At 69.6% G+C, this 56,496-nt stretch carries 53 protein-coding genes (2 of these 53 running past the window's edge); 33 read left to right on the top strand and 20 right to left on the bottom strand.

Annotated elements, in window-relative coordinates; translation table 11 throughout:
- Both cydD and F9C12_RS22940 read left to right on the top strand, forming a co-directional pair.
- A protein-coding gene (cydD, locus tag F9C12_RS22945) for a thiol reductant ABC exporter subunit CydD (RefSeq protein ID WP_409461808.1) crosses the window boundary here: on the top strand, positions 1-2,215 show its 3' portion. It extends 1,454 nt beyond the left edge of the window; 2,215 of the gene's 3,669 nt are visible here — the last part of the coding sequence; its start codon lies off the left edge, out of view; it ends in the stop codon at positions 2,213-2,215.
- Between the two features lie 70 nt (positions 2,216-2,285).
- Positions 2,286-3,467, top strand: a complete 1,182-nt coding sequence (locus F9C12_RS22940) for a histidine kinase (RefSeq protein WP_409461807.1) — start codon at positions 2,286-2,288, stop codon at positions 3,465-3,467.
- A 914-nt stretch (positions 3,468-4,381) separates the two neighbouring features.
- On the opposite strand, the gene F9C12_RS22935 is transcribed toward F9C12_RS22940, so the two are convergent.
- Complete coding sequence (locus tag F9C12_RS22935) at positions 4,382-5,521, bottom strand: epoxide hydrolase family protein (protein WP_409461806.1); 1,140 nt, start codon at positions 5,519-5,521, stop codon at positions 4,382-4,384.
- Between the two features lie 59 nt (positions 5,522-5,580).
- Here F9C12_RS22935 and F9C12_RS22930 point away from each other — a divergent pair, with 59 nt between their 5' ends.
- Positions 5,581-6,537 (top strand): helix-turn-helix transcriptional regulator, encoded by a 957-nt coding sequence (locus F9C12_RS22930; protein WP_409461805.1) that lies wholly within the window; start codon positions 5,581-5,583, stop codon positions 6,535-6,537.
- A gap of 1 nt (position 6,538) precedes the next feature.
- Here the strand turns inward: F9C12_RS22930 and F9C12_RS22925 are convergent, their stop codons facing one another.
- The gene (locus F9C12_RS22925; RefSeq protein WP_009085782.1) at positions 6,539-7,165 is read right to left on the bottom strand and encodes a response regulator; all 627 of its coding nucleotides are present in this window, start codon (positions 7,163-7,165) and stop codon (positions 6,539-6,541) included.
- Positions 7,166-7,226: 61 nt separating this feature from the next.
- Complete coding sequence (locus F9C12_RS22920; RefSeq protein ID WP_409461804.1) at positions 7,227-8,030, bottom strand: excalibur calcium-binding domain-containing protein; 804 nt, start codon at positions 8,028-8,030, stop codon at positions 7,227-7,229.
- A gap of 204 nt (positions 8,031-8,234) precedes the next feature.
- Here F9C12_RS22920 and F9C12_RS22915 point away from each other — a divergent pair, with 204 nt between their 5' ends.
- Positions 8,235-9,647 (top strand): 3'-5' exonuclease, encoded by a 1,413-nt coding sequence (locus F9C12_RS22915; protein WP_409461803.1) that lies wholly within the window; start codon positions 8,235-8,237, stop codon positions 9,645-9,647.
- Here the strand turns inward: F9C12_RS22915 and F9C12_RS22910 are convergent.
- Positions 9,636-9,956: a nucleotide pyrophosphohydrolase gene (locus F9C12_RS22910; protein WP_409461802.1), complete on the bottom strand. Its 321-nt coding sequence runs from the start codon at positions 9,954-9,956 to the stop codon at positions 9,636-9,638. The two genes, F9C12_RS22915 and F9C12_RS22910, sit on opposite strands and share 12 nt — an antisense overlap.
- A gap of 108 nt (positions 9,957-10,064) precedes the next feature.
- Between F9C12_RS22910 and F9C12_RS22905 the strand changes: the two genes are divergently transcribed.
- Positions 10,065-10,988: a hypothetical protein gene (locus tag F9C12_RS22905; protein ID WP_409461801.1), complete on the top strand. Its 924-nt coding sequence runs from the start codon at positions 10,065-10,067 to the stop codon at positions 10,986-10,988.
- Here the strand turns inward: F9C12_RS22905 and F9C12_RS22900 are convergent.
- From F9C12_RS22900 to F9C12_RS22885, 4 genes are all read right to left on the bottom strand, one after another.
- Positions 10,985-12,538, bottom strand: coding sequence for a hypothetical protein (locus F9C12_RS22900; protein WP_409461800.1), 1,554 nt, complete (start codon positions 12,536-12,538; stop codon positions 10,985-10,987). The two genes, F9C12_RS22905 and F9C12_RS22900, sit on opposite strands and share 4 nt — an antisense overlap.
- Before the next feature lie 34 nt (positions 12,539-12,572).
- Entirely contained in the window at positions 12,573-12,722 is a 150-nt protein-coding gene (locus F9C12_RS22895) for a hypothetical protein (RefSeq protein ID WP_409183906.1), read from the bottom strand.
- Positions 12,723-12,886: 164 nt separating this feature from the next.
- A complete protein-coding gene (gene coaA, locus F9C12_RS22890) occupies positions 12,887-13,822 on the bottom strand; it encodes a type I pantothenate kinase (RefSeq protein WP_409183905.1) in 936 nt (311 codons plus the stop codon).
- A gap of 134 nt (positions 13,823-13,956) precedes the next feature.
- The gene (locus F9C12_RS22885; RefSeq protein ID WP_409461799.1) at positions 13,957-14,580 is read right to left on the bottom strand and encodes a macro domain-containing protein; all 624 of its coding nucleotides are present in this window, start codon (positions 14,578-14,580) and stop codon (positions 13,957-13,959) included.
- Between the two features lie 98 nt (positions 14,581-14,678).
- On the opposite strand from F9C12_RS22885, the gene pheA reads away from it, so the two are divergent.
- From pheA to F9C12_RS22870, 3 genes are all read left to right on the top strand, one after another.
- A complete protein-coding gene (gene pheA, locus F9C12_RS22880; protein WP_409461798.1) occupies positions 14,679-15,584 on the top strand; it encodes a prephenate dehydratase in 906 nt (301 codons plus the stop codon).
- A complete protein-coding gene (locus F9C12_RS22875; protein ID WP_409461797.1) occupies positions 15,581-16,198 on the top strand; it encodes a histidine phosphatase family protein in 618 nt (205 codons plus the stop codon). Before pheA ends, F9C12_RS22875 begins: the two co-directional genes overlap by 4 nt.
- A gap of 151 nt (positions 16,199-16,349) precedes the next feature.
- A complete protein-coding gene (locus F9C12_RS22870) occupies positions 16,350-17,015 on the top strand; it encodes a DUF4232 domain-containing protein (RefSeq protein WP_409183901.1) in 666 nt (221 codons plus the stop codon).
- A gap of 21 nt (positions 17,016-17,036) precedes the next feature.
- Here the strand turns inward: F9C12_RS22870 and F9C12_RS22865 are convergent, their stop codons facing one another.
- From F9C12_RS22865 to F9C12_RS22850, 4 genes are all read right to left on the bottom strand, one after another.
- On the bottom strand, positions 17,037-17,495 hold the full coding sequence (locus tag F9C12_RS22865; RefSeq protein ID WP_409461796.1) for a hypothetical protein: 459 nt from the start codon (positions 17,493-17,495) through the stop codon (positions 17,037-17,039).
- Positions 17,496-17,552: 57 nt separating this feature from the next.
- Entirely contained in the window at positions 17,553-18,794 is a 1,242-nt protein-coding gene (locus F9C12_RS22860; protein WP_409461795.1) for an MFS transporter, read from the bottom strand.
- A 154-nt stretch (positions 18,795-18,948) separates the two neighbouring features.
- Positions 18,949-19,299 carry a metallopeptidase family protein gene (locus tag F9C12_RS22855; protein ID WP_161269782.1) on the bottom strand — a complete coding sequence of 117 codons (351 nt, stop codon included), beginning with the start codon at positions 19,297-19,299 and terminating at the stop codon, positions 18,949-18,951.
- 3 nt (positions 19,300-19,302) lie between these two features.
- Positions 19,303-20,298: a septum formation family protein gene (locus F9C12_RS22850; protein ID WP_409183898.1), complete on the bottom strand. Its 996-nt coding sequence runs from the start codon at positions 20,296-20,298 to the stop codon at positions 19,303-19,305.
- 97 nt (positions 20,299-20,395) lie between these two features.
- Between F9C12_RS22850 and F9C12_RS22845 the strand changes: the two genes are divergently transcribed.
- The 4 genes from F9C12_RS22845 to F9C12_RS22830 are packed head-to-tail and all read left to right on the top strand — an operon-like array spanning position 20,396 to position 23,637.
- Complete coding sequence (locus F9C12_RS22845; RefSeq protein ID WP_409461794.1) at positions 20,396-21,010, top strand: hypothetical protein; 615 nt, start codon at positions 20,396-20,398, stop codon at positions 21,008-21,010.
- The gene (locus F9C12_RS22840) at positions 21,011-22,177 is read left to right on the top strand and encodes a glutathionylspermidine synthase family protein (RefSeq protein WP_009085817.1); all 1,167 of its coding nucleotides are present in this window, start codon (positions 21,011-21,013) and stop codon (positions 22,175-22,177) included.
- Positions 22,178-22,232: 55 nt separating this feature from the next.
- Positions 22,233-22,685 (top strand): DUF350 domain-containing protein, encoded by a 453-nt coding sequence (locus tag F9C12_RS22835; RefSeq protein ID WP_409183896.1) that lies wholly within the window; start codon positions 22,233-22,235, stop codon positions 22,683-22,685.
- A gap of 37 nt (positions 22,686-22,722) precedes the next feature.
- Positions 22,723-23,637, top strand: a complete 915-nt coding sequence (locus F9C12_RS22830) for a haloalkane dehalogenase (RefSeq protein WP_409461793.1) — start codon at positions 22,723-22,725, stop codon at positions 23,635-23,637.
- Between the two features lie 51 nt (positions 23,638-23,688).
- On the opposite strand, the gene F9C12_RS22825 is transcribed toward F9C12_RS22830, so the two are convergent.
- Positions 23,689-24,969: an aspartate aminotransferase family protein gene (locus F9C12_RS22825; RefSeq protein WP_409461792.1), complete on the bottom strand. Its 1,281-nt coding sequence runs from the start codon at positions 24,967-24,969 to the stop codon at positions 23,689-23,691.
- A gap of 152 nt (positions 24,970-25,121) precedes the next feature.
- Here F9C12_RS22825 and serS point away from each other — a divergent pair, with 152 nt between their 5' ends.
- The 3 genes from serS (at position 25,122) to F9C12_RS22810 (ending at position 27,969) form a co-directional block, all read left to right on the top strand.
- Positions 25,122-26,390 carry a serine--tRNA ligase gene (gene serS / locus F9C12_RS22820; protein WP_409183893.1) on the top strand — a complete coding sequence of 423 codons (1,269 nt, stop codon included), beginning with the start codon at positions 25,122-25,124 and terminating at the stop codon, positions 26,388-26,390.
- A gap of 26 nt (positions 26,391-26,416) precedes the next feature.
- The gene (locus tag F9C12_RS22815; RefSeq protein WP_409461791.1) at positions 26,417-26,890 is read left to right on the top strand and encodes a hypothetical protein; all 474 of its coding nucleotides are present in this window, start codon (positions 26,417-26,419) and stop codon (positions 26,888-26,890) included.
- Between the two features lie 77 nt (positions 26,891-26,967).
- Positions 26,968-27,969 carry a DUF3558 family protein gene (locus F9C12_RS22810; RefSeq protein ID WP_409461790.1) on the top strand — a complete coding sequence of 334 codons (1,002 nt, stop codon included), beginning with the start codon at positions 26,968-26,970 and terminating at the stop codon, positions 27,967-27,969.
- Between the two features lie 18 nt (positions 27,970-27,987).
- Here the strand turns inward: F9C12_RS22810 and lhgO are convergent, their stop codons facing one another.
- The gene (gene lhgO, locus F9C12_RS22805; protein ID WP_409183890.1) at positions 27,988-29,172 is read right to left on the bottom strand and encodes an L-2-hydroxyglutarate oxidase; all 1,185 of its coding nucleotides are present in this window, start codon (positions 29,170-29,172) and stop codon (positions 27,988-27,990) included.
- A gap of 61 nt (positions 29,173-29,233) precedes the next feature.
- Positions 29,234-32,311 carry a BTAD domain-containing putative transcriptional regulator gene (locus tag F9C12_RS22800; protein ID WP_409461789.1) on the bottom strand — a complete coding sequence of 1,026 codons (3,078 nt, stop codon included), beginning with the start codon at positions 32,309-32,311 and terminating at the stop codon, positions 29,234-29,236.
- Positions 32,312-32,425: 114 nt separating this feature from the next.
- Here F9C12_RS22800 and F9C12_RS22795 point away from each other — a divergent pair, with 114 nt between their 5' ends.
- From F9C12_RS22795 to F9C12_RS22765, 7 genes are all read left to right on the top strand, one after another.
- On the top strand, positions 32,426-33,574 hold the full coding sequence (locus F9C12_RS22795; protein ID WP_409183888.1) for a DegT/DnrJ/EryC1/StrS family aminotransferase: 1,149 nt from the start codon (positions 32,426-32,428) through the stop codon (positions 33,572-33,574).
- Between the two features lie 27 nt (positions 33,575-33,601).
- Positions 33,602-34,531, top strand: a complete 930-nt coding sequence (locus tag F9C12_RS22790; protein WP_409183887.1) for an NAD-dependent epimerase/dehydratase family protein — start codon at positions 33,602-33,604, stop codon at positions 34,529-34,531.
- Positions 34,532-34,601: 70 nt separating this feature from the next.
- On the top strand, positions 34,602-35,786 hold the full coding sequence (locus F9C12_RS22785) for a glycosyltransferase family 4 protein (RefSeq protein ID WP_409183886.1): 1,185 nt from the start codon (positions 34,602-34,604) through the stop codon (positions 35,784-35,786).
- The gene (locus F9C12_RS22780) at positions 35,786-36,403 is read left to right on the top strand and encodes an acyltransferase (RefSeq protein ID WP_409183885.1); all 618 of its coding nucleotides are present in this window, start codon (positions 35,786-35,788) and stop codon (positions 36,401-36,403) included. The genes F9C12_RS22785 and F9C12_RS22780 overlap by 1 nt, the downstream gene beginning before the upstream one ends.
- Before the next feature lie 84 nt (positions 36,404-36,487).
- On the top strand, positions 36,488-37,060 hold the full coding sequence (locus F9C12_RS22775; RefSeq protein WP_409461788.1) for a Uma2 family endonuclease: 573 nt from the start codon (positions 36,488-36,490) through the stop codon (positions 37,058-37,060).
- A 123-nt stretch (positions 37,061-37,183) separates the two neighbouring features.
- On the top strand, positions 37,184-37,681 hold the full coding sequence (locus tag F9C12_RS22770) for a SigE family RNA polymerase sigma factor (protein ID WP_409183883.1): 498 nt from the start codon (positions 37,184-37,186) through the stop codon (positions 37,679-37,681).
- The gene (locus tag F9C12_RS22765) at positions 37,678-38,421 is read left to right on the top strand and encodes a hypothetical protein (RefSeq protein ID WP_409461787.1); all 744 of its coding nucleotides are present in this window, start codon (positions 37,678-37,680) and stop codon (positions 38,419-38,421) included. The genes F9C12_RS22770 and F9C12_RS22765 overlap by 4 nt, the downstream gene beginning before the upstream one ends.
- Position 38,422: 1 nt before the next feature.
- Here F9C12_RS22765 and F9C12_RS22760 read toward each other — a convergent pair whose 3' ends face one another.
- Together F9C12_RS22760 and F9C12_RS22755 are read right to left on the bottom strand one after the other, a co-directional pair.
- A complete protein-coding gene (locus F9C12_RS22760) occupies positions 38,423-39,376 on the bottom strand; it encodes a Gfo/Idh/MocA family protein (protein ID WP_409183881.1) in 954 nt (317 codons plus the stop codon).
- Positions 39,373-40,479, bottom strand: a complete 1,107-nt coding sequence (locus tag F9C12_RS22755) for a DegT/DnrJ/EryC1/StrS family aminotransferase (protein ID WP_409461786.1) — start codon at positions 40,477-40,479, stop codon at positions 39,373-39,375. The genes F9C12_RS22760 and F9C12_RS22755 overlap by 4 nt, the downstream gene beginning before the upstream one ends.
- Before the next feature lie 190 nt (positions 40,480-40,669).
- On the opposite strand from F9C12_RS22755, the gene F9C12_RS22750 reads away from it, so the two are divergent.
- From F9C12_RS22750 to F9C12_RS22715, 8 genes are all read left to right on the top strand, one after another.
- Complete coding sequence (locus F9C12_RS22750; protein WP_409183879.1) at positions 40,670-41,740, top strand: hypothetical protein; 1,071 nt, start codon at positions 40,670-40,672, stop codon at positions 41,738-41,740.
- Positions 41,719-42,312, top strand: coding sequence for an HAD family hydrolase (locus F9C12_RS22745; RefSeq protein WP_409183878.1), 594 nt, complete (start codon positions 41,719-41,721; stop codon positions 42,310-42,312). Before F9C12_RS22750 ends, F9C12_RS22745 begins: the two co-directional genes overlap by 22 nt.
- A 66-nt stretch (positions 42,313-42,378) precedes the next feature.
- The gene (locus F9C12_RS22740; RefSeq protein ID WP_409183877.1) at positions 42,379-42,618 is read left to right on the top strand and encodes an acyl carrier protein; all 240 of its coding nucleotides are present in this window, start codon (positions 42,379-42,381) and stop codon (positions 42,616-42,618) included.
- Complete coding sequence (locus F9C12_RS22735) at positions 42,615-43,349, top strand: SDR family NAD(P)-dependent oxidoreductase (protein ID WP_409461785.1); 735 nt, start codon at positions 42,615-42,617, stop codon at positions 43,347-43,349. The genes F9C12_RS22740 and F9C12_RS22735 overlap by 4 nt, the downstream gene beginning before the upstream one ends.
- On the top strand, positions 43,346-44,752 hold the full coding sequence (locus F9C12_RS22730) for an AMP-binding protein (protein ID WP_409461784.1): 1,407 nt from the start codon (positions 43,346-43,348) through the stop codon (positions 44,750-44,752). Before F9C12_RS22735 ends, F9C12_RS22730 begins: the two co-directional genes overlap by 4 nt.
- Positions 44,749-45,801 (top strand): acyl-protein synthetase, encoded by a 1,053-nt coding sequence (locus F9C12_RS22725; protein ID WP_409461783.1) that lies wholly within the window; start codon positions 44,749-44,751, stop codon positions 45,799-45,801. The genes F9C12_RS22730 and F9C12_RS22725 overlap by 4 nt, the downstream gene beginning before the upstream one ends.
- Complete coding sequence (locus tag F9C12_RS22720; RefSeq protein WP_409461782.1) at positions 45,798-47,042, top strand: acyl-CoA reductase; 1,245 nt, start codon at positions 45,798-45,800, stop codon at positions 47,040-47,042. The genes F9C12_RS22725 and F9C12_RS22720 overlap by 4 nt, the downstream gene beginning before the upstream one ends.
- Before the next feature lie 14 nt (positions 47,043-47,056).
- Positions 47,057-48,073: a YbhN family protein gene (locus F9C12_RS22715; protein ID WP_409461781.1), complete on the top strand. Its 1,017-nt coding sequence runs from the start codon at positions 47,057-47,059 to the stop codon at positions 48,071-48,073.
- 238 nt (positions 48,074-48,311) lie between these two features.
- Here the strand turns inward: F9C12_RS22715 and F9C12_RS22710 are convergent, their stop codons facing one another.
- Positions 48,312-50,201, bottom strand: coding sequence for a DUF6541 family protein (locus tag F9C12_RS22710; RefSeq protein WP_409461780.1), 1,890 nt, complete (start codon positions 50,199-50,201; stop codon positions 48,312-48,314).
- Positions 50,202-50,363: 162 nt separating this feature from the next.
- Between F9C12_RS22710 and F9C12_RS22705 the strand changes: the two genes are divergently transcribed.
- Together F9C12_RS22705 and F9C12_RS22700 are read left to right on the top strand one after the other, a co-directional pair.
- The gene (locus F9C12_RS22705; RefSeq protein ID WP_409461779.1) at positions 50,364-51,941 is read left to right on the top strand and encodes a hypothetical protein; all 1,578 of its coding nucleotides are present in this window, start codon (positions 50,364-50,366) and stop codon (positions 51,939-51,941) included.
- A 64-nt stretch (positions 51,942-52,005) separates the two neighbouring features.
- Positions 52,006-52,737 (top strand): lysophospholipid acyltransferase family protein, encoded by a 732-nt coding sequence (locus tag F9C12_RS22700; RefSeq protein WP_409461778.1) that lies wholly within the window; start codon positions 52,006-52,008, stop codon positions 52,735-52,737.
- 6 nt (positions 52,738-52,743) lie between these two features.
- On the opposite strand, the gene F9C12_RS22695 is transcribed toward F9C12_RS22700, so the two are convergent.
- Entirely contained in the window at positions 52,744-53,568 is an 825-nt protein-coding gene (locus F9C12_RS22695; protein WP_409183868.1) for an HAD family hydrolase, read from the bottom strand.
- Between the two features lie 57 nt (positions 53,569-53,625).
- Between F9C12_RS22695 and F9C12_RS22690 the strand changes: the two genes are divergently transcribed.
- Positions 53,626-54,513 carry an LLM class flavin-dependent oxidoreductase gene (locus F9C12_RS22690; RefSeq protein WP_409461777.1) on the top strand — a complete coding sequence of 296 codons (888 nt, stop codon included), beginning with the start codon at positions 53,626-53,628 and terminating at the stop codon, positions 54,511-54,513.
- 40 nt (positions 54,514-54,553) lie between these two features.
- Here the strand turns inward: F9C12_RS22690 and F9C12_RS22685 are convergent, their stop codons facing one another.
- A protein-coding gene (locus tag F9C12_RS22685) for a DUF6541 family protein (protein ID WP_409461776.1) crosses the window boundary here: on the bottom strand, positions 54,554-56,496 show its 3' portion. 70 nt of this gene lie beyond the right edge of the window; 1,943 of the gene's 2,013 nt are visible here — the last part of the coding sequence; its start codon lies off the right edge, out of view; the stop codon is at positions 54,554-54,556.

Raw genomic sequence — 56,496 nt, 5'->3', positions numbered from 1 at the left:
TAGGGCGCTACTGCGGGTTCAGTCGGGCGCCTGGTTGCTGCTGCTGGACGAGCCGACCGCGCACCTCGACGACGTCAACGCGCGGCGGGTGCTGGACGCCGTCGAGCGAGCCGTCGAAAACGGTGCCGCGGCGGTCATCGCTGCGCACGAACGTTCTGCCGCAGTGACCGTTTCGGACTCCTCTCCCACGGCAGCAGCAGAGTCCACTTCGGACAGTGCAGACGCGCCACCGCTTCCCTGGCGGATGTTGCTCGACCGGCGGCTGTTCTCCGGTGCCTTGTTAGGTGCCTTGGCGCTCCTGGCCGGGATCGCCCTTACCGCGACTTCTGGCTGGTTGATCGCCAAAGCGTCGTTGCAGCCACCGATTTTGACCTTGACGGTCGCGGTCGTCGGGGTGCGCGCCTTCGGACTGGGCCGAGCCGGACTCCGGTATGTCGAACGGCTCGTGACGCACGACGCCGCCTTCCGGATCGCCGGACGGTTGCGCGTCCGGTTGTGGAACGCGTTGGTGCGCTTGGGTCCGGCGCGCAGCCTCGAAGCCGGGGAGAGCCAACGGCGATTGGTGACGGACGTCGACACGGTGCGGGATTTGCTGCCACGAGTCGTGTCGCCGCCGATCGTGGTCGGGTTGGTCGCAGCTGGGGCCATCGCGGTGCAGACGATGGTGCTGCCGTCGGCCGGTTTGGTGCTGGCCTTGACGGTTTTGGTGGGTTTGGCGGCCCCGGCGGTCGCGTTGCGCCTGGAACGACGAGCCACTTCGGCGCTCGCAGCCGGACGACGTGACGTCGCGGCGCGAGTGCTGGTGCTGTTCTCGTCGGCGGCGGAGCTACTCGCTTACGGCCGGGCGGCTGCGCGTCGTCGCGAACTCGCTTCGACGGACACCCAACTGGCGGCCGACACCCGACGGCAGGCCTTCGGCGCAGGGGCGGCGGACGCACTGATCACGCTGGCGACCGGGGCGGCCGCGGTGATCAGCACGATGTTGGCCGCGGGAGCGGTCGGCCGGGGCGAGTTGGCGGGGGTGATGGCTCCGCTGCTGGCGTTGGTGCCGTTGGCGCTGGCGGAGGTGCTGGCGCTGCTGCCCCCAGCGGCAGTGCACTGGGATACATTGCGGGCGGCTCGGGTCCGGCTGGGTGCGGTGGTGGGCGCGTCGGCGCAGGGTGCGACTGGTTCTGGCGGGCTCGAGGGCTGGATGCATCCGGAGGCTGCGGAAGACGGCGGGGCGCGGCTCGCGGCTGCTGGCGGGGTTGGCGAGACGGCACGGGGCGGTCAGCGCAGGTCGGACGCTGCGGCGGTCGGCGGCGGGCAGCTCTCGACGGGGCTTGCCGGGGTAGAGGACGTGCGCGAGAACGCGGTTCGCACGGTTGTGGGTGCGCGGGGCGGGTCTGCGGGTGAGCGGGGACTGGGTCGTGCAGCTGTGGTCCGGTCGGGTGGGGACGAGGCCGAGTCCGGCGTCGGTCAGTCTGCTGGCGCGTTGGGCCTAGACGGCCAGGCCGGGGTCCGGTGCGGTGCTGGACCGGCGGGAGCGGGGGATGAGGCCGCGTCTGGCGTCGGGCAGGCTGCGGGTGAGCCGGGGTTGGACGGCCCAGCCGCGATCCGGTTGCGGGGTGCCGAGCTGGGGTGGCCCGGCGGGGAAGCGGTGTTGAAGGACGTCGACTTGAGCGTGCCGGCTGGAGCCTACGTGGCGGTTGTCGGGCCGAGTGGGGCTGGGAAGTCTACGTTGGTGGCGGCTTTGCTCGGATTTCTTCAGCCTCGGCGGGGTGAGGTGGTCGTGCCCGCGAAGGTGGCTTGGGCGCCTCAGGAGCCGATGCTTGTTTCGACCACTGTGGCGGAGAATTTGCGGCTCGCGGATCCTCTCGCGCAGACCTCCGAGTTGCGGCGGGTGCTGGATCTCGCGCAGTTGCCGGAGTTGGATTTGGCGACGGTGCTCGACAGCGCCGGGGCCGGGTTGTCCGGTGGGCAGGCTCAGCGGGTCGCCTTGGCGCGGGCGTTGCTGGCGGCTTCGTCGGCGGAGTTGGTGTTGCTTGACGAGCCGACGTCGCATCTTGATGAGCCGACGGCTCGGGCGTTGCGGGCGACGTTGCGTACGGAGCTTGCTGGACGGACGGTCGTGCACGTAACGCACAATGCGGACGAAGAGCTGCAAGCGGACGTCGTTTTCGAGGTGCGGGACGGGCGCGTCGTGCGGCGGGCGTTGCCTCGGGTGGCGGCGTGACGGAGGGTTGTTGGTGACGGTCACGATTTCGGGTCTGGGGCAGGGCACCGCGCTAAGGTCGGAGTTGCTCATGGACCCGACACTTGCCGCGCGTGCCCTTTCCGCGGCCACGGAGATCACCAGCACCGCGCTGTCCGGGGACGACCCGGAGGGGGTGCTGGAAACTGTCGTGGCCAGGGCCGTCGAGCTGGCGGACGCCGATCTTGGCCTGGCGATGGTCAGTGCTGACGACGGGCGGGTCGTGGTCGAGGCGGCTTACGGGGTCGACGGCTTGCTCGCCGAGGGGCCGACGGGCGACGCGGAAGGCGGGCCGGTCGGAGGGCTGCGCGGGCTGACGCTCGAGATGGAGTCCGCGGCGGGCCAGGTCGCGCGTGGCAGTGAGCCGATCGCGGCGGAGGACTTCATCGTCGATCCGCGCACGGCCCCGTATGTGCCGGACGAACTGCGCGGGTACGGGCCGTTCGCGGCCGCGCCGTTCGGGTCCGGCGGGCGGGTGCTTGGCGCGCTCACGGTGTACCGGCGGCAGGGGCGCGAGCCGTTTTCCGCGGGCACGGTCGAGATGCTCGCGGCGTTCGCGGCGCAGGCCGGGGTGGTGCTCGCGCTGGCCGAGGGCGCGAACGCGCGGCATCGCGTGACCCTCTACCAAGAGCGCGAACGCATCGCTCGCGAACTGCACGACGTGATCGTGCAACGGCTCTACGGCACCGGCATGCAGCTGGACCGCGTCCGCCGCAACATGCGGAAACGCTTCGCGCAGGCCGACGGGGCCCGGCTGTCCGACGCGATCGACCAGCTGGACCAGACCATCGAGGAAATCCGCGGCACCGTGCGCGCACTGCGCTCCCCGGAACCGCGCCACGACCCCGGCAGCCCGACAGACCTCGCCGAATCCGCGCGCGGCGAAGTGCGCATCGCCGGCGAACTGCTCGGATATCCGCCGACCCTGGAGCTGTCCGGCGAGTTCGCCGACATCCCCGCCGAGCGAGCCGACCACATCCGCGCCGCATTGCGTGAGGCACTGTCCAATGTGGTCCGGCACTCCGGCGCGAGCGAAACCCGCGTGACGCTGACCCGCGACGCGGAGGGTGTGAAGCTTCGCGTGCGCGACAACGGATCCGGGGTGCCGCAAGGGGTGGCGACCCGGGGGCTGCGGCATCTCGCCGAACGTGCGGACGCTGCTGGTGGCCGGTTTTTCCTCAATTCCTCGCCGAGTTTGGGTACGTTGGTCGCGTTTGATCTGCCGTTGGAGTGAGCGTTCCGGCGATCGCGTTGCTGCACAGGGGTTTCGCAGGTGAACCGCAGCGCAGCGATCGGAGGTAGCCGGCAGCGCAGCGATCGGCAGCGTCGATCAGTAACCGGCAGCGTCGACACGGCAGCGTCGACACGGCAGCGTCGACACCGCAGCGCTAGGGCTCTCGTCGCAGGCTGCGACGGTACGCCCGCCAGGACGCCGCACCAGCTCGCGGCTCGGTGCTCGCGGCTCGAGGCTCGCGGCCCGCGCGGCACCGACCGCGGTAGCCGTATTGTCTTGGCCTGCAAGGCAATACTCCGCGATCCGCCGAGTCTGAAGCGGCAGTTACCGCGCCGCGCGCGCACGTCGCGGTAACCACATCGCACCGAACTGCCGATTGCCTCGGACCCGTCACGCCAGCCGCACAGCTATGCCATTCGCGCAGCTCTGCACTGTGTCGTCGACCCCGCGTCGCGGCGACCTAGCGCAGTACCGAAATACCACCTCGGCCTAGCGCGGTTTCAGGCGTGCCACCTCGAAACTCGCTGCCTGAAACCCGCACTGAAATCAGCTGCCTCGCAACCGCCGTCTCGAATCCGCTGCCTCGAACCGCAGTGCACGCACTGCGTCTGCGTTTGTCCTGAATCGCTCGCAGCAAACACGCTGTCTCACCCTCGCGCCGCTGTGAACCCACCGCTGTGAACACACCGCGCACCAAGAGATTCAGCCTTCACGAGTCATCGAACACGCTCCTTCCTCGATTTCGTCCGCCTGCCACCGAGCCGTTCCCCATGGTAGCGAAGAATCGAACATCCATTCGGCACTCAATTGGGTGAACCGCTCTCCGGAAGTCGGCTACCCACAGCTCCGTCTCGAACGCCGAGAACCCCGTCCGCAGCAACGCGGGCGGGGTTCGGACGCGGATTCAGCAAAGGTCAGTCGCGGTTAGCGAAGAAAGCGCGAAGGTCGCCGGCGAGCAGGTCGGGGCGCTCCATCGCCGCGAAGTGCCCGCCTTCCTCGAAGCGGCTCCAGTGCACGATGTTCGTATTGTCGCGTTCGGCGAAGGCCTTGATGGTCTGGAAGTCGTCTTTGAACACCGCGACCCCGGTGCGCGCGTCGCTCACCCGCGGCTCGGCCTGTGCGCGGGCGTTCTCCAGGTAGCTGCGGCTCATCCCGGAAGCGGCGTTGGCGAACCAGTTCACGCTCACCTCCAGCAGGATGGTTTCCAGTGGTACGAGCGAGGTTCCGTTGCCGAAGGAGTTGAACAGCTCGCTGTAGGCGAGTAATCCGATCGGGGAGTCACTGAGGCCGACGGAAACCGTTTGCGGCCGCGAGGCGTTCATCGTGTTGTAGCCACCGACTGATTGAAACCATTGCATGTGCGCGAGACCGGCGTGCTCGGCCGGCTCGGGGCGTTCGAATTCGGCCGGATCGCCGGACGGGAACGAGAACAGCTGCAGGACGTGCAGGCCCAGGAAACCGTCCGGGTTCAGCATGCCGAGTTCCCTGGCGACCATCGCGCCGTTGTCCGAGCCGTGGATTCCGTAGCTCTCGTACCCGAGGCCGCGCATCAGGCGGTCGTACGCGGCGGCGACGCGGGCGACTGTCCAGCCGGATTCGGCGACGGGCTGGGAGAAGCCGTAGCCGGGCGCGTCCGGGATGACGACGTCGAACGCGTCCTCGGCGCGGCCGCCGTGGGCGACCGGGTCGACGAGGCGGTCGATCAGGTCGAGGTAGTCGACCGACGAGCCGGGGTAGGTGTGCGCGAGCAGCAGCGGCGTCGCGCCGGGATGGGCGGAGCGGACGTGGATGAAGTGGAACGTCTGGCCGTCGATCTCGGTGGTGAAGTGCGGGACGGAGTTGATCCGCGCTTCGGCGGCGCGCCAGTCGAAGGCTCGCCACGCTTCGAGCGCCGTCCGCAGGTAGGCGTTCGGGGTGCCGGCGTCCCAGTCGTCGGTCGGCGACGGCTGCGGCAGGCGGGTGCGGGCGAGGCGGTCGTGCAGGTCGGCGAGTTCGGCGTCGGTGGTCTCGACGGTGAAGGGGCGGAGGGCGAGGGCGGCGGTTGCGTTCGTCATGAGAAGGACACTAGGAGGCTATTAGGCTAAATTACTTCCTAATTGAATAAGGAGTTTCGATGGCTGATCCGACGGCGCGGTTGCTGGCGCTTCTCGCTCTCCTTCAGACCGCCGCCGGGCGGAGTGGCAGGGAGCTGTCCGAGCGACTGGGCGTCTCGGCCCGGACGATCCGGAACGACGTCGAACGGCTGCGTGACCTGGGCTATCCCGTCGAGGCGACGCGCGGGAACGTCGGCGGCTACCGGCTCGGCTCCGGTGGAAAGCTGCCGCCGCTTCTGCTGGACGACGAGGAGGCGGTGGCGGTCACCGTCGGGCTGCGGGCCGCGGCGGGCATCTCCGGGATCGAGGAGGCGGGCACGCGAGCGCTCGCGAAGCTCGAACAGGTCCTGCCGTCGAGGCTGCGGCCGACGGTCGACGCGCTGCGGTCGACGATCGACCGCGGGCCGGAGAACACCGGCACCGACGCGCCCGATCCGGAGGTCGACGGTGCCGTACTGCAGGAGGTCGCGCGGGCGATCCGGCACGTCGAATGGCTCCGGTTCGACTACGCGGACGAGTTGCGGCTGGTCGAGCCGTACCGGCTGCTCAGCTGGCAACGGCGGTGGTACCTGGTCGCCCGCGATCCGCAGGACGGCAGCTGGGCGACCTACCGCGTCGACCTGATGCGGCCGCGGATGCCGACCCGCCGCCGGTTCGAGCCGAATCCCTTGCCCGGCGGGGATTACACCGCCTTCGCGATGCGCACGATCGCGGCGAGCGGCTGGCTCGTGCACGCGCGCCTGCGCATCGACGCCCCGGCGGAGAAGGTGCTGGCCCGGATCAACCCGGCGGTCGGCGTCGTCGAACCCATTGACGACGACCACTGCGTGCTCGTCACCGGCGCGGACAGCCTGGACACCGTGGCTGTCTACAGTGGAATGCTGCGGATGGACTTCACCGTCGAATCGCCGCCGGAGTTGATCCCGCTGCTGCGGTTGCTGTCCGAACGCTACGGTCGCGCCGTCGCGGGAAGCTGATTCACTTGCCGCGGCGGGCAATCCACGCCGCGGCCTGGGTGCGGCGCTGCATGCCGAGCTTCGCGAGCACGGACGTCACGTAGTTCTTCACCGTTTTCTCGGCGAGGAAAAGACGTTCGGCGATCTCGCGGTTCGACAGCCCCTGCCCGATCAGCTCCAGTACGTCGCGTTCGCGATCGGTGAGGGCGGCCAGCTCGTCGGTCGGCGGATGGCGCAGCTTGTCGAGCACGCGAGCGGTGCTGACCGGGTCGAGCAGCGACCGGCCGGCGGCGACCTCGCGGACCGCGTTCACCACGTCCTGGCCGCGAACCTGCTTGAGCAGATAACCCGAGGCGCCCGCCATGATCGCGCCGACCATGGCCTCCTCGTCGTCGAACGCGGTGAGCATGAGGCAGGCCGGCGGATTCGGCTTGGACCGCAGCTCGCGGCAGAGCGTGATGCCGTCGCCGTCCCCGAGGCGAACATCCACGACCGCGACGTCCGGCTCGACGTGCATGGCCACCGCGAGCGCCTCCTCGACGCTCCCGGCCTCGGCGACCACCTCCAGGTCGGCCTCGTCGCTGAGCAGGTCGCGCAGGCCCCGCCGGACGAGTTCGTGGTCGTCTACAAGCAGCACCTGGATCGGCATATCTCCAGGTTACGGGGCGTGGGGTGGTTCGTCTTCCGGTCGTGCCGCAGGACACCAGGCGTTACCGCTCGCAGGCGACTCCGTCACCGTCGCGGTCCAGGCCGGGACGGTAGCCGGGATCGCCGCGATGCAGAGGCGCGGCCCCAGCGGCTTTCGCGGCCGCGCAGTTTTTGTAGTACGCGCTGCTCGGCTGTTCGGGTTCCGGCGCGTCCTCGACCGGCGGCGGGGCGGCTTGTTCGGACGTACGCGGGGGAGGCGGCGGAGCGGGTGTTTCCTTCGGAGGGGCGGGCACCAGCACCGGCGTCGGCGCGGTGATCATTCCCTTACACGGCTCCGCCCACAATCCAGCCGCCGCTTGCTGGGCCGAATTCGCCGCGTTGCGCAGCGAATCCGAGACGACATTGCCAGCCAGCCGGGCGTATCCGGCGGAGAGCGCCGCCGTCGCGTAATCGCTGCCGTCGCTCAAGGACAATGCGACACCGTCAGTGGTGTCCGTGGTGATCTTCACTGCCGCGCCAGCGAGCTTGTTGTTGGCCCAAACCACGGTTTCGCTCGCGTAGCAGTTGTTTCCAGTCGCCACCTCGAGACCGAGGATGTGCACCGTGCGATGGCTGCCGTCGGAACCGGTCAGTTCGACGTTGGCGGCGTCGGTGATTTTGCCGACGGTGTAGGTCACCGGTGCCGGAGTGGCTGAGGTGGTTCCCGGAGTCGTCGACGGCGGAGCGGCTGGTGCGGCAACCGGCTGCGGACTCGGTGCGGATTTGCCGAACACCGCGCCCAGAATGAAAAGAACCGCGAAGGTACTGAGGACGACCGTCAGCCAGACCGGGAATTTCAGCTGGGGGCGCGCGGGCGTGGGGTCCATTCGGTATTCCTCTTCCTGAGGTGGCTGCCGAATGGTGTTCGCAAAAGCGGCGTTCAGTGTTACGCGTCAAGGGAACCCGGATTGCCGGGAGCGAAGAAGAAGTCACGGATGCGTCACAAAGGCGGCATTTCCCGTCCCTCCTGTGACGATTCGCCAGCTTCTCGCGATGGTCAAGGGAACCGTCCAGGAGAAAGCGCATCCACGATGGCCGACCTGATCGAACGACTGTCCCTGTCCTCGAGCGGACGGGTGTCCGCGCAAGGCACGGAGTTCACCGCGCTCGACGTGAAGACGACCGGACTGCACCGTGGGCGCGTCCTGGAGGTCGCCGCGATCCGGTTTCGCGGAGACGGGACTTTTCTCGGCGAGTTCGCGACAGTCGTCGCCGCGGATGCGAACCGGCGCAATCCGCACCGCATCACCGCGGCGGAGCTGGCTGACGCGCCGGCCCTGGGAGACATCCTCAGCCCGTTGTTCGAGCTGTGCCGGGGCGCGATCGTCGTGGCGCACGACCTGTCCTCGGTGGAAGGGCTCCTCGCTGAGATCAGCCAGTTGGGCGTCCGGCTGCCCCCGCTGCCGGCGATCTCGCTCAAGGACACCGCGCAGGCCGCGTTGCCGCTGCCGAACTACCGGCTCGCCACCATCGCCCGCGCCTTCGGCCTCGAAGACTTCCCCGGTTATCTCGCCGAACCGGTCGCACGGGCGTGCGCGCACGCGATGCTCGCTCTCGTCCGTACGCACGGGCTGCGCCAACCGCAGCCAGTGCGTTTTCCGGACTTGCCGCGGTATGCGAGCGGGGCGGCACCCGTGCGCCGGGCGGTGACCGGTGCGGAGAAGGGCTGGATGGCCGAGGCCGTGGACCGGGTTTCCGCGGGCGACGACGGACCGGTCGCGCAGGCGTACCTCGATCTGCTTGCCGAAGCCGTTGGCGACCACTTCCTGACCGAAGAGGAGGTCTGGGCGCTCGCCGACCTCGCGGCCGAGGCCGGGATGACCGAGTCGGAGGTACAACGGGTGCACGCTGGCCTCGTCGCTGAGCTGCGCCGCGTCGCGGAGGCCGACGGGGTGGTGACCTCCGCCGAGTACCGCGAACTGCGGCAGGTCGCGGACGCGCTCGGGGCGTTGGACGCTGTGGTGGATCTCAAGGTCACCACTAACGGAAACAAGCCGACGAGGGTCCTGGTGCTCGGGACGACGGCGGACGCGGACCAGTTGCGTGCGCGGGTGCTGTCGGAAGGCTTCCAGCTCGCGAAGAACCTGACCGGTTCGGTCACGCACCTGGTGTACGACTCGGGGGTGCGCGAGTCCGAACCGCGGCTCGCTCGGGCGCTCGAACTCGGCGCGCAGGTCGCGCGGCTGGACGAGGCCGCGGTGCTGCTGGGATTCGCCCCGGCCCCGCGGCCGAGGCACCAGAAAGCACCGTCGAGCCGGGACCGGCTGCTCGGGCAGGTGCTGATGGGGATCGGAGTGATCCTGATGGTCATCACGGTGACCGCGATGTTCGACGGCGCCGGGCTGGGGCTGGGAATCGTGCTGGCCGGGTTCGCCGTCGGTGCGCTGGTCGGCGGCTGGTACCTCGACGAGACGAAGCGGGCGACGGCCGGGTCAGCGGGCTAGCGGAGGGAACCGCTTCTCGTTGCGGTCCACCTTTGCGTTCGCTGCTTCCAGCAGGTCGATTCCCAGTACATCCGCCAGCCGGACCAGGTACAGCATCACGTCGGCGATTTCGTCCTGGACGTTGAACTCCCGGTCCGGGTCGGCGCGCCAGTTCGCGGCTTCCTCCGGGGTCAGCCACTGGAACAGGGCGATCAGCTCGCCTACTTCGCCGGACAGGGCCATCGTCAGGTTTTTCGGGGTGTGGAACGGTTCCCAGTCCCGGGCGGCGGCGAAGTCGCGGAGGCGCTGGGTGAGGTCGTCTAGGGTCACTGGACCTGACTATCACGCGCAGTGCTCACCTGGGGTGTCCGGGTTGGGCCGAAAAGAGTACGCCGTTGGCCCACACGCCGGTTGCGAGCCATACGGCAGACTGTTCGCGTGAGCGTCCCCGACCCGGTCGAGTACACCGCCAAAATCGGTGCGGTTCTCGATACTGTGCGGCGGCTGCTCGACTCCGGCAGCCGGGCCGATCTCGCGCCGCTCGCCCGGCGGGCGGTGGACGACATCGTGGGCATGCTCGAGCAGCACGGTGATCTCGCCGGGGACCTTCAGGTGCGGCTTGACCAAGCGGTCGCGTTGTACGCGCGGGCCTGTGCGGCTCGGCCGCCGGATCCCGAGCAGCTCGCGGACTGGGTGCTGGAGGCGGCGTTCAGCGGGCGGGCGGTCGCGGTGGCCGATTTCGCGGGGGCGCTCGGGGATGCCGGGCTCGCGCGGATGAAGTCCATTGTGGACGAAATATTGCGCGGGAAATCCGCCGAGAAGCGCGAGATCGCGGAGCGGCTGCAGGAGGAGATCGCGGAGGCTAGCGGGGACGTCGACGGGCTGGTCGCCATTCTCGCGGCCAAACCGCCTCGGGTGGACGTCAGTCTCAAGATCGTGCGGGTGTTGCGGGCGGCTGGGCGGCACAGTGAGGCGATCGCGTACGCGGCTCGGGTGCTGACTCCGCAGCGGGCACGGCCGCGGCGGGCAGAGCAATCGCAGGCGGAGCAACTGCGGGCGGATCAATCGCGAGCGGAGAAACTGCAGGCAGAGAAACCTCAGGCGGAGAAACCGGAGTCGCCGAAAGAAGAACCCTCCATTCCGGAATACCGCGAACGGATCGAGCAGCTGATCGCGCAGAAAGAAGCCGCCGCGTACCGGGAAGCGGCGCAGTGCCTCAAAAAACTGCGCACCCTCCACAAACAAGCGGGCACGGCGGCGGAGTTCACCGGCTACGTCGCCGAGCTGGTGAACGTCCACCGCCGCAAAACCCGGTTGCTCGCGGAGATCCGGTCGGCCCGGATCGCGCTTCCGAAGGGCTAGATCTCGGCCAGTGCGGCGCGGTAGGCGTCCAGGTCGTAGTCCAGCTGGTCTTCTTCCTCGGTTTCGGTCAGCTGTCCTTCGAGGACGGACACCAACCGGTCGAGGACCTCGGTGCGGGAAAGGTCCTGCCGCAGCAGGTTCTGCGCGGCGGTCCACACTTCGGCGGGCTCGTCGTCCCACAGCTGGTCCACAATGGACGTCTCAAGGGCGAGCCGGAGGCCGTCCGCGCCGTCGAATTCTTCCGCGGCGAGCGATTCGTGGTACTCCGGGTGTGCGCCGATCACCAGCAGGCGGCGCTGTTCCGGGTCGCCCGGGTCCAGGTCGGTCAGTTCCTCGTCACCGATCACTGTGGACAGTTCGGGCACCGCGAAACGACGGCGGGCCACCACTTCCAGTGCTTCGTCGGCGGATTCGGTGCCGTCGAGGTAGTCGCTGAAGTCCTCTTCCTCGTCGTCGTCCGAGAGGTATTCGCCGAGGTATTCGGTGACCTCTTCCAGCAGCGCGGCAGTGGCTGCTTCGGACAGTCCGGCACGAGCCGCGGCCCACCCGGCCCACGCCAGCACGACCGGTGCGACCGCGTCCTCGTCTTCCAGCTCGGATTCGCCGTCCAGCAAGGATTCGAGGAACCGTGCCAGCTTCTCCGGACCGACGCGCAGCGGGTTCGCCGGTTCTGCCCGGCAGCCGTGGTCCACCAGGAGGTTGGCGATTTCGCGGGCGGCGTCGGCGTCCGGCAGGTTCGTGTCGGCGAGGAACTGGGCGACCGCTTCCTCGCGCTGCGCGGCAGTCCACTCGGCCACCGCCGGACCATCGGAAGGCTCCGGCAGCGAACGCGCCCAGGTCAGCGCGATGGCGTGGAACCGCGCGTAGTCCTCGCCGATGTCCGGCTCGTCCAGTGCGTCCGTGGCCGCGATTCCGGATACCAGCAGCCGGTGCGCGTCGGCGGGCTCGACCTTTTCCAGCACGACCAGCTCGCCGTCTTCCTCGACCTGCGAGCGCATTTCGGCGAGCACCTCGTGCGGCTCCTCGATGACCACCAGGTCGCGCACCCGGCCGCCCTCGGCGAAGTCCAGCAGCGCGAGCAGGCCGAGCGAGTGGTCGCCGCGCGAAAAGACGCACAGCAACGACGACTCGTCGCCGTAGACATCCCCGGTGCGCCAGCATTCGCCGACGCTGACCTTCCCGACCTCGGCGGCCCACTCCGGCTCCGGGATGCCCCGGCCGAGCACGACGCCGAGCGCCTCGGCCGCCGCCGCACGCTCCTCTTCGGACTCGGCCAGCACCTTCAGCGCGGCCAGCAGCGCCGCCGCGCCGGGCGTGATCTTGCGCTGGGCGAACGCGATCAGCTCGAGGCCGAGCTGGTTTTCCGGTTCGTCCTCCACCACGACGTCCCGCCACTGCCCGACGACCTCGGAACCCAGCAGCTCGATGTCGAACGGGCCGGGCTCGGCCGCGACCGCGGAGAAGTCCCGCAGCACGTCCTTGAACAGACCGTTGACGCTGGGGGCGGTGGGTAGGGAACTCTTCTTGCGCGCGCGGCTCACCGGACTCATGCCGCACATCTTGCCTGGACCCGAAGGCGCGGCCTCAGCTGGTCGGCCCCGTCGTGCTCCGTGCCTTCACGCGCCGTTCGCGCAGCGCGTCGTCGAAGTCGACGACGAACGCCCCCGCGGCCATCGCGACCAGCAGCGTCAATCCCAATACCGCGCCGACCCAGGTCAGGACGATAGTCAACATCGTGGCCTCCTTCGCAGGTCAAGTGCGACATCCTGCTGTGTTTCAGGGTCGCTTGCGGACCGGCCCGCTGGTATCGGCCAAGTGGTTACGAAGACTCTGGCCGATCGGTCAGCAACTCCGGGGCCAGGTGCGGAACGAGACTGCTGAGGTGCGTGTGGGTGAATTCAGAGTTTCCGCAGCCGAACGCGGTTGATCGCGTGGTCGGCGTCCTTGCGGAGCACGAGAGTCGCGCGTGGACGGGTCGGCTTGATGTTCTCCATCAGGTTCGGCTCGTTGATGGTGTGCCAGAGGTGCCGGGCCTCTTCGCGGGCCTCGTCGTCGGGCAGGCCGGCGAAGTGGTGGAAGTGCGAGGCCGGGTCGGCGAAGGCGGTGTGCCGCAGCTTCAGGAATCGTTCGACGTACCAGTGTTCGATGTCGTCGATGTGCGCGTCGACGTAAATCGAGAAGTCGAACAGATCCGAGACGGTCAGGCTCGGGCCGGGCTGCAGGACGTTCAATCCCTCGATGATGAGGATGTCCGGCCGTTCCACGACCTGTTCCTGGTCCGGGAGGATGTCGTAGGCCAGGTGCGAGTACACCGGCGCGGCCACCCGCTCGGCCCCGGACTTCACCTCGGTGACGAACCGCAGCAGCGCGCGCCGGTCGTAGCTTTCCGGAAAACCCTTGCGGTGCATGATTCCGCGCCGCGTCAGCTCCGCGCGGGAGTAGAGGAACCCGTCGGTCGTCACGAGGTCGACCCGCGGATGGTCGGGCCAGCGGGCCAGCAGAGTGCGCAGGATTCGGGCGGTGGTCGATTTTCCGACCGCGACACTGCCCGCGATGCCGATCACGAACGGAGCCTTGGTGTTGCGACAGTCTTCGCCGAGAAATGTCGTGGTGGCCTCGTACAGTTGCTGCCGGGCCTTCACCTGGAGATTGATCAACCGCGAAAGCGGCAGGTACACGTCGGCGACCTCGGCGAGATCGATTTGCTCCCCGAGCCCGCGGAGCCGGACCAGCTCGTCCGCGGTCAGCGGCAGCGGAGTGGAGCTGCGCAGCTCCCGCCACTGTTCCCGATGCAGCTCTACATAAGGGCTGAGTTCACGGACCCGTGTGGGCATCGCACACTCCTCGGCCGTCGCCTGCGCTGGCTCCGTCTGCGCTACTTCCGTAACGCCGTATCAACGGTAGGGCTTACCGCGCGTGAACGCGCTGTGATGTGATGCACGCACCCCTGACCGGGGCAGGTATTCGATCACCGAAGGTGACCGTTGGCCCCGAAAACTTCCTGCCACGCGGCGGCGACCTGCCGGGCGCACGTGGCCGGTGCCACGCCGCCCACGCCGGTGCCGAGACCGGGCATCGCGATCGTCCGCACGGCCGAGGCGACCGAGCCGGAATCCAGCTGTCCGCGCTGCCATTGCAGGAACACCGCGCGCGCCGCGAGATACGGGTGGACGGTGTCGGCGGGCAGCCGCTCGCCGGGTTCGCGCATGGTCGGCGCGCTGATCAGCCACGCCGGTTCGGATTCGCCGGTCGGGACGATCACCGACTCGCCGATCGGCAGCTCACCGCCGTACGAAGCCAGTACCGCGCTGCGCACGCTCTGCTCGATGCCGGGAAACGCCCGCGCGTAAACCGCGTCGATCCCGCCGCGCATCCAGCCGTAGGAGTTGGCCGGGCTGACCACCGCCTGCGCGGCGATGTCGAGCACCGAACCGCGGTGCACCCGGACGGAGCCGCCGAAGTCCGCCACGGCGGAGGTCCACGCCGCGGCCAGCGGTTCATCGACGGCGCACAGCACCAATTCCGGCGTTCGGGGAGAACCCGGCGTACCGGCTTCCCCGTGCCCGGCGTGTGTGCCTGAGTCGGCGGTCACCGGTCCAGCATGGCAAAAAACGCCACCCGGCGTAACCGGTTTAGCCACCGGCTGTCCGAGTGAAAAGCGCCACGCACGCGGTCGCTAGCCTGAGGCTCGTGTTGCGGATCGCGTATTTCGGCCCTCAGGGCACGTTCACCGAGCAGGCCGCCCGCGCGCTCGCGCCGGGCGAGGACCTGACCCCCTACGAGACCGTCCGGCTGGCGCTGCAGGCCGTCCGCGACGGAGCCGCGGACGCCGCGTGCGTGCCGATCGAAAACTCCGTCGAGGGCGTCGTGCCCGCGACGCTCGACGGGCTCAGCGACGGGGATCCGCTCGTCGCCACGGCCGAGACGATCCTGCCGATCCACTTCAGCGTGCTCAACCGGCCCGGCAGCGGCGAAATCCGCACCGTCGCGAGCCATCCGCACGCGCTCGCCCAGGTGCGCGAGTGGCTGGAGGCGAACCTGCCGGACGCCACCCCGGTCGCCTCGTCGTCCACCGCGGCGGCGGCGGTCGGCGTGGTCGAGGGCGATTTCGACGCCGCGGTCTGCGCGCCGGTCGCGATCGAGCACTACCCGCTGGAAGAGCTGGCGACCGGCGTCGCCGACGTCCGCGACGCGCAGACCCGGTTCCTGATGGTGCGCCGTCCCGGCGAACTGCCCGCGCCCACCGGAGCCGACCGCACGTCGATCGTCGCGGCCGCGGTCAACCGCACCGGAACGCTGTCCGACCTGCTGGTGGAGCTGGCCGGCCGCGGGATCAACCTGACCCGGATCGACGCCCGGCCGACCCGCAACAACTTCGGCGAGTACCGGTTCTTCATCGACTTCGAGGGGCACCTCGCCGAACCCCGGATCATCGACGCGATGACCGCCCTGCGCCGCCGCTCGCACCTGCGTTTCCTCGGTTCGCATCCGCGGGCGGACGAGGTCGCGGCCACCATCGAGGAGGGCGCGGGGAACCAGGATTTCCTCGACGCGCAGGCGTGGGTCGACGCCGTTTTGAAGGGAGAAGGCGCGTGAGGCTGCTGCTGGCCCGGCACGGGCAAACCGAAGGCAACGTCCGCCGCGCCCTGGACACCGCGCTGCCCGGCCCGCCGCTCACCGAACTCGGCCGCGAGCAAGCCGCGGCGCTCGCCGAAGAGCTGAAGGCCGAGCCGATCGTGGCGGTCTACGCGTCGGAAGCGGTGCGTGCGCAGCAGACCGCGGCTCCGCTGGCCGAGGCGTTCGGGTTCGACGTGCAGGTGATCGAGGGCGTCAAGGAGGTCGACGCCGGCGATCTCGAGGGCAACACCGACCTGGACTCGATCGGCACCTACCTGCGCGTGGTGAAGGCGTGGACGGAAGGCGACCTGGACGTCCCGATCCCCGGCGGCGAGACCGGCAGGCAGGTGCGCGACCGGATGCTCGGCGCGGCCGCCGAGCTGCGGGCCAAGCACGAGGAGACCTCGCCGGACGGAGTGGTCGTGCTGGTCAGCCACGGCGGCGCGATCCGGCTCGCCGGGGAATGGCTGGCCTCGAACGTGCCCGCCGAACTGGCGAACGAGGCGTTGATCCCGAACACGAAGTTCGTCGAGCTGGAAGCGACGGAGAGCGGCTGGGAGTGCCTGCGCTGGGTCGACACGCGCCTTTCGTGAGCGGTTGATCACTCGTGCGGGGAAACGCCGCGTGAACCCGGGTCCGGTGGGGAACTCACCGGATGCGGAGCAACCCCGTCCGGACCTGGCACGTCCTCCGGATGAAGGTTTCACCCAGTTAGGCGTTCACCAGCACAGCGAGGCGAGTGAGATGGCAAACACGAAGAAACCGTGGATTTCCCTGGTCTTCCTGTCCGCAGTGGGCGCGTCGGGGGCGCTGCTGCTTTCCGCCTGCGGTCAGGGCGCACCCGCCGCGAGCGGCCCGGCGAGTTCGGACACCCCGTCGAGCAGCCCGATGTCGTCGGCGTCGTCCGCGGCATCGTCCGCTCCTTCTTCCGCGTCGTCCGCGCCGAGCGGCGGCGCGGCGCCGGCCGAGAAACCGCCCGCCGACAACGGTCTCTGCAAGGCCGGCGACGTGTCCCTGTCGCTGGGCGGCGGAGACGCCGGCGCGGGTTCGCAGTACCGGTCGCTGCTGATCAAGAACACGAGCGGCAAACCGTGCACCATCCAGGGCTTCCCCGGCGTGTCGTACGTCGGCGGCGAGAACGGGGCGCAGATCGGCCCGGCCGCCGAGCGCGACGGCGCCAAGGGCGCTCCGGTGAAGCTGGCTCCCGGCCAGACCGCCGCCGCCGACCTGCAGTTCGCGCAGGTGCGCAACTTCGACCCGAGCGTCTGCAAGCCGACGCCAGTCAAGGGCCTGCGCGTGTACCTGCCGCAGGAGACCGCGTCGAAGTTCGTGCCGCTCGACGGCACCGGCTGCGCGGGCACGAACATCCCGGGCAAGCAGCTCGGCGTGAAGACCGTGCACAAGGCCTGACCGGACGCTCCGCGCGTGGGGTCAGCCCCGCGCGCAGAGCTGCTCCGCCTGTACGACGGCGGCCTGCCCGTCGCGGTTGTCGAAGCGGCTGCTGAGCACCATCTTGTTCACCGCGTCGAGGGCTTTGGCCAGCGGCTGGTAGTTGCCGTCGAAGGTCGCCGCCGCCTTGGCCAGCTCCATCGCGCCGGTGACGCGGTGCACCGCGTCGTCGGACATGCGGGTGAACTGGGCCGCGTCGGTGCCGCCGGTGGTGTCCGGGATGCGCCCGGCGCGGGCGAACGCGGTGCAGGCGGCCGCGGCGTCGACATTCGCTCCGGCTCGCTGGCCGGACAGGCCCCAGAGCAGCCCGAGCACGCAGCCGCCGAGCACGAACCCGGCGATGGCGGCCAGGACGAGCGGACGGCGAGCGGCGGGCGGAGGTGACTCAAGCTCGGTGTCGCGGTCGTCGTCGGGCAGCGGCGGAGTGTGGAGCGCGGTCATCACGTACCTCCGGGCGGCCGGGGTGAGGTGCTATTCCAGCACCAAAACCGCGCCGGATCACTGCTGCGAGCGGACTCCGTCCCCGGTCGAGGCCGTTTTGTCATCGAGCGGGTGCCCGCGCAGCGCGAACAGTGCATAGCCGGTCACGAACAGCAGCAGCAGGCCGGACGCGGCGAAGGTGTCGCCCGCCGAACCGAGCAGCTTCGTGAGCCATCCGCCGAGCAGCGCGCCGAGCGGGATCGCGCCCCAGACGACAGTGCGCCAGACCCCGAGCACGCGGCCGAGCAGTTCGCCCGGCACGAGCGTGTGGCGCGCGGTCGCGAGCACGACGTTCACCGCCACCACCGCCGCCGCGAACACGCCGAACAGCACCGCGGACACCACCGGCTGGCGGATCAGGCCCATGCCGCCGAACCCGAGCGCGCAGAACAACACCCCGCCGACCAGGACCGCCCGGCGTCCGACGCGCCGGACCAGCCGCGGCGTCAACCCGGCCCCGAGCAGACCGCCAGCCCCGCCGACGAACGCGAACGCGCCGAAGGTGGCATCGGACAAATGCAGGTCTTCCAGCGCGTACAGCACCAGCTGCGCCTGGGCCAGCTCGCTGATCAGGCTGAGCAGACCGGCGATCGCGAGCAGCCGCAGCAGCAGCGAATGCTTCCGCAGCCAGCGGAAGCCGTCCGCGAAATCCGCCCGGACGTGCGAGGTGGTTTCCTGCCGCGGCCGATAGCTGCCCGCCATGCCCAGCAGCACCGCGGCGCCGACCGCGAATCCGACCGACGAGAGCAGGAACGGGAAAACCGCGAACATCGCGAAGGTCGCGCTGCCGACCGGGCCGCCCAGGAACGTCTGGCCGACGATCTCGCACGCCTGCAGCTTGCTGTTGGCGTTCTCCAGCCGGTCCGCCTCGACCAGCGCGGGCGGCAGCACGTTCGCCGCGCTCTCCGCGACCGTTTCCGCGATCCCCACCAGCAGCGACGCGACGTAGATCGTCCAGATCTGCACCGAGCCGAACGCGAGCAGCGCGGTGACCGCGGCGACCACCAGCGCGCGCATCGCGTTCGCGGCGACCATCGCCTTCTTGCGGTCGATCCGGTCGACCAGCGTGCCGGCCGGGATGGCGAACAGCAGCCACGGCAGGAACTGCACCGCCGACAGCGCGGCGATCTCCACCGGATCGCGCGTCAGCGTGGTGGCCAGCAGCGGGAAAGCGACCTTGGCGATGCCGTCGGCGAGATTCGACGTGCCGCTCGACGCGAGCAGCCAGCGCAGCCGGCTGTCCGTCTGACGATGCGCCACGAACCACCTCACGAGGAAAAGGAAACGCCCTGGTGAGGCCAGTCTAGGGAGAGTGGCGGCGGTCTGTGACGCTTTGGTGACCTTCGGTGGTTTCCGCGGTCGCGGGACGGTGGTGATCAAGGAAGAGCACCGGTCCGCCGCGATTCCGCCGAAATCAGCCCCAGCCGAGTTCGTGCAGCCGCTCGTCGTCGATGCCGAAGTGGTGGCCGAGTTCGTGCATGACGGTGATGAGCACTTCCTCGACGACGTCGTCCTCGGTGTCGCAGATGTCGAGGATCGGCTCGCGGTAGATCGAGATCCGGTCCGGCAGCGCCCCGCTGTAGTGGCTGGTGCGCTCGGTGAGCGCGATGCCGTGGTAGAGCCCGAGGATGTCCGGTGCTTCCTCGTTGAAGTCCTCGACCAGCACCACGACGTTGTCCATCGCCGCGGCGAACTCTGCGGGCACCTGGTCGAGCGCGTCGGAGACGAGTTCCTCGAACCGCGCCTGGCTCATCTCGACGGGCACTGTTCAGTTGCCCCCGCTGGAGCTGGAACTGGAGCTGGACTTGGGCGGCGGGCTCTGCTGCTGGCTCGACGCCCCGGCCGACCCGCTCTTCACGCTGCCGGTGACCGCCTGGAATCCGCTGCCGTCCTGCAGCGTGGCCGCGACCTTGCAGTTGACCTTGGTGGACCCGGCATCCCAGCTCTCCTGCTCGCGCGAGTCCCAGCCCAGCGTGAGCTTCTTCGCCGAGAGATCGGCGCCGCCGGTGTAGTCCTTGGCGGCCTTGTTGCACTCGGTGTCGAGCCAGGACTTCTGGTCGTCCAGCTTCGGGTAGCCGTCCTTGAAGTGCGAGGCGAGGTCGAGCGTCGCGATGATCTCGTACGAATGCGGCTTGCCGCAGTCGATCGGGTCGCCGACCCCCTTGCCGACCAGCGCGAGGCAGGTGCCCGGGGCCCACACCATCGACTGGTCCTGGGTCTTCGCCGCGCCGGTGGTGGACTGCAGGGTGCCGCCCGGACCGGCGAACTGCAGGCCGCAGCGCAGCTGGCGGTCACCCTGCGCCCACTGCGCCGAGGTGGGCCGCAGCAGGTTGGTGGTGAGCTTGCCGTACGGGTCGAGCGGGTGGCCGAGGTACGGCCGCACGTCGGCGTTGCACTGCTGCTGCGCGATGTCCTGCCACTGGTCGAGGCTCGGGAACGGAGCCTGCTGCGGGTACTTCGCGCCGATGTCGACCACGGTGGTCACCTCGAACAGGTGCGGCTGCTCGCACGGCACCTGGTGCGCGTCCGAGGCGTCCTTGGCGTTCCAGGTCAGGCAGGTGCCCGGCGGCGAGTGAAACGCCTGCTGGGCGGCCTCGCTGAGCTTGCCCTCGCCGCCGCCCGCGCCTCCGGCGAGCGTGTCGGTCCAGGAGAAGGCGACGCTCAAGGCCAGCGCGATGACCGCACCGAGGAACACCCCGGCCATCACCACGCGGGTGGTCAGGGTCTGCATACGCGAAGGGAACCGCTCCGAGCGTTGAGACATCGATACCCATGATGCCCGCGCCGCATGAACCGCGCGTGTGCCGGGTCGATTAGGGTGGAACGCGGGGTTTGCAGTGCTGGGGGATTACGGAGCGCACATGACGCAAGACGACAACAGCGGCGTGCAGCCGCCCGAGGAGCCGAAGAAGCCGGGCTCGATGCGTTTCCAGGACGCGAACACGCAGCCGCGGCAGCCCTCGGTGGCCGAACAGCGGGCCCGCAAGCAGGCTCTCGCCGACCAGGAACGCGAACGGCAGGCGGCCGTCGCGGCACGGGAGGCGGCGGACGCGAAGGCGGCCACCAAACGCAAGATCCTGATCGGCAGCGGCGTCACCGTCGGTCTGGTCGGGCTGATCGCGACGTTCTACACGATCGCCAAGCCCAAGGAAGTCACCGCGGTCTGCACTGACGCCAACGGCGTCATCCAAGACGACCGGAACTGCGACGAGAACTACGCGGTCTCCCACGGCGGGCACTACAGCGGCGGCTTCTGGTTCATCCCGCTTCCGGGCGGCGGCGGGTACACCCAGTACCGCTACAACTACGGCGGCACCGGCGGCATCGGCCAGCACGTCTCCGGCGGCAGCTTCACCGCGCCGTCGGGCAACACCAACGTTTCGACCAAGTCGGGAACCAGCATTCAGCGCGGCGGCTTCGGCATCAGCGGCAAGAGCGGGACCTCCGGCGGGACCGGCAAGAGCGGAGGCTCGTAGATGTATCGGGACCGGCGGGAACCGCGCCGCGACTGGCAGCGGATCGTCGAGGAACAAGGCCTGGTCTACGGCACCCCGGCGCGCGACGGCACCGGCAAACCCCGGCCGTACTGGGACGAATCGGTGCACTACGTCTTCGACATGGACGAGGTGCTCTCGCTCGAGGCGGACGTCGAACTGCTGCATTCGATGTGCCTGGAGGCCGTCGACAACGTCGTGACCACCGAGCAGTACCACCGCTTCGGCATCCCCGAGTGGGTGTGGCCGCACATCGCGGAGTCGTGGAAACGCCAGGACCCGCACGTCTACGGCCGCTTCGACCTGCGCTACGACGGCAAATCCCCGGCCAAGCTGCTGGAGTACAACGCGGACACGCCGACCACGCTGCTGGAGGCGTCGCTGCTGCAGTGGCACTGGAAGACCGACGTCTTCCCGGAAGACGACCAGTGGAACTCCATCCACGAGAAGCTGGTCGAGCGCTGGGAGGAGATCGGCGGCAAGCTGCCGTCGAACGAACTGCACTTCACCTGGTCCGCGGCCGATCCGAGCGGCGAGGACCACGTGACCACGGCGTACCTGCAGGAGACCGCGGCCGAGGCCGGGCTCGACACGGTCGGCCTCGCGATCGAGGAGATCGGCTGGGACCCGGTGCTCAAGCGGTTCGTCGACCTCGCCGAGGCGCAGATGTCCACGGTGGTGAAGCTGTACCCGTGGGAATGGGTGGTCGACGAGGAGTTCGGCAAGTTCGCGGTGGAGACCATGCCGCGCACGCTGTGGGTCGAACCGCTGTGGAAGATGCTGCTGTCGAACAAGACGCTGCTCGCCGTGCTCTGGGAGAACTACCCCGGGCACCCGAACCTGCTGCCCGCGTTCGCCGACGACCCCGGCCTGCTCACCGAGTACGTGCGCAAGCCGAAGCTCGGCCGCGAGGGCGCGAACGTGCAGATCGTGGCCACCGGGTACGAGACGCAGACCGACGGCGTCTACGGCGCGGAAGGCTACGTCTACCAGGCGTTCGACCCGCTGCCGGAGTTCGACGGATACCGTCCGGCGCTCGGCGCGTGGATCGTCGGGGACTCCTCGGCGGGGCTGGGGATCCGCGAGACCAGCGGACTTGTCACCGACGACGGCGCGGCGTTTGTGCCGCACCGGATCCCGGAGTCGTGATACAACCCTGGATGTCCGATTCCACCGGTGCGAATTGGCCATCCAGGGAGACTCCGTGACCACGACGCTCGCACTGCCCGCAACGTTCGGTTCCGACCTCGTGCGCGGCATCGGCGCGATCCTGCTGTACGGCATCGTCGGCCTGCTGCTGATGTTCGCCGGGTTCTACGCGATCGACTTCACCACGCCGGGCAAGCTGTCGAAGCTGGTCACCCGCGGCCTGCCGAACGCGGTGATCGTGACCGCGTCCGGGCTGCTGTCGATGGCGTTCATCGTCGTCGTGGCGATCTACAGCTCCGCGAGCGACCTGACCGCCGGCCTGATCACGTCGCTGGTCTACGGCCTGCTCGGGGTCATCGTGCAGGTGCTGGCGGTGCGGCTGCTGGAGTGGGCGACCCGGATCGACGTCGGGTCCACGATCCAGAGCGAGAAGTTCGCGCCGGCGAGCATCGTCGTCGCGGCGGCGCACCTCGGGCTCGGGCTGGTCGTCGCGGTGGCGATTTCGTAGCATTCGCGCACTGCCGCGCGGTCCCGTTCCCACTAACGTGGGAACCGTGCGACTCCTCAGGACGCCGGAAGACCGGTTCGCGGACCTGCCCGATTTCGCCTTCGAACCTTCCTACACCGACCTGTCCGACCCGGACGGCGGGCTGATCAGAGTCGGCTACGTCGAGGCCGGGCCGGCGGACGGGCCGCCCGTTCTGCTGCTCCACGGCGAGCCGAGCTGGTCGTTCCTCTACCGGAAGATGCTTCCGGTGCTCGCCGACGCCGGGCTGCGGGCGATCGCGCCGGACCTAGTCGGGTTCGGCCGGTCGGACAAGCCGGCGGAGATCGTCGACCACAGTTACGCGCGGCATGTCGAATGGATGCGCCGGTTCTCGTTCGACGTCCTCGGCCTCGAAGAGGTCACACTGGTCGGGCAGGACTGGGGCGGGCTGATCGGGCTGCGGCTGGTGGCGGAGAACCCGGGGCGGTTCGCCGGGGTGGTCGCGGCCAATACCGGGCTGCCGACGGGCGATGTCGATATGCCGCCGGTGTGGCACAAGTTCCGCGAAGCCGTGGAGGGCGCGCAGATTCTGGATGTCGGGCGGTGTGTGCAGTCCGGGTGCAAGACCGCGCTGCCGGAGGATGTCCGGGCGGCTTATGACGCGCCGTTTCCCAATGAGATGTACAAGGCTGGGCCGCGGGCTATGCCGGGGCTGGTGCCGACGCGGCCGGATGATCCCGCGTCCGAGGCTAATCGGGCGGCTTGGGCGGCGTTGACGGAAATGGATGTTCCGTTCTTGTGCGCGTTTTCGGACGGGGATCCGATTACCGGGGCAATGGGGCCGATTTTGCAGCGGTCGATGCGTGGGGCTTCTGGACTGGACCATCCGGTGGTTGCCGGTGCTGGGCATTTCTTGCAGGAGGATGCGGGCGAGGTGCTTGCGGAGCACGTGGCGCGGTTTGTGCGGCGGTGAAGTCGTGAGTGCCTATCCCGGTTAGAACCGGCATAGGCACTCACGAGCCGGTCAGGGCAAAGCCGCCAACGAGTCGAGCAGAATCTCCAGCCCCTCGCTCGCCTCGGCTTCCGTGAGCGTCATCGGCGGCCCGATCCGCAGGACGTTTTTGTGCAGGCCGCCCTTTCCGATCAGCAGGCCGCGCTTTTTCGTTTCTTCCAGCATTTGTTTCGCGGCTGCGGTATTCGGCGTCGTGGTGCCGGGTTCGACCAGTTCTACGCCGATCATCAGGCCCTTGCCGCGTACTTCTCCGACGAAGGGGCTGTTGGCCGCGCGCAGGCCTCGCATGAGCTGGTCGCCGCGGGCTTTGCAGTTTGCTTGCAGGTCGTGGTCGTCGATGTAGTCCAGGACGGCCAGTGCGCCTTGCATGGACACCGGATTGCCGCCGAACGTGGAGAACGACTCTGCCCGGAAGCAGTCCATCACGTCGCCTCGCGCGACCACGCCGCCTACTGCCAGGCCGTTTCCCAGGCCCTTGGCGAAGGTCATCAGGTCCGGCACCACGTCGTGGGCCTGGATGCCCCAGTAGTGGTCGCCGGTGCGGCCCCAGCCGGTCTGGACCTCGTCGGAGACGAACAGGATGCCGTGGTCGTCCAGGACTTCCTTCATCGCCTTGAACAGGCCGTCCGGCGGAGAGCTGAAGCCGCCGACGCCCTGGATCGGCTCGGCGATCAGGCAGGCCACGTCGCCCGCGGTGGCGGTTTCCAGCAGTTCGACCAGGTCGGCGACGCAGGCGTCGATGTAAGCCGCGTCGGGCAGGTCGCGGAAGGGGCTGCGGTAGCGGTAGCCGCCGTGGACGTAGTTGACCTTGAGCGGGCTCAGCGACGACGCGGACCAGCCGCGGTTGCCGGTGATCGCGACCGTGCCGAACGAGCGGCCGTGGTAGGAGTTCCGCATCGCCAGCACCTGGTTGCTGCGGCGGTACTGGGTGGCGAGCATCAGCGCGGTGTCGTTGGCCTCGCTGCCGGAGTTCGTGAAGAACACCTTCGCGTCCGGGATCCCGGAGCGTTCCGCGATCCGTTCGGCCAGCTCGACCTGCGAGCGGATCAGGTACAGCGTCGAGGTGTGCAGCACGCCGGTGTCCAGCTGCTTGCGGACCGCGTCGCTGATCGCGGGGACGTCGTAACCCATGGCGTTGGTGAGCACGCCGGCGAAGAAGTCGAGGTAGGTGCGGCCGTTGGCGTCGGTGAGGCGGCGATCCTGCGCGTGCACGATTTCGATCGGCTCGTCGTACAGCAGGGACATCCAGGACGGGAGCACCGCGCGGTGGCGCGCGAGCAGGTCGTCGGTCATGTGAGTTCCCTCCGCTCCGGGTTCTAGCGAGTATGGGGAGCGCGGGAAACGGGCGACAACGATCAGACTGTCGGGTTGTCTTCGGGGCGCCGCACAGTGTGTACGGGAAACCGCGTCGAAGTCGTGGCTGGCCTGCGACTACCCTTCTGTCCGTGATTGACCCCAGGACTCTGCGCGAAGACCCGGAAGCCGTGCGCGCGTCGCAGCGTGCCCGTGGCGAGGACGAGGGAGTGGTCGACAAGCTGCTCGACCTCGATCAGCGCCGCCGCTCTGCGATCGCGACCGCCGACAAGCTGCGGGCCGAGCAGAAGTCCGTGTCCAAGCAGGTGCCGAAGGCCTCCGCGGAGGAGAAGCCCGCCCTGCTCGCCCGCGCCAAGGAGCTGTCGGCGCAGGTCAAGGCCGCCGAGGTCGAGCAGAACGAGGCGTCGGAGGAGTTCGACCAGCTGTTCCGGATCCTGCCGAACCTGGTGCACCCGGACGCGCCGATAGGCGGCGAGGACGACTTCGCGGTGCTGAAGACCGTCGGCGAGGTGCCGTCGTTCGACTTCACCCCGCGCGACCACCTCGACCTGATGGAGGGCCTCGGCGCGCTCGACATGGAGCGCGGCGCGAAGGTGTCGGGCTCGCGGTTCTACTTCCTCTCCGGCGTCGGCGCGCAGCTGCAGCTCGCGCTGCTGAACATGGCCGTGGCGCGCGCGACGGCCAACGGCTTCACGCCGATGATCACGCCGTCGCTGGTGCGTCCGGAGATCATGGCCGGCACCGGGTTCCTCGGCGCGCACTCGTCGGAGGTGTACCGGCTGCGCGACGACGACCTGTACCTCGTCGGCACGTCGGAGGTCCCGCTCGCGGGCTTCCACTCGGACGAGATCCTCGACCTCTCCGCCGGTCCGCGCCGCTACGCCGGCTGGTCGTCGTGCTACCGCCGCGAGGCCGGGTCGTACGGCAAGGACACCCGCGGCATCATCCGGGTGCACCAGTTCGACAAGGTCGAGATGTTCGTCTTCGCCAAGCCGGAGGACGCGGAGGCCGAGCACGAGCGGCTGCTGGGCTGGGAAGAGGACATGCTCGCCGCGATCGAGGTCCCGTACCGGGTGATCGACACCGCGACCGGCGACCTCGGCACGTCCGCCTACCGCAAGTACGACTGCGAGGCGTGGGTCCCGACGCAGGAGACCTACCGCGAGCTGACCTCGACGTCCAACTGCACCACGTTCCAGGCCCGCCGCTTGTCGGTGCGCTACCGCGACGACAACGGCAAACCGCAGACGGCCGCCACGCTGAACGGCACCCTCGCGACCACGCGCTGGATCGTCGCGATCGTGGAGAACCACCAGCAGCCCGACGGTTCGGTCCGGGTGCCGGTGGCGCTGCGCCCGTTCCTCGGCGGGCTCGAGGTGCTGGAACCGGTCAAGCGCTGAACTTCGCGAAGGCGAGACAACCTCAGATGGAATCCGACAGAGCCCTGATCCCCGCTCTGTGCAAGGCCGGTGCGCTGGCCACAGTGGACTATGCGCTGGCTTTCGCCGTGCTCGCGGTCGCGGGCTGGCTGCTTTTCACCGCGGAAAAGGGGACGCACGCGTCGTTCCGGTTCGGGCTGATCTCGATCGGCGGCGCGGCGTTCTGTCTCGTCGTCAACGGGGTCATGCTGGTCAGGGGGCGGGATCGGCGGCCGATGTTCCGGTCCGCGGACAAGCAGTTTCTCGCGACGCTCCGCCAAGGAGCCCTGCGGATCTGGCTGTTCGGGCTGCTGCTCGCGGTGCTCGGCTCCGGCGTCATTCTGCTGGTGCCGAACTCGCATCCGTTCCGGCCGCGGGTGAGCGGAACCACGATGGCCATCGCGATCGCCGCCGCCGCGGCGGCCGTGGTGGCAGCCGGGGTTTCCGCGCTCGTCCTGCGCCGTGCGGTGCCGAAACCGTAACTGCCGGGTCGATCCTTCCTGTTCCGCGAGTGCGGAACCGCACTGGTCAGTAGGGTGCGGAGCGGAGGAGGCAGCTGATGAGGTTCAAACAAGCGGCGGTCGCCCTGGCGGCGGCCGCGACGCTGCTCGCCGGGTGCACGCAGCAGGTGAGCGGCGTGGCTTCGCCGGTGCCGGGACAGGGGCCGGTCACGCCGGTCGTCGACCCGTGCGCGTTGCTCGACGCGAAGCAGCTCGCCGGGCTCGGCTACAAACCGCAGGGCAGGTCGGTGAAGGCCAACAAGGCGCAGCGCGCGCCGGCGATGTGCCTGTGGACCGCGACGGACACCGAGCACACGGTGGTCATGTCCGTTGGCTGGTCGGTGGACCTGAGCCTCGACGACTACCTCCAGGGTGCGCTCAAGAAGGCCGACCCGGTGCAGCTCGGCGGGTTTCCGTGGACGCGGTACGCCGGGTTCCTGGGCGGCAGCTGCGACCTGTACACGACGCTCGGACCCAAGTCGTTCGCCTTCGTGAGCGTGTCCTATCCGGACGACGCGCAGGCGTGCGAGCGCACGAAGAAGGTCATCCCGCAGGTCGCCGCGCATCTGCCGGGCGGGCAGCCCGCGCCGCCGATCACGCCGAGCACCCCGCCGGAGGGCACCGCGCCGAGCGGGCCGCTCGCGTCGGTCAACCCGTGTCAGCTGCTGAAGCCGGAGCAGGCGCAGCAGCTGAAAATGGTGCCGAACGGCGAACTGGACAGCTCCAAGGTCATCTCGCCGAACGTGACCTACTGCCTGTGGAAGGACACCGACGGCGACGGCGGGCAGAAGCCGTTCGAGGTCTGGGTCGGACCGGACGTGCCGCTGAAACGCTGGCCCGGCATGGAGGTCGCGCCGACCGAGCAGATCGACGTGAACGGCCGGAAATGGTCGCTGTTCCCGAACTTCAACGATTCCGCCGGCGTGATCTGCGCGGCCGGGCTCCCGGTTTCGGACACCGCCTCGATCCAGATCGTCAGCGGGCAGCTGGCCGACAAGAACAAGGCGTGCGACGCGATCAAGGCCGGAATTCCGATGGTGTCGGGGAATCTTCCGTCCTGAACTGTCTGCAGTGGACGATCAGTCGGTGACCCGGTCGGCGATGTACTTGGCGATCTCGAGCGCGCTCGTCGCCGCCGGGCTCGGCGCGTTGAGCACGTGCACCTGGTCCTTCGCGGACTCGATGAGGAAGTCGTCCACCAAAGAACCGTCCGGGCGCAACGCCTGCGCCCGCACGCCGGAACCGTGGCGGACGATGTCGTCCTCGGTGACCGCGGGCACGAGCTGCGCGAGGCTGGCGGCGAACCGCTTCTTCGAGAACGACCGCAGCACCTCTTCGAGGCCGGTCGGGTACGCGTACTTGCGCGCCAGCTTCCAGGCGCCGGGGAAGCGGGCGACGTCGGCGAGGTCCTTCACCGACACGTCCGCCCAGCGGTAGCCCTCGCGGCGCAGCGCGAGCACGGCGTTCGGGCCCGCGTGGACGCTGCCGTCCAGCATCCGGGTCAGGTGCACGCCGAGGAAGGGCAGCGTCGGGTCCGGCACCGGGTAGATCAGGCCGCGCACGAGGTGCCGGCGCTCCGGCTTCAGTTCGTAGTACTCGCCGCGGAACGGCACGATGCGCGCGCTCGGCTTGAGCCCGGCCAGTTCGGCGACGCGGTCCGCGTGCAGCCCGGCGCAGTTGACCAGCGCGTCCGCGTGCAGCACCTCGGAGCCGGTGGCCACCTCGACGCCGCCGCCGCGAGCCGGGCGGATGCCGAGCGCGGGCGTGTTCAGCCGCAGGTCCGCGTCCGCCTCGTCGAGCAGCCGCACGAGCGCCGCGCACACCGCGGGGAAGTCGATGATCCCGGTCGACTCGACGCGCAGCGCGGCGACGCAGGACACTTCCGGCTCGTACTCGCGGGCCTCCGCGGGGGTGATCCGCTTGGCCGGAACGCCGTTGGCCTCGGCCCGTTCGGCGAGTGTGTTCAGCGCGGGGATCTCCTCCTCGCGGGTGGCCACGACCAGCTTGCCGCAGACCTCGACCGGCACCCCGTACTGCCGGGCGAAATCCACAATGGACCGGTTGCCGCCGACCGACATCCGCGCCTTGAACGAGCCCGGCTTGTAATAGAGCCCGGCGTGCACGACGTTGGAGTTGTGCCCGGTCTGGTGCGCCGCCCAGCGAGCTTCCTTTTCGAGCACCGTCACGTCCTGGCCGCGCTGGGACAGCTCCCAAGCGACCGACAGCCCGACGATTCCCCCACCGATCACAACTACGTTCCGCACGGCAGGGAAGGCTACGCGCTCTCCCGCGGCGCTGCGTACCCCCCGACGGCGTGGTACCCGTTCACTGGACCGGGGACAATCCGGCCAACTCGAGGCGCTGCCGCGGTTCTAGCTGCTTACCGGCGGTGTAAGCGGCGGCGAATCCGTCCGGTCCGAGCGCCTTTTCCGCGGCCGCGGTGACCTGCGCGACATCGTGCTGGCCGGGCACGGCGGTTCCGCGCACCGCGGCCGCCGCGCCGAGCAGGGCGGCGGCGTCGGCGAACCGGCCTTCCTCGGCGAAGACCCCGGCGACGCCCTCGAACGCGGTGGCCAGTGACCCGTGGTCATGCCAGCGGTGCGCGGTTTCGACCCCGAGCCGCATCCGGCGCCGGGCGTCGTCGGACCGGTGCTCGGCCACGTCGATCCAGCCGAGCGCGATCGACGCGGCCGCCCGCACGATGGCGGCCGAGAACGAGTCCGCCGCGCATTCGGCGAGCGCCTGTTCGGCGAGCGTCCGCGCGGTGGCCAGGTCGCCGGAGCGGCGGGCGAGACCGGACAAGCCGACGTGACCGCTGGCCCGCGTCTCGGGCATCCCGGTGCGGTGGGCCAATTCGACGGTCCGCTCGTAGTCCGCCTTCGCGCCGTCGAGATCGCCGCGCAACGCTCGGCTGTCGCCGCGGCGGCACAGCAGGTCCGCGTAGTCGTCGGTCGCGCCGAGCGTCTGCATGAGGGTCAGGGATTCGGTCATCGCGGCGAGTGCTTCCTCGTGGCGGCCGCGTAAAACCAGCAGTTGCGACAGGTGGTCGAGCGCCATCGAGAGACCCCAGCGTTCGCCGAGGGCTCGGTAGCGGGCTTCTCCTTCGCGCAGGCCACGTTCGGCTTCGTCGAGTTCCCCGGCGAGCATCGAGCGCAGCCCGTCGCCCATCGGCACGAGCGCGGTGAGCCACGGGTCGGGGTGGTTTTCGAGTCCGGACAGCCGGAGCCGCGCGGTGTCGTCTTCCGGCGGTCCGAGCACGACACCGGACAACATGAGCAGCATCGGATGCCGCGGCGTCCAGGAACTGTCCACTAAGTACTGCTCTACATAGGACCGATAGTTCGCCGTCTCGGCCGCTTCGGGAGCACCGGCGATCGCGGTCAGCAGGCACATCAGGAATTGCTCGCGGTGCTCTTCCGGCGGCTCCGCTTGGCAGTTGCGCACGATTTCCATCGACAGCGCCGCGCCTTCGTAACGTCGTCCGCGCAGCCACCAATACATCGACAGTGCGGTGGCGATCCGCAAGGCAGTAGCCGGATCCGCCGCGGCCGACCACCGGAGCGCGGCCACGATGTTGTCGTACTCAGCGTCGATTTTCCGCAACCAGTCCAGCTGTTCCGCGGTGCGCAGCTTCGGGTCGGCTTCCTCGGCGAGTTGCCGGAAGGCTTGCGCATGGGCATGCCGGAAGCGCTCAGTCTCACCGGCGGCGGCGAGCTTTTCGGCGCAGAACGCGCGAATCGTCTCCAGCATTCGGTAACGCCCGCCCGACGGTTCCACGAGCGATTTGTCGGCGAGTTCGGGCAGCAAGTCGACCGGGGCGGCGCACACCTGCTCGGCGTACCCGAGGGTCGCGCCGCCGGTGAAGACGGTCAGCCGACGGGCGAGACGGCGTTCGTCGGCATCGAGGAGATCCCAGCTCCACTCCACGACGCCGCGGAGCGACCGGTGCCGTTCGTCCGCGGTGCGGCTGCCGCGAGCGAGTAGGTGGAAGCGATCGCCGAGTCGCGCGGCGATGTCGGCGACCGGCAGCGTGCGCACGCGGGCCGCGGCCAGTTCCAGGGCGAGCGGCAGGCCGTCGAGGGCGGTGCAGATGCGCACGACGTCGGCCGTCGTTTCGTCGGTCAGCCGGAACGCCGGGTCGCTCGCCCGGGCGCGGTCGAGGAACAGGCGGACCGCGGGGTAGCTCTCGACGGCCTCCGCGTCCGGCGGCGGAACGGCCAGGCGGGGGACCGGCGCGAGGTGTTCGCCGGTGATGCCAAGCGGTTCCCGGCTCGTCGCCAGCACGCGTAACCCGGGGCAGGCGGGCAGCAGCTGCGCGACCAACCGGGCGGCCGCGGCGATGACGTGTTCGCAGTTGTCCAGCACCAGCAACGTCGCCTGGTCCCGCAACGTCGAGACCAGCCGGTCGACCGGGTCCTGGCGACCGCGGGCCCCCTCGCGCAGGCCGAGCGCGGTGAGGACGGCCTGCGGAACGTCGTCGGCGACGTGCGGGGCCAGTTCCACGAAGACGCACGGCCCCGCATCGGCCGCGGCTTCGATGGCCAGCCGGGTCTTTCCCGTCCCGCCCGGTCCGAGCAGCGTGACGAGCCGGGCCTGCCGCAGGAGGTCCGCGACCTGCCGCAGTTCGCTGTCACGGCCGACGAAGCTGGTGAGCTGCGCGGGCAACGGCGTCGCGGCGTTCGCCGACTCGCCGCGCAAAGCGGCCAGGTGCGCCTCCGTCAGGTCTGGACCAGGGTCCGCACCGAGTTCCTCGGCGAGCGTGCGGCGGGCGTCCTCGAACGCGGCCAGTGCCTCGGCGGTCCGCCCGGCCGCGTGCAGCGCCCGCACCAGCTGGGCTCGCGACCGCTCGCGCAGCGGGTGCTCGGCGACGGCGGTGCGCAGCTCGTCGAGGACGTCGGCGGCGCGGCCTAGCGAGATCTCCGCGTCGACCCGGTCGGCGGCCGCCTCGGCCCGCAGTTCAGCCAGTCGGGTGGCCTGGACCTCGGCCGCGGGAACGTCGGTGAACGCGGGTCCGCGCCACAGCGCCAGCGCCTCGCCGAGCAGGTCGCTGGCCCGGGTCGGATCCCCCTCGGCCAGTTCGCGGCGGCCCGCGCCGGCCAGCCGCTCGAAGCGGTGCGCGTCCACTTCGTCCGGTTCGATCCGGAGGCGGTACCCCGCCGAGGTGAGTTCGATGGGCAGTTTCAGCGCCCCGCGCAGCCGCGAGACCTGCGATTGGAGCGCGTTGGCCGCGCCGTCCGGCGGGTCCTCGCCGTAGAGCCCGTCGATGAGCCGTTCGGCGGACACGAACCGCCCGGCGTCCGCCGCGAGCAACGCCAGCAGCGTCCGGCCTCGCGTCCCGCCCACGGCGACCGTCCCGCCCGCGCCGTCCCACGCGACGACGGCCCCCAGCACCCCGATCCGCATGCGGTGAGCCTATGCCCGGAACGGGTGCTTACCCGTGGGTTCTGTCCCCGAAACAGCCGGCAAGCGCGACTTCTATACACTTCGGCGCGACCCCGCGCAATGCGGGACACCCCGATGCACAGGAGATCTACAGTGGGCGAACCCGTCCTGCTCGGGAAGCCGACCGTCGGCGACGAGGAGCTCGCAGCCGTCGCCGAAGTGTTCCGTTCCGGCTGGCTGGCCGGCGCGGGCCCGGCGTGCCGTCGCTTCGAGGAGCGGTTCGCACAGGCCACCGGCACCGCGCACGCTCTGACCACCAGCAACTGCGGCTCCGCCCTGTTCCTTGGCCTGAAGGTGCTCGGCGTCCAGCCCGGCGACGAGGTGATCGTCGGCGACTACACCTTCCCGGCGACCGGCCACTCCGTGCTGCAGGCCGGCGCGAAGCCGGTCTTCGCCGACATCCGCCCGGACATCTTCAGCGCCGACCCGGCGTCGATCGAAGCGCTCATCACGCCGCGCACGGTCGGCATCCTGGCCGTCGACGTCGCGGGCCAGCCCGGCGACTTCGACGAGTACCGCGCGATCGCCGACAAGCACGGCCTGTGGCTGTTCGAGGACGCCGCCTGCTCCGCGGGCGCGACCTACCGCAACCGCCCGGCGGGCAGCCTCGCCGACCTGGCCGCGTTCTCCTTCCACGGCCGCAAGGGCATCACCGCGGGCGAGGGCGGCGCGCTGGTCTCGAACCGCGAGGACCTGATCGCGCACGCGCGCAAGATCCACACCTACGGCATCGAGCCCGCGTTCACCCGCGAGGGCGCGCAGGAACTGCCGATCCCGACGTTCCACGAGCTCGGCTGGAACTTCCGGCTGTCGGACATCCAGGCCGCGATCATGGGCGTGCAGCTCGACCGGCTGCCCGACCTGCTCGCCGCCCGCCGCTCGGTGGCCAAGCGCTACCACGAGGCGTTCGAGGACGTCGAGGCGCTGACCGTTCCGGTCGAGGCCCCGGACCGCGAGCACCCGTGGCAGGCATACTTGATGACGGTGGCCCCGGAGATCAGCCGCGACGCGCTGGCTCTGCGGATCCGCGAGCAGGGCGTGCAGTGCAACTTCGGCACCTACGCCTCCCACCTGCAGCCGGTGTACGGGCAGCAGCAGCCGCTGCCCGTCTCCGCCGACGCGTTCCGCCGCCAGCTGGCGATCCCGATGCACGCGGAACTCACCGACAGCGAAGTCGAGCGCGTGGTCACCACCGTGCGCGAAGCCGTGTCCGCTCTTTCCTGACCCCGCCGACCCTCCTGAGGAGAACCCATGTCCGACAAGAAAGTTTTCTTCACCGGCGCCGGCGGTTTCATCGCCTCGCACGTGATCCCGCTCCTGCTGGAGAAGGACTACACGGTCCGCATCTTCGACAACATGACCCGCGGCAACCGCGACCGCGTCAACGAGTTCGTCGCCACCGGCAAGGTCGAGCTGGTCGAGAAGGACGTGCGCTACGGCGTCGGCGTCCGCGAGGCCATTCGCGGCTGCACGCACGCGATCCACTTCGCCACCGTGTCGATCAACAAGTCGGTCGCGGACCCGGGCGAGTCGATCGACATCAACATGGTCGGCAACAACAACGTCTTCGCGGCCGCGGCCGACGAGGGCGTCGAGCGCCTGGTGTTCGCCTCCAGCGCCTCGGTGTACGGCGAGCCGGAGCGGCTGCCGATGCACGAGGACGACAAGCTGAACCCGCTGACCCCGTACTGCATCTCCAAGCGCGCGGGCGAGGACCTGCTGGGCTTCTACGAGCGCACCAAGGGCCTGTCCTGGAACGCGCTGCGGTTCTTCAACGTGTACGGCCCCGGCCAGAAGATCGAGGCGTACTACACCTCGGTCATCAACCACTTCATCCAGCGCCTGCGCGCCGGCCAGCCGCCGATCATCGACGGCGCGGGCGACCAGTCGATGGACTTCGTGCACGTGACCGACCTCGCCAAGGCCGTCGTCGCGGCGCTGGAGTCGGAGCAGTCGAACCTGCCGATCAACATCGGCACCGGCATCGACACCTCGATCGCCACCCTGGCGAAGATCCTGATCGAGGCGGTCGGCGTCGACGTCGAGCCGGTGTTCAACAAGCGCGACGTCCTCGTGTCGCGCCGCGCCGCGGACATCACCCGCGCCCGCGAGGTGCTCGGCTGGGAGCCGACCATCACCGTCGAAGAGGGCATGCGCGCCTTGGTGCGGGACTCCGAGTGAGCCTCTCCGTCGGCGCGTCTTCCGAGGGGAATGCGTAATGAGCACTGCGGGCCCGGCCGAAGGAAAGCCCATGCGGATCGTGGTGGTGAACAACTTCTTCCCGCCGCGAGTGGGCGGAAGCGCGCACATGTCGGCCTCGCTGGCCGCCGAGTACGCGGCCGCCGGGAACGAAGTGCTGGCGATCACCGCTGCCTACGGTGACGCGCCGGCGGAGGAGGAGCGCGACGGATACCGCGTCGTGCGCCTGCCCGCGGTGAAAATGCCGCAGCTCGGCCTGTCGATCGACTTCGACATGACGTTCGCGTCGATGCGGCCGGGCAACTGGCGGCGGCTGTGGAAGCTGCTGAACGAGTTCAAACCGGACGCGGTGCACCTGCACGGGCAGTTCTTCGACCTGTCCTGGATGGTCGGCATCTACGCGCGCCGGCACAAGCTGCCCGTTCTTCTGACCATCCACACGCTGCTGATCAGCGAGAACAAGATGTACGGCCGGGTGTTCCGCGCGCTCGACGCGCTGCTGGTCAACCCGGTGCTGAAGTACCTGCGCCCGCGCTTCATCATTCTCGACAAGCAGGGCGTGGACTACTGCGTCGACCGCTACGGCACGAGCGACGACAACTCCGAGTACTTCCCGATCGCGGTGGACACCGGGCATTTCGCGAAGCCGGTGACCAAGGACGTGCGCGCGGAACTGGAAATCGGGGACGCGCCGCTGATCGTGTCGCTCGGCCACGTGATCCCGCTGCGCGACCGGCTGCCGCTGATCGAGGCGCTGCCCGCGATCCTGGAGAAGCACCCCGGGCTGCGCGTGATCGTCGTGGGGCGCGTGTACCACGACGCGTTCCAGCAGCGGGCCAAGGAACTGGGCGTCTCCGACGCGCTGATCGTCACCGGCGCGGTGCCGAAGGCGGACGTGCCGGCGTACTTCGCGGCCGCGGACATCGTGACGCACGACCTCAACGGCGGCTGCGGCACCGCGTCGCTGGAGGCGATGCTGTCCGGCACCGCGACCATCGCGTCGGTCACCGAGGACAACTACCCCGGCATCGAACTGCGCAACGGCGAGAACATCCTGCTGGTGCGCCCGAACGATTCGGAGGCGGTCGCGGCCACCGTGCTGTCCCTTTTGGACAATCCGAAGGAACGCGCGCGAATCGCCGAACGGGAAGCCGCGATGGTCCGGGACAACTTCGGGCTGGACGTAGTGGCCGAGGAACACCTGCGGGTGCTCACGAAACTGGTGGCGGACAACTGATGTTCTTCGACGACGAGCGCAGCAACCGGCTGCGCCCGATGATCCTGAACGACCTCGTTACGCAGTACATGAACGACGCCGAGCGGGCTGCCTTCCACGGCCTGCCGGAATCGTGCCGGATGCGGGAACGGGCCAAGATCGTCAGCCCGGACAACCTCACGATGGGCGAACACTGCTGGATCGGCGAGGGCGCGGTCCTCGACGCCAGCGGCGGCCTGGAAATCGGCGAGCACACCAGCATCGGCCTGAACACGCTGGTGTTCACGCATTCGAGCTGGCTCGCGAACATGGCGCTGGAAAACTATTCCGGCAGCGACCTGATCGAACGCAAGCCGGTGAAAATCGGCAAGGGCTGCTTCATCGGCGGCCTCGTGGTGATCATGCCGGGCGTCACGATCGGCGACTTCGCGACGGTGCAGCCGAACTCGGTGGTCGCGAAGGACGTCCCGGAACGCTCGCTGGTGGCGGGCAACCCGGCGCGGGTGTTCCAGCGCTACGACGAGGAGTACATCGAGGCGGAGGTGAAGCGGGTCCGCGAGGAAAACGCCCGCCGCCGCGCGTTGTCGGACGACCCTTCCGGATGGGGCTCCCCGTCGGGAGACTTCAGCGGGAAGTGATCCGGACACGGTGCGTCACGCGCTGGCGGATGCTCCGGGTAACATGGGACACTGCTCTCAGTCACTGTCGGTGAAGGAGAAGTCATGAGTGTCCTGGAATGGCCTCACCACCTCCTGACCCTTGACGACTGGGCGGACCTTCCGGAGGACCCGAAGGTCCGGATCGAGGTTGTCGAAGGGGTTCCGTCCGTGTCGCCGCGTCCGATGTGGTTCCACTTGCGGTCCGTGACGCGGTTGGCTTTCCTGCTCGACGAGCAGCTCAGCCCGGAGATGAGCGCCGGCGCCGAAGCGGAGCTGCTCCTGTGCGAGAACCCGCTGACCATCCGCGTCCCGGACGTGCTCGTGACCTCGGCTGAGGTCGCGGAGGCCAATCCGGCGCGGATCGCGGCGGCTGATGCCGAGCTGGTGATCGAGGTGCTGTCCCCGGGCACGAAGCACGTCGACGAGGGCGCGAAGCTGTTCGAGTACGCCGATGCCCGGATCGAGCAGTACTGGATCGTGGATTTGGCTCCGCCGGTCAGCCTGATCGCGTACCGGCTCATCGACGGCGATTACGAGAATTTCGGCGAATACTCCGGCTCCGTCGAGCTGGAGGTCGCGGGCGCGCCGGTGAAGCTCGACCTGAACGCGCTTGTCGATCCGCGCGCGCAGCGCTGACCCGAGCACTTCCCGCACCCCATGCGTCGCCATTGAGAGCAGACTGACCAGCCATTACATCGACGCACGCCTCCCCTCCCCGTAACCTGGACAGCAAGACAACCGGGAAACAGAGGTGGGGCAGTGCGCGGGGACGACGAGTTCGCCGACTTCGTGCGGTCCTGTTCGGCTCGGCTCACGCACGCCGCCTACCTGCTCACCGGCGATCGGCACCAGGCCGAGGACGCCGCGCAGACCGCCTTCACCCGTACCTACGCCGCCTGGCCCCGGGTGCGCCGCAAGAATCCCTATGCCTACGCCCGGCGCGTGCTCGCCAATCACGTCATCGACCTCTGGCGCCGTCCGATTCGCGAATACGCCACCGAGGAAATGCCGGAACCGGAGAAAGTCCCGGACATCTCGCACGTCGTCACCGATCGGGAATGGCTTTCCGACGCGTTGGCCCGGCTCACCGCTCGGGAACGCGCCGTGGTGGTGCTCCGGCATTTCTTCGATTTGCCGGAACACCAAGTCGCCGAGGAACTGGGCGTGTCCGTCGGCACGGTCAAGAGCACCAATTCGCGCGCGCTCGCGAAGCTGCGCGTGGACGGCGACGCGCTGGTCGGGGAGGTGAGCGCATGACCGACGAACTCGACCGGTTGCGCGCCGCGCTTCAGGAAGCGCCCGCCGAACCCTTCAAAGAACCCGATCTCGACCGGATTTTCCGGGAAGGCGGACGGATCCGGCGCCGGCGGCGGTTTTTGACCTCCTCGGGTGCGGCGGTGGCCGTGGTCGCCGTGGTGTTCGGTGCGGTGTGGTTGCGTTCGCCGGGCGGTGCGCCGGAACAGGTGCACGCGGCCGCGTCCCCGCCGCCGGTGGTGACGCGCGTGTCCTCGACGATTCCGGCCCCGGCTCCGACCACGGCTCAAGCGAAGCCGAAGCCGCTCGGCGAGGTGATTTCCACCGGCACTTACGCCGACGGCGCGGAACTTGTCTTCTACGCGACGGAAATCGACGACCCGGACACGCCGCCGAATGCCCAATTCGGAGTGATGGCCAGCCTGTACGAGCCGGACGGCAACCTGCGTCCGCTCTACCTCGCCAACGATTCCGACGGCATGGACCGCTCTTTCGGCTTCCACGCCACCTCGGGCGGGACGATCGTGTCCGACATCTGGGTGCCGGTGTACGGCTATTTCAGCGGACCGGCCGCGCGCATCGAGACCACAGTGGACGGTCACACGGTGCCGGCGCACACGGCGCGCTGGAGCGAGGATCCGGACGTGGTCGTGTTCTGGTTCGACCAGGACGACGTGCCGTCCGCCGAGAGGGCGACCCCGCTGGTCGCCTACTCTGCGGACGGCAAACGCCTCACCGAATAACTCAGGCGGCCTCGGCCAGCACCTGCGCCACGACCTCGTGCGACGGCAGGATCAGCGCCCGCTCGACGTCCGCGTCGACCTTGCCCTCCAGCAGGTCGACGAACCGGTCCAGCTGGGTCGCCAGCGGCTCGCGCGCGGTGACCAGTTCCGGGATCTCGATGACGGTCTGCTGCCGGTAGCCGAGCCCGTCCGGGGTGACCGAATCGTGCGAGACGTGCCGGTAGATCGTCACGTCGCGGCGCAGCAGATCGATCTCGACCATCCGGTCCAGTTCGGACACCATCAGCGACCGGACCTTGCGCTGCGCCAGCCGCGAAGCCGACACCGTGGCCAGCCCGGTGGGGAACGACAGCACCGTTTCGATGGTGTCCTCGGCCCCGGTGACCGACTGCGGGTGGAAGTAGCCCGCGCTGGAGGTGACCCGGCCCGGCGTGGCCCCGCCGAAGAACTGGATCGCCAGGTCGACGTCGTGCACCAGCAGGTCCCAGGCGACCCCGGTCTTGATCCGCGGCGCGTACGGGCCGTGCCGGCGCGCCATCAGGTGCACCGGTTCGTTCACCAGCGCCCGCGCGGTCATCACGGCCGGGTTGTAGCGCTCCAGGAGCCCGCACATCAGCGGAACGTCCTTTTTCGCCGACAGGGCAACGATTTCCTGCGAGAACTCGAGGCTGTTGCACACCGGCTTCTCGACCAGCATCGGCTTGCCCTGGCCGAGAATCTCTTGCGCCAGCTCGTAATGCACCTCGGTGGCCGAGGCGAGCACCACGGCGTCCACATCGGACAGTGAGCCGATTTCCGGCGTCCACTGGGTTTCGTAGCGTTCGGCGACCGCGCGGCCGGCTTCCTCGCGCGGGTCGATCACGCGGGCCAGGTCCACCCGGTCGTTCTGCGACAGGACCCGCGCGTGCAGCGAGCCCATGTTGCCGGTGCCGACGAGTGCGATGCGGTGCGTCATGCGCCGAGCACCTCGCGAACGGTCTCGATGATCCGGTCCAGTTCGGACTCGGTCAGATGCGGGTGCACCGGAAGCGAAAGCGCTTGCGCGGCAACGGCGGAGGCCACCGGGAAGTCCTCGACCCGGGCGTCCGGGATCAGCGGGTGCCCGCGGTAGCAGTCGTAGTCGAACACGATCTTCGGGTAGTAGATCCCGTTGCCGATGCCCTTTTCGGTCAGCGCGGCGGCGAATTCCTCGCGCGAGAGCATCGCGTGCGGGCCGACCAGCACGGTGTACTGGTGCCACACGTGCTCGCGGCCGGGCAGCACCTGCGGCACCTCGAGGCCCGGCGTGCCGGCGAGCCCCTCCGACAGCCGCTTCGCGTTGGCCTGGCGGGCCGCGGTGAGCTGGTCGAGCTTCTCCAGCTGCGGAATGCCGACCGCGGCGTGCAGGTCGGTCATCCGGTAGTTGTGGCCGGCCATCTCGTACTGGTACCGGGCCTTCATGCCCTGGTTGCGCATCACGCGCAGCTTGTCCGCGAGCGCGTCGTCGTCCGTGGTGATCACGCCGCCCTCGGCGGTGGTCACGTTCTTCGTCGCGTACAGCGAGAAGCAGCCGATGCCATACGATCCGGCCTTGCGGCCCTCGAACGAGGCGCCGACGGCCTGCGCGGAATCCTCGACCACGTGCAGTCCGTGCTCGGCGGCCAGCGGCGCGAGCTTGCCCATGTCGGCGGTCTGGCCGTACAGGTGCACCGGCATCAGCACCTTGGTGCGCGGGCCGATCGCGGCCGCGACGGCGTCCGGGTCGATGGCGAAATCGTCGCGCCGGATGTCGGCGAACCGGACCGTCGCGCCCGCCTCCAGGATCGCGTTCAGCGTGGCGACGAAGGTGAACGGCGAGGTCACCACTTCGTCGCCCGGCCGCAGGTCGAGTGCCTGCAGGGACGCGACCAGCGCGGTCGTCCCGTTGTTCACGGCGATGGCGTGTTTCGTTCCGGAGACGTGCGCGAACGCGTCCTCGAAACGCTTTACCATCGGGCCCTGGGCGATAGCGCCGGATCGCAGCACTTCGACGACCAGGTCCTCCGCAGCACGGACGTCGACCACGGTAATGGGGATCATCTGCAGTCTCTCGCTCTCGGCGGGCACTTTCGGCGCGTCCGGTACAGTCTTGCCTCGGCATGGCACGAGCCCCGAGTTCGGTGCAGTCAGCACAGACGCGGGCGTCACGATACTCGCCGACCACAAGTGGGCTTCCGGCTACCGTCCCGGCTCCGGCGGGAACTGAACAGGTAAGGCTGAGAACACGCGAATGAGCAGCGCACGCATCCTCATCACCGGCGCCGGCGGATCGGCCGCCTACAACTTCCGGGACGCGCTCGCCGTCGCCGGAAACGAGTACCAGGTCGTCGGCACCGACGTGAAGCCCTTCCACCTCGAGCTTCTCGACGTCGAGGCGAAATACCTGGTCCCGCCGGTGAGCGACCCCGGATACGCCGACGCGATCAACCGCGTCATCGAAGCCGAGCGCATCGATTTCGTGCACCCGCAGCCCGACGTCGAGGTCGGCTATCTCGCCGAAAACCGCGACAAGCTGAACGCGCCGACGTTCCTGCCGGACGCGCGCGCCATCGCGCTGTGCCACGACAAGATGGCGTTCAACGCGCACATGAAGGCGAACGGCGTCTCGGTGCCCGAAGCCATCAAGATCGACTCGCCGGACGACCTCAAGGGCGGGCTCGAGGAGCTGCTGAAGATCAACCCGCGGGTCTGGCTGCGCGCCATCCGCGGCGCCGGCTCCCGGGGCAGCCTCCCGATCAACTCCTTCTACCAGGGCGATGCCTGGATCGACTACTGGCGCGGCTTCCGCGGCCTCGACTACGGCGACTTCATGGCCAGCGAATACCTGCCGGGCGAGGAGTTCGCGTGGCAGAGCCTGTGGCACGAGGGCGAGCTGATCACGTCGCAGGCGCGCTCCCGCATCGAATACATCTTCGGCAACCTGACCCCGAGCGGGCAGAGCTCGTCGCCGTCGGTGGCCAAGACGGTCAACCGCGACGACGTGAACAAGATCGGCGAGTCCGCGGTGCGCGCGGTGTCGGAGAAGCCGCACGGCGTGTTCTGCGTGGACATGAAGGAGAACGCCGCCGGGGTGCCGATGGTCACCGAGATCAACGTCGGCCGCTTCTTCACCACCAGCAACTTCTTCGCGCACGCCGGGCTCAACATGCCCGACATGTACGTCCAGCTCGGCCTCGGCAACGAGCTGCCCGAGCGTCCCGAGGTCTACAACCCGCTGCCCGACGACCTGTACTGGGTCCGGATGATCGACATGGGCTACCGCTTGGTCAAGGAAGGCGAATGGGCGTCGAAGCGGATCTGACCGGGCGGAAGGTGCTGGCCTTCGATTTCGACGGCACGCTGTTCCGCCTGCCGGTCGACTTCGGGGGCCTGCGCGCCGAGCTGGGACTGTCGCCCGAGGACAAGCTCGGCGAGCTGTTCCAGCGCTGGCTCGACGAAGGCGACACCGCCCGGCTCGACGTCGTGACGCGGTTCGAACGCGCTTGCGTGCCGGACGGCGAGTTCACCGACGGCGCCCGCGAACTGCTCGCGGAGCTGGCCTCGGACTACCGGCTCGCGATCGTCACGAGGAACTCGCGCGAGTGCGTCGAGGACGCGCTGGGCAACCTCGCCGAGGGGCTGCACGTCATAGGACGGGAGGACGTCCGCCGGCTCAAGCCGGATCCCGAGGGCGTGACCGCGGTGCTCCGGCATTTCGGCGCGGCCCCGGAGGAGGCGGTGCTCGTCGGCGACACCTTCCACGACGTGGAGGCCGCGCACGCCGCCGGGGTCCTCAGCGTGGTCGTGCGCAACGACGCGCTGAAGTTCCGTCCCGAGGGCGCGGACCGCTACCTCGGCACGCTCCGTGAACTGCTGCCCGCACGCGCGGGCTGAAACCCCATGGTTGGTACCGTCGAGAGTGGTCACCAGCCCCATTCGAGAAGGAAGTGCCGGGTAGACATGGCTGTGCAGGACAAGCTGAAGGAAGTCTTCATCGACGCTCTCCAGCTCGACGACGGGGTCGACGTCGAGAACCTGAAGTACCGCGACATCGAGGCGTGGGACTCGGTCGGCCACATGGCGCTGGTCGCGGCGATCGAGGACGAGTTCGAGGTCGAATTCGACACCGACCAGGTGATCGACATGAGCAGCTTCAAGGTGGCCGTGGACATGGTCAAGGAGCTGCAGGAGAAGGCGTGAGCACGTTCGCGGGGAAGGTCGCACTGGTCACCGGCGGTACCAGGGGCATCGGCCTGGCCACCGTCCGCGCGCTCGCCGAGGCCGGGGCCACCGTGGTGCTCACCGGCCGCGACGAGACCGCGGCCAAGGAGACCGCCGCTTCGGTCGGGCCCTCGGTCAGCGGCCGCGCGCTCGACGTCACCGACGCGAAGGCCGTCGCCTCCCTGGTCAAGGACGTGACGAAGGAGCACGGCCGGCTGGACGTCGCGGTCGCCAACGCCGGGATCATGGAGGGCGGGCTGCTCGGCATGATCCGCCCGGACGACGTCGACCGGACGCTGTCCACGAACGTCGCCGGCACGCTGCACACCGTGCAAGCGGCCGCGCGGGCCATGATGCGCAAGAAGACCGGCGCGATCGTGGTGCTGGCCTCGGTGGTCGGCGAGTACGGCAGCGCGGGCCAGACGGTCTACGCGGCCTCGAAGGCGGCGGTCGCGAACATCGCGCGGTCGGCGGCGAAGGAACTCGGCCGCTCCGGCATCCGGGTCAACGCGGTCGCGCCGGGCGTGATCGAAACCGCCCTCACCGAAAGCCTGAGCGAGGACGCCCGCGCCTCGAACATCGCCAAGACCCCGCTCGGCCGCCTCGGCCAGGCCGAGGAGGTCGCGGCGGTGATCCGGTTCCTGGCGAGCGACGAGGCGTCGTTCGTGACCGGGCAGGTACTGGGGATCGACGGAGGCTTGGTGCTGTGACGCTGGTGGGTGCGGGTTCCCGGCTGGTCGACGTGGCCGGGGGCCGCACGCTGGACGACGCGGAACTGACCGCCGAGCTGGGCCGCAAGAGCGCCGAGCTGGCCAAGCTGCCGACGGGCGTCGTCTTCGCCCGGATGTCCGTCGACCTCGACAGCGTGCTGACCTACCTGGGCGCGTTCGAGGGCGGCCGGGCGATCGCGCTGATCGACCCGGCGCTCGACGCCGACGTGCTGACCGGGCTGGTCGAGCGGTTCCGCCCGGCGGCCGTGCTCGCGGCGTCCGGCCCCGCTGCCGCCGGGTACACCACCCGCGGTTCCGACTGGGTGCGCGATTCCGCCGACGGCGTCGAGCCGCACCCTGACCTGGCCGTTCTGCTGCCGACCAGCGGATCCACCGGCAATCCGAAGCTGGTGCGGCTGTCCCGGCAGGGGCTGCTGGCCAACGCCGACGCGATCGCGCAGGTGCTGGAGATCGACGCGGACGAGGTCGCGCCGACCTGTTTGCCGCTGCACTACAGCTACGGGCTTTCGGTGCTGAATTCGCACCTTATTCGCGGCGCGACTGTGGTTATCGAACCCTCCGGGGTTTTGGGCCGCGGATTCTGGGACGCGGTGAAGGAACACGGCGTGACTTCGCTGTCCGGCGTGCCCTATCACTACGAAATGCTGCGCCGGCTGAAGTTCGATCCGGCGAAGTATCCGACCCTGCGCACTCTCACCCAGGCGGGCGGGAAACTGCGGGACGAACTGGTCGCCGAATTCAACGACAAGATGCTCGCGGTCGGCGGCCGGATGTTCGTGATGTACGGCCAGACCGAGGCGTCCCCGCGGATGACGACGGTGCCCGCGGACCGGCTCGCGGACAAGATCGGCTCGGCCGGACCGGCGCTGCCCGGCGGCTCGTTCGCCATCCGCCGCGACGACGGCGAGGAAACCACGCATCCCAAAATTGTCGGTGAGGTCCTTTACCGTGGACCCAACGTGATGATGGGTTATGCCGAGGACGAGGCGGGACTGAGCGCGGGCGACGAATACGGCGGCACGCTGGCCACCGGTGATCTCGGGTATCTCGACGACGAGGGATACCTGTACATCACCGGCAGGCTCAAGCGGATCGGCAAGGTGTTCGGCAACCGGGTGAGCCTGGACGACCTGGAGCAGGCCGTGCGCACGGCGGCGGTGGGCATCGACGTGGTGGCCGCGGTGGCGGCGGGCGACAAGGTCGTGCTGTTCGCCGAACTGCCCGAGGGCGACGGCGCGAAGGCGATCTGCAAGGACGCGTCGCGGGCGCTGGCGGAGCGGCTGCACCTGCACGCCAGCGGGTTCGACGTGCGTCCGATCGACACCGTGCCGCTGCTGGCCAGCGGCAAGATCGACTACCGGTCGCTGGAAGGACGGGTATGAGTGTGTTCACGCGCTCGCAGGCGGAGCGGGAGGCGGCGCTGCTCCCCGAGCTCGCGGAGCTGACCGCGCACCACCGGGCGAACTCCGCCGGGTACGAGCGCATCCTGTCCTCGCTCGGGTTCGCGCCGGACGCGTCGTTCGCCGCGATCGCCGACCTGCCGTGGCTGCCGGTACGGATGTTCAAAACGCACGACCTGAAGTCCATTCCGGACGCCGAGGTCTTCAAGACCCTCACGTCCTCGGGCACCACCGGGGCCGGCGCGTCGCGGATCTACCTGGACAAGGAAGCGGCGGCCGCGCAGACGAAGCAGCTCGGCGCGACCCTGCAGGAGGTGCTGGGCGGCGAGCGGCTGCCGATGCTGATGGTCGACACCATCGGCATCATCAAGAACCGCCGGTCGTTCTCCGCGCGCGGCGCGGGCGTGCTCGGCATGGCGAACTTCGGCCGCAAGCACACCTACGTGCTGGACGAGAACGACCAGCCGGACGTCGAGGCCGTGCGGAAGTTCCTCGCCGAGTACGGCGACCGCCCGTTCCTGATCTTCGGCTTCACCTTCATGGTGTGGCAGTACCTGTACGAGGTCGCCCGCGAGCACAAGCTCGACCTGTCCAACGGCATCCTCATCCACTCCGGCGGCTGGAAGAAGCTGATCGACCGCGCGGTCGACAACAGCGAGTTCCGCCGCCGGTTCAAAGAGGACACCGGTCTCACCCGGATCCACAACTACTACGGGATGATCGAGCAGATCGGCACCGTGTTCCTCGAGGGCCCGTCCGGGAACTCCTTGTACTGCCCCGATTTCGCCGACGTCGTGATCCGCGACCCGGAGACCTGGGAAGAGCAGCCGGTCGGCAAGCCGGGCGTCATCGAGGTGGTGAGCACGCTGCCGCGGTCGTACCCGGGACACGTGCTGCTCACCGAGGATCTCGGGGTGTACAACGGAATCGACGACGGCGACTGGCCGGGCAAGCACTTCTCGGTGCTGGGCAGGCTGCCGAAGGCCGAGGCTCGCGGCTGCTCGGACACGTTCCAAGGAGCGGCCGCGTGAGCGCTCTGGATCAGCGTTTTCCGCTGGGCGGCCCGGTTTCGGCCGGCGCGCTGCTGGACGAGCTGCGCGAGGAACCGCCCGGCGGCAGGCTGACGGTCGGCGACCCGCGGGTGGTCGAATTCGTCACCAAATTCGCGCGCAAGCTGCTCGCGCCCGCGCTGGCACGGCGTTTCCCGGAGCTGGCCTCGCTGGGTTTCTTTCTGCGCAAGGGAGAACTCGCGAAGGCACTGTCCACTTTGGAAACCACGGGCGATGCGCTGCGGTTCCCGCGCGGGCTCGTTTTCCACGTGCCGCCGGCCAACGTGGACACCATTTTCGTGTACTCGTGGGCGCTGTCGGCGCTGGCGGGCAACAACAACGTCGTGCGCGTGTCCTCGCGTTCGGCCGGTGCGGCGGAGGCCGTGCTGGAAGCGTTGAACGCGGCGCTCGAAGACGTGTCGCCGGAAACCGCGGCCACCATCCGGGCCACCCAGCGCATGGTCACCTACGACCGCAGCGACGAGGTCAGCGGCGCGTTGTCGCTGGCCGCGGACCTGCGGGTGATCTGGGGCGGCGACGCTTCGGTGGCCGCGCTGCGGAAGTACCCGCTGGCCCCGCACGCGCGCGACCTCACGTTCCCGGACCGGTCGTCGTTCGCGATCGCGTCGGTGCGCGGCTGGCAGGAAGCCGCGCCGGAGCAGCGCAAGGCCGCCGCCGAGGGCTTCTACAACGACTCGTACTGGTTCGACCAGGCCGCCTGCTCGTCGCCGCGCGCGGTGTTCTGGGTCGGCGACGCGTCCGGCGCACAGGCCGCCGGACAGGAGTTCCGCGAGCTGCTCGCCGAGGTGCTGGCAGCGAAACAGCACGTCACCGAGCCCGCGATGGCGGTGCAGAAGCGGGTGTCGGCGTACGGCGCGGCGGTCGACGGGCTGGTGTCGTCGATCCGCTTCGACGGCAACGCGCTGGCGACGCTCGAGCTGGCCGACGCCACGGTGATGCCGCGCGAATGGCTGGGCGCGGGCACGTTCGCGAACGCCTCGGTGGCGTCGCTGGACGAACTGGTGCCGATCGTGCGGCGCAAAGACCAGACGGTGAGCCAGTTCGGGTTCACCCGCGAGGAACTGACCGGATTCGTGACGGCTCTCGCCGGGCGGGGGGTGGACCGGGTCGTGCCCTTCGGGTCGGCCCTCACGTTCGCCGGGGTCTGGGACGGCTACGATCTGCTGTCCGAGTTCAGCCGCCTCGTCACGGTACAGGCCTGAGGAGCTGAGAGGCAGTGACGACCGTTCGTACGCAGACGCCGGGGGACGACGCCCCGTCCACTGAGGACGGCGAAACCGCCGGAAAAGCCCGCAAGTCCACCAAGGCGCGGGTGCTCGACGTCGTGCGCTGGGTCGCCATCCTCCTGGTGATCGGCTTCGCCGCGAAGAGCCTGGCGTCCAACTGGGACGAGTTCTGGCACACGCTGGCGGACGTCGCCTGGCAGTCGTCGGTGCTGAGCCTCGTAGCGCTGATGGCGTCGATCCTCGTGTCCGTCTGGGGCTGGCAGGTCCTGGTCGACCACCTGGGCGGCAAACCGGTCGGCTACGCCCGCGGCGCGCAGATCTGCCTGGTCGGCTCGCTCGGCAAGTACGTCCCCGGCTCGGTCTGGGCGTATCTGCTGCAGATGGAACTGGGCCGCAAGGCAGGCCTGGCCAGGGCCCGCATCTTCACCGGCTCGCTGATCCAGCTCGGCCTCGGCGTGGTGTCCGCGCTGGTCGTGTCGCTGCTCGCGGCCCCGGCGCTGTTCAGCAACAGCCCGCGCGCGATGTGGCTGTTCGTGCTGATCCCGGTGGGCCTGGCGCTGCTGCACCCGCGCATCCTGAGCTGGGGCACGTCGCTGGTCCTGAAAATCCTGCGCCGCCCGCCGCTGGCCGAACCGCTCGGCTGGGGCGTGGTCCTGAAGGCGTTCGGCGCTTCCATGGGGGCCTGGGTGTTCCAGGGCGTGCACCTGTGGCTGCTGGCGAACTCGGTCGGCGCGCCGGGCTTCAACGGCCTGATCCTGTGCATCGGCGCGATGGCCGTCGCGATGACGGTGGGCACGTTCGCGTTCATCCTGCCCAGCGGCGTCGGCGTCCGCGAGGTCGCCCAGGTAGCGGTCCTGACGGCAAGCGGTTTGACAGTCGGCCAGGCAACGGCGTTCGCGGTGGCTTCCCGGGTGATGTTCACGGTCGCAGACCTGCTGACGGCTGGCTTCGCAGCGCTGGCGGCGAAGCTGGCGGCTCGCCGGGAAGCGCCGGTGGACGCGGTCTGACTTTTTGTCATGACGAGGCCGCCCGGTTCAAGAGCCGGGCGGCCTTTGTCTTGTCTCAGCACTGGCCGCTCGCGCTTTCATCTCTTCAGCGAGCCGTTGCGGCACGATTTGGTCGGCTCGCTCCAGCTCGGGGTGCCGTTCGTCCGATGGTCGTGGATGCGGTGGTACAGCTCGTCGCAGATGACGGCAGAAAAGAACAGCGGCAGGATTCCGAAGAACCCTGCCGCTGAACTAAACCTCAGCGATTCACCCGGTAAATCACCGCGTCATCGTTGCGGTACACCTCTTTCAGGAACGGCAATCCGTCCAGTCCGATCAGCCCTTCATTCGCGTACGCGGGCTTCGGCGGTGCGGCCGGACGACCGAGGATCACCCAGTGGACATTGAGTCTCTCGACCGCGGCCCGGACCGCCGGGTTTGTTTCGTAGTCGCGGAAATGTGCGGCCAGCAGCACTGCGTCCGAGGGCGGGTTGGAGCCGTCGTCGTGGGCGGCGACTGTTCGGACGCCGCTGAGTGCGTAGGTCCACGGCGTGCCGTCGTAGCGGTCGTTCATTGCCCATTCTCCGGGCTTCGCCAGCTTGCCCAGTTCCACCATCGCGCGTTCCTCGCCCGGCGTGATGTTCTGGTTGCGCGGATCGGGGCTGTGGTAGCCGCCGGCGATGATTTCGCTGTTGGTGCGCGTGTACAGGCCCTTCGTGACGCCCACAAAAGCCAGCAGCACCACCGCGGCGAGCACGGCAGGCGGCACCTTCGACGGCAGCCGTTCCTTCAGCCACTCGTGCAGTGCCGCGACGCCGTGGCCCGCGATGAACGACAGCGGCACGATCGCCATCGTGATGAACCGGTACGGGTCGTCCCACCACGGCCGCGACAGCGCCATGACCAGCGGCGAGTCCGAGGACGCCACCGCCAGGTAGAACAGGCCGGTGATCAGCGCGGTCAGCCCGATCCAGCGCAGCGCGCCGAGCCTGCGGAAGAAAATGAACCCGACGAACAGCGCCGCGGACAGCCAGATCTGCGGGTGCGGCTCGAAATGCTGGAATCCGAGCAGCGCGCCGAGTGCGGTCGTCGCCCGCCATTCGCTCGGCCAGCCGAGATAGCCCCAGCTGCTCGCCTGTCCCAGCGCGCCGAACAGCTGCAGCGACGCCACGAGAACCGACACCACCGCGATCGGCAGCAGCGCCAGCAAATCCTTGCCGATCGACCGCCATCGTTCGATCCAGCGCTGCACCAGCAGCGGTCCGGCGAACAGGATCGCGCCGAACAATGCGGACGAGTGCACGCACAGCAGTCCGATCGCGCCGAGCATCAGCAGGAAGCCGGTGTCCAGCGCCACGCGGTCGAGGTAGCGGAGCAGCACCACGGCGGCCAGCGGGGTGAGGGCGATGCCCAGCAGGAAGGGGAACAGCGGCCCGCGGTTCATCGACTCGTACAGGCCCATCACCGGCGCGGCCGACGCGAGCGCGACGGCCCCGGCCAGCACCGCGCGGCCGCGGAACGCCCGCACCATCACCACGAGAGAGAGTGCCAGCAACCCGGGCAGCAGCGCGGTGTTCACGTCGAGCGTCAGCGGGATCGAACCGCCGCTGAGCGTGTACTGCACGGACGCGAGCAGGTGGTAGGCGTTGGGGTAGAAGGGCGGAGAACCGTCGCCGTACCAGTTTAGCCGGCTCATGCCGAAGAGGCTGCCGTCGCCGCTTTCGGCGATGTAGCGCACGCCGTTGGCCGCGTACGGCGCGTCGCCGCCCTGCGCGATCGCGCCGAGGTGACCCATGCCGTGCACGGCCGTGTAGAACCCGATCGCAGTCGCGAGGACGAGGCACGCGCCGACCGCCCAGTTCGCTCGCGGCTCCCAGACCCGCGGTTCCGGCTCATGCGGCCACCGGCGCGCGGTGAGCCGCCGGAGTCCGAACGCGACAGCGGCGAAGAGCACCGTGGTGAGCGCGAAGGTCCAGACGTTGAAGGGCAGCCCGATCGCCGCCGTCCACGGACCGGCCAAGCCCCCGATGGCATAGCTCAGCAGCGGCGTCAGCCCGGCCAGCAGCCAGCCGCGCAGACCGGCGGCGACTCCGGTGATGAGCCCGGGAATTCCGAGCACGAGCAGGCAACAGGCGATACTGGCTGCCACGGACAGCAGGGTGGGTTCGCTCGGCACAGTCTTCCTCAGGTCACGGGGCATCCGCCGGCCCCCGCCGTGGCGGATGGAAATCGAGGCCCAGACTAGCGGGCACCCACATACACTCGAACGGCTGATGTCGGCAGTGAGCGGCCGCGCGCTTGACTGGAACTCGTGAGGAGCGGTCCGCCAGGGGTCGGCCGGACGGGTGAGGGGCGCGGGAGGCTGGGGGCGCGTGGTTTACGCGGTCGCGGGGGATGGCTGGCGCTGGCCGCGCTGGTCGTCGCCGCTTGGCGGCGGATGGGGCGGGACCGGCGGTGGCGGGTCGCGGTTCTTCTGCTCGTTCTCGGGTTTTCGCTGCTGCATCAGCTGTTGTTCGCCACCGCGACCGAGGACGCGTACGTCAGTTTCCGGTACGCGCAGAACATCGCCGACGGCAATGGCCCGGTATTCAACACCGGCGACCGCAGCGAGACGTACGCGAATTTCCTCTGGCTCGTGGTGATCGCGTTGCCGCGCGGAGCTTTCGGTGCGGATGTGCCGACCGCGGCCGTCGGGTTGAGCTGTGCGGCCGCTTTGGCGTGCGTGTTGACGGCGTATTTCCTCGCCAATCGCATTACCGCGCTCGGCTTGCCGGAAGGCGCTGAGCCTCGGCGTGCGGTCGGGGTCGCGGCGGCGTTGCTGACCGCCGGGGCGAATGGCCTCGCGGTGTACGGACTTTCGGGCACTGAGCTGCCGATGTTCGCGTTGCTCGTGCTCTGCGTCGCGTACGCGTTGGTGGCGGGCCGGCCGTTGGTCGCCGGGGTGCTCGTGGCCGGCGCGGTGATGACCCGGCCGGAAGGGCTCGTGCTCGCGGTGGTCGGCGCGGGGTGGCTGGTTTTCGCTGCCGCACGGGGACGGCACACCTGGTGGGCGCCAGCCGGGTTTGTGCTGGGCGCGCTGGTTTTCCTGGCTCCCTGGACGGCTTGGCGCGTCACCTACTACGACCGGTTCGGGCCGGTCCCGAGCCTGCCGCCCGGGCCGGATTGGCCGTATCTGGGCGGGTTCGCCTTGGCGCACTTGGGCTTTCTCGTCCCGGCCGCGGTCGTGGCGGGGCTGGTGGCGGCGCGACGACGCGCGGTGGAGGCCCGGTCGGCGTTGTGGCTGCTGCTGGCGCTCGCCGTCGGCCACACCGCGCTCGTGCTGCTTTTCGAGGAGGACCCGGGACTTTCGTGGCGGCTGCTGGCGCCGGTGCCGCCGTTGCTGGCGGTCGCCGCGGTGGCCGGGTGCGGCGTCCTCGCCCCGGTACCGAGTCCGCGGGCGATTTCCCGGGCGGTTCCCGCCGTCACCGCGGTGCTTACCGGGGTCGCGGTGGCGGTCTCGGTGTTCAGCCCCGAGGTGCTGGAGCGCGTGCGGGCCTGGAGCACTCAGGGCGCGCAGCTGGCCGAGGTCGGCGACTGGCTCGCCCGCTACCTGCCGCCGGGTTCCGTCGTGAGCGCCGGGTCGCCGGGCCTGCTCGCGAGCCGCGCGGGTTCGCAGGTGCTCGTGGTCGGGCTGGACGCGGAACGGCCGACGCTCGCCGTGCCCGGCCGGTCCGGGTACGCCAGCCGCCAGGATTGTGCCGACGACCTGCCCGCCTGGTACCGCGTCGCGACCTTCCGGCGCATCGGGACGCCGTTCTGGATCTCGGTGTACCCGCGCGCCGACGAGGCCAGCCGGCTCGTCGGCGAACTCGACCGCGCCCCGGACTTCCGCTACGTGTCCTGCCCCTGAAGTGTGGCGGAGCCGACCCGCCCGACCTACCGGCGAGAAACCTACGGTCCCGTAGCCTTGGTGCATGGCTGATTTCGTGTACCCGCCCGTCCTGGTCGCCGCGCGGCTGATGTTCCGGCTGCTCGACAACCGGCTCCGGGTGACCGGCGCCGAACACGTCCCCGCCCGCGGCGGCGCGGTGCTCGCCTGCACGCACGTCAGCTACCTGGACTTCATCTACTGCGGCCTCGGCGCCCGCCCGGCGAAGCGGCTGGTGCGGTTCATGGCCAAGCAGGAGATCTTCCGCAACCCGGTCGCCGGCCCGCTGATGCGCGGCATGCACCACATCCCGGTGGACCGCGCCGCCGGGCAGGCGTCCTACGACGAGGCCGTGGCACGGCTGCGCGCGGGCGAGGTCGTCGGCGTCTTCCCGGAGGCCACGATCAGCCAGTCGTTCACCGTGAAGGACATCAAGACCGGCGCGGTCCGGATGGCCGCCGAGGCGAGCGTGCCGGTGGTCCCGATGGCGCTGTGGGGCACGCAGCGGCTGTGGACGAAGGGCCGTCCGAGGGACCTCACCCGCAGGCACGTGCCGATTTCCGTGGTCATCGGCGAGCCGATGCGCCCCGGCCCGGAGGACTCGTGCGAAGCGCTGACCACGGACCTGCGCGCCCGGATGTCGGAGCTGCTCGAGAAGGCCCAGGCGGAGTACCCGGAGGCCCCGGAGAGCGACGCCGAACGCTGGTGGCTGCCCGCGCATCTCGGCGGCAGCGCGCCGACGCCCGAGGAAGCCGCCGCGCTCGACCGCCGCGAGTGAAAGCGCCTAGAACCAGCGTTCCAGCACCTGCGCCACTCCGTCTTCCGCGGCCGGGCCGGTGACCTCGTCCGCCACCGCCAGCACCGTCGGGTGCCCGTTGGCCATCGCGACGCCGTGCCCGGCCCACTGCAGCATCTCGACGTCGTTCGGCATGTCGCCGAAGGCGATCACCGACGACTGAGGCACGTCGAAGCGCTCGGCGATGTCCGCGAGCCCGGTCGCCTTCGTCACGCCGTGCGCGGACAGTTCGATCAGCCCGCCCGAGGACGAGTACGTGACGTCCACCGCGCCGTCGAGCACCGCGCTCACCGCTTCGGCCATTTCCTCCGACGTCATCCCCCGGCGGCTGACCAGCAGCTTGATCGCGGTTTTCCCGAGCACCTCGGCGCGCGGCGCGGTCCGGCTCTCCTCGTCGCCCCACGGATTGTGGTACTCCGGCTCGATCACGAAATTGCGCAACTCGTGGTCCACCGATCCGGTGCTGATCCGTTCCGCCGCCAGCCGACATCCGGGCAGCGCCTTGTCGAGCGCGGAGGCCAGCTCGTGCAGCAGTTTCGGCTTGAGTTCGCCGTGCACCGCGACCACCGAATCGGTGCCGATGTCGAGCAGCACGGCTCCATTGGCGCACACCGCGTAGCCGGTCAGCCCGAGCGGCCCGGCGATCGGCGCGATCCAGCGCGGCGGGCGGCCGGTGCACAGCACGAACGGCACGTCGTCGTCCAGCACCCGGCGCACTACCGACACCGTGCGCGGCGTCACTTGTTCGCTGGGGCCGAGCAGGGTTCCGTCGACATCGGACGCGATCAACCGGGGTTTCTCCACCCGTCCCATTCTCCCGGTCGCCGCCCGTTCGAGCGAATGTCAGTGCCGGACGTTACGGTCGGCGTCGTGCGAGCAGGCATCGTAATTCTTCCCGAGGACCGCTGGTGGGCGGCCGAGCCGAAGTGGCGCGCGGCCGAGGAGTACGGCTTCGACCACGCGTGGACCTACGACCATCTCGGCTGGCGATCGCTGGTCGACGGGCCGTGGTTCTCCGCCGTGCCCACCCTCACCGCGGCCGCCATGGTCACCTCCACGATCCGGCTGGGCACCTTCGTCGCCTCCCCGGTCGCGCGGCACCCGGTGCCGTTCGCGCGCGAGCTGATCACCCTGGACGACGTGTCCGACGGACGGTTCGTGCTGGGTGTCGGCGCGGGCGTGGACAGCGCGCGCTACGACGCCCAGGTGCTCGCCGCGCCGGAGCTGACCGCGCGGCAGCGGGCCGACCGCTTCACCGAGTTCGTCGAGGCTCTCGACGGGCTGCTGATGACCGACAACTTCGACTTCTCCGGCGAGTACTACACCGCGCGCGGTGCGCGGAACCTGCCCGGCACGGTGCAGCGCCCGCGGCTGCCGTTCCTGGTCGCGGCGAACGGTCCGCGCACCATGACGCTGGCCGCGCGGTTCGGGGCGGGCTGGGTCACCACCGGCCGCGGCGGGGACACCCTCGACGAATGGTGGACCGGCATCGAGGAGCTGGTCCGCACGTTCGACCAGCGGCTCGAAGCGGCCGGCCGCGAACCGGCGGGCATCCAGCGGCACCTGAGCCTGGACGCGGCCCCGGTGTTCTCGCTCAGCAGCGTCGCGGCGTTCCGGGAGGCCACCGAACGGGCCCGGGAGCTGGGCTTCACCGACGTCATCGCGCACTGGCCGCGTTCGAGCGGGCCGTACGAGGGGCACGAATCGGTGCTGGAGAAGGTCGTCGAAGAAGTGCTGCCGGGCCTCAAGGCCGAATAAGACCTCGGGACCGCGGCCGGGGAGGCCGCGGTCCCGAGGGTCACTTGACGATCGTGTAGATCTGCGCGCCGGGATTGCGGTAGACCAGCCGCAGGAAATCGCGGCCCGCCAGGTCGCGCAGCCCGGGGGAGAGCGGCGCGTCCTTGGCGATCGAACCGCTGCCCACCAGCACGTGGTGCACCTTCAGCCGCCGCACCGCCTCGCGGACGCGCAGGTCCAGGTCGTAATCGCGGAAGTGCAGCGCCAGGTAGGCCGCGTCCGGGGAGATCGGGCCGCCGCCGTCGTAGTGGCCGGCCACCGGGTGCACGCCGGTCAGCGCGTACATCCACGCGGTGCCGTCCAGCCGGTCGTTGAGCACCTTCTCCTCGGCCGGGATGTTCATCCGGCCGAGGAAGTCCATCGCCGCGATCTCGTCCGGGCTGACCGGCGGCGTGACCTCGCCCTCCGGGCCGTTGTAGTACAGGAACGACACCGCGGTGGCGTTCGCGGTGCGGTAGAAGCCGCCGGTCAGGACCGCGGTCACGGCCACGACGACCGCCGCCGCCGCGACCCCGAGCCGCGACACCACCTTCGGCCGCGCCTGTGCCCAGCTGACCGAGCGGATCAGCTGCGCGGTCCAGCGCTGCAGTTCCGCCATGCCGTGCCCGGCGAGCAGGCACAGCGGGATCGCGGCCAGCGCCATCAGCCGGAACCGGTCGTTCCACCACGGCCGCGACAGCGAGATCACCAGCGGCGAGGCGCCGTAGGACGTGACCAGCACGAACAGCCCGGACAGCCCGATCGCGGAGATCATCAGCCAGCGCAGCCTGCCGAGCGCGCGGAAGCTCAGTACGCCGACCACGAGCAGCACGGTGAGCCAGAGCTGCGGTTTGTGCAGCACCTGCTGGAAGGTGGCGAGCATGTTCAGCGCCGACAGGACCGGCAGGTCCGAATTCCACGGCTGATACGGGTACGCGCCGTTGGTGAAGCCGATCGCGCCCAGGATCTGCAGCGCGGCGAGCGCGAGCGCGAACACCATGACCGGCACTGTGCGCACGATGTCGCCGCCGATCACGCGCAGCCCGCTGCGTCCCTCGGGCACACCGTCCACGCGAAGCCCGCGAAGCGAGCGGTACCAGCGCTGCAACACCAGCGGAGCCGCGAAGAGCGTGCCGCCGAACAGTGCGCTCGAATGTGCGACGAGCAGGCCGTCCACCGTGAGCGCCAGCACCAGGCCGGTGTCGATGGCCGGGCGTACGAGGAAGCGCTGCAGCGAGACCACCATGAGCGGGGTCAGGACGACGCCCAGCGCGTACGGCAGCAGGCCGCTCGACACCGACTCGTACGCACCCGTGGTGGCCGCAGCGGCGATGAGAGCGGCGCAGCCGGCGAAGACCGCACGGCCGCCCATCTGGCGGACCACCGCGACCATCGACAGCGCGAAGATGCCCGCGACCGGCATGGTGACGGCGTTGAGCGTGACCGGGATGGTCGTCCCGGAGATCTGGTACACCAGCGCGGCGACCAGGTGATAGCCGTTCGGGTAGAACGAGCCGTCCGGGTACCAGTTGATCTTGCTCATGCCGATGAGCGAGCCGTCGCCGGTGTCGGCGATGTAGCGGATGCCGTTCGCGTGGTAGACGGTGTCCCAGCGCTGGAAGACCGCTGTCGTCCCGCCGCGCGCGGACAGCACCACGGCGATCGACAGCGCGGTGGCCACCACGACGCACGCGGCGACCGACCAGTGCGCCCGCGTGCTCCAGACGACCGGGGGCTCCTCCGCGCCGGGGCTGATCCAGCCGCGGACGAGGCAGAGCCTGCGGACGCCCCACGCGACCCCCGCCAGCAGCACGGTGCAGGCCGCGGCGGTGAGCACGTTGTACGGGAGGCCGACGGCCGCCAGCCAGGGCCCGCCCAGACCGGTGACGGCGTAGCTGAGCAGCGGCGCCAGCCCGGCGAGGGCCCAGCCGCGCAGTCCCGCGGCCCTCCCGATGATGCCGCCCG

Origin of the sequence: Amycolatopsis sp. GA6-003, assembly GCF_046267895.1 — a bacterium.
Lineage (GTDB): Bacteria > Actinomycetota > Actinomycetes > Mycobacteriales > Pseudonocardiaceae > Amycolatopsis.
Note: the sequence above shows the minus strand (reverse complement) of the source record. Positions and strands in the feature narration are given on the sequence as shown.

Excerpts from the sequence above, each read along its gene's own strand:
- F9C12_RS22940 (WP_409461807.1), top strand. The coding sequence starts at position 2,286 with ATGGACCCGACACTTGCCGCGCGTGCCCTTTCCGCGGCCACGGAGATC.
- F9C12_RS22935 (WP_409461806.1), bottom strand. The coding sequence starts at position 5,521 with ATGACGAACGCAACCGCCGCCCTCGCCCTCCGCCCCTTCACCGTCGAG.
- F9C12_RS22930 (WP_409461805.1), top strand. The coding sequence starts at position 5,581 with ATGGCTGATCCGACGGCGCGGTTGCTGGCGCTTCTCGCTCTCCTTCAG.
- F9C12_RS22925 (WP_009085782.1), bottom strand. The coding sequence starts at position 7,165 with ATGCCGATCCAGGTGCTGCTTGTAGACGACCACGAACTCGTCCGGCGG.
- F9C12_RS22920 (WP_409461804.1), bottom strand. The coding sequence starts at position 8,030 with ATGGACCCCACGCCCGCGCGCCCCCAGCTGAAATTCCCGGTCTGGCTG.
- F9C12_RS22915 (WP_409461803.1), top strand. The coding sequence starts at position 8,235 with ATGGCCGACCTGATCGAACGACTGTCCCTGTCCTCGAGCGGACGGGTG.
- F9C12_RS22900 (WP_409461800.1), bottom strand. The coding sequence starts at position 12,538 with ATGAGTCCGGTGAGCCGCGCGCGCAAGAAGAGTTCCCTACCCACCGCC.
- F9C12_RS22895 (WP_409183906.1), bottom strand. The coding sequence starts at position 12,722 with ATGTTGACTATCGTCCTGACCTGGGTCGGCGCGGTATTGGGATTGACG.
- coaA (WP_409183905.1), bottom strand. The coding sequence starts at position 13,822 with ATGCCCACACGGGTCCGTGAACTCAGCCCTTATGTAGAGCTGCATCGG.
- F9C12_RS22870 (WP_409183901.1), top strand. The coding sequence starts at position 16,350 with ATGGCAAACACGAAGAAACCGTGGATTTCCCTGGTCTTCCTGTCCGCA.
- F9C12_RS22865 (WP_409461796.1), bottom strand. The coding sequence starts at position 17,495 with ATGACCGCGCTCCACACTCCGCCGCTGCCCGACGACGACCGCGACACC.
- F9C12_RS22850 (WP_409183898.1), bottom strand. The coding sequence starts at position 20,298 with ATGTCTCAACGCTCGGAGCGGTTCCCTTCGCGTATGCAGACCCTGACC.
- F9C12_RS22845 (WP_409461794.1), top strand. The coding sequence starts at position 20,396 with ATGACGCAAGACGACAACAGCGGCGTGCAGCCGCCCGAGGAGCCGAAG.
- F9C12_RS22840 (WP_009085817.1), top strand. The coding sequence starts at position 21,011 with ATGTATCGGGACCGGCGGGAACCGCGCCGCGACTGGCAGCGGATCGTC.
- F9C12_RS22825 (WP_409461792.1), bottom strand. The coding sequence starts at position 24,969 with ATGACCGACGACCTGCTCGCGCGCCACCGCGCGGTGCTCCCGTCCTGG.
- F9C12_RS22815 (WP_409461791.1), top strand. The coding sequence starts at position 26,417 with ATGGAATCCGACAGAGCCCTGATCCCCGCTCTGTGCAAGGCCGGTGCG.
- F9C12_RS22810 (WP_409461790.1), top strand. The coding sequence starts at position 26,968 with ATGAGGTTCAAACAAGCGGCGGTCGCCCTGGCGGCGGCCGCGACGCTG.
- F9C12_RS22800 (WP_409461789.1), bottom strand. The coding sequence starts at position 32,311 with ATGCGGATCGGGGTGCTGGGGGCCGTCGTCGCGTGGGACGGCGCGGGC.
- F9C12_RS22795 (WP_409183888.1), top strand. The coding sequence starts at position 32,426 with ATGCACAGGAGATCTACAGTGGGCGAACCCGTCCTGCTCGGGAAGCCG.
- F9C12_RS22790 (WP_409183887.1), top strand. The coding sequence starts at position 33,602 with ATGTCCGACAAGAAAGTTTTCTTCACCGGCGCCGGCGGTTTCATCGCC.
- F9C12_RS22785 (WP_409183886.1), top strand. The coding sequence starts at position 34,602 with ATGCGGATCGTGGTGGTGAACAACTTCTTCCCGCCGCGAGTGGGCGGA.
- F9C12_RS22780 (WP_409183885.1), top strand. The coding sequence starts at position 35,786 with ATGTTCTTCGACGACGAGCGCAGCAACCGGCTGCGCCCGATGATCCTG.
- F9C12_RS22775 (WP_409461788.1), top strand. The coding sequence starts at position 36,488 with ATGAGTGTCCTGGAATGGCCTCACCACCTCCTGACCCTTGACGACTGG.
- F9C12_RS22765 (WP_409461787.1), top strand. The coding sequence starts at position 37,678 with ATGACCGACGAACTCGACCGGTTGCGCGCCGCGCTTCAGGAAGCGCCC.
- F9C12_RS22760 (WP_409183881.1), bottom strand. The coding sequence starts at position 39,376 with ATGACGCACCGCATCGCACTCGTCGGCACCGGCAACATGGGCTCGCTG.
- F9C12_RS22755 (WP_409461786.1), bottom strand. The coding sequence starts at position 40,479 with ATGATCCCCATTACCGTGGTCGACGTCCGTGCTGCGGAGGACCTGGTC.
- F9C12_RS22750 (WP_409183879.1), top strand. The coding sequence starts at position 40,670 with ATGAGCAGCGCACGCATCCTCATCACCGGCGCCGGCGGATCGGCCGCC.
- F9C12_RS22745 (WP_409183878.1), top strand. The coding sequence starts at position 41,719 with ATGGGCGTCGAAGCGGATCTGACCGGGCGGAAGGTGCTGGCCTTCGAT.
- F9C12_RS22740 (WP_409183877.1), top strand. The coding sequence starts at position 42,379 with ATGGCTGTGCAGGACAAGCTGAAGGAAGTCTTCATCGACGCTCTCCAG.
- F9C12_RS22725 (WP_409461783.1), top strand. The coding sequence starts at position 44,749 with ATGAGTGTGTTCACGCGCTCGCAGGCGGAGCGGGAGGCGGCGCTGCTC.
- F9C12_RS22700 (WP_409461778.1), top strand. The coding sequence starts at position 52,006 with ATGGCTGATTTCGTGTACCCGCCCGTCCTGGTCGCCGCGCGGCTGATG.
- F9C12_RS22695 (WP_409183868.1), bottom strand. The coding sequence starts at position 53,568 with ATGGGACGGGTGGAGAAACCCCGGTTGATCGCGTCCGATGTCGACGGA.